This window comes from Butyrivibrio sp. AE3006 (assembly GCF_000424165.1).
GTDB lineage: Bacteria > Bacillota > Clostridia > Lachnospirales > Lachnospiraceae > Butyrivibrio.
In genome coordinates this window covers 1-57,671 of sequence record NZ_AUJJ01000024.1, presented here as the reverse complement: position 1 = coordinate 57,671, position 57,671 = coordinate 1, and the positions used below count along the sequence as shown (strand labels likewise).

General features: G+C 40.8%; 44 protein-coding genes (1 of these 44 running past the window's edge). 41 read left to right on the top strand and 3 right to left on the bottom strand.

Annotation, left to right across the window (positions count from 1 at the left end):
* Positions 1-858: the 5' portion of a glycosyltransferase family 2 protein gene (locus tag G603_RS0112840; RefSeq protein WP_035793146.1), read on the bottom strand. 87 nt of this gene lie to the left of the window's left edge; 858 of the gene's 945 nt are visible here — the first part of the coding sequence; its start codon is at positions 856-858; its stop codon lies off the left edge, out of view.
* A 103-nt stretch (positions 859-961) separates the two neighbouring features.
* Here G603_RS0112840 and G603_RS0112835 point away from each other — a divergent pair, with 103 nt between their 5' ends.
* The 10 genes from G603_RS0112835 to G603_RS0112790 all read left to right on the top strand — a co-directional run bounded on the left by G603_RS0112835 (position 962) and on the right by G603_RS0112790 (position 10,873).
* Positions 962-2,515: a glucosyltransferase domain-containing protein gene (locus tag G603_RS0112835; protein ID WP_026670480.1), complete on the top strand. Its 1,554-nt coding sequence runs from the start codon at positions 962-964 to the stop codon at positions 2,513-2,515.
* A 191-nt stretch (positions 2,516-2,706) separates the two neighbouring features.
* Positions 2,707-2,883: a 30S ribosomal protein S21 gene (rpsU, locus tag G603_RS0112830; RefSeq protein ID WP_022755619.1), complete on the top strand. Its 177-nt coding sequence runs from the start codon at positions 2,707-2,709 to the stop codon at positions 2,881-2,883.
* A 56-nt stretch (positions 2,884-2,939) separates the two neighbouring features.
* On the top strand, positions 2,940-3,812 hold the full coding sequence (locus G603_RS0112825) for a metallophosphoesterase (protein WP_155832675.1): 873 nt from the start codon (positions 2,940-2,942) through the stop codon (positions 3,810-3,812).
* Positions 3,813-3,866: 54 nt separating this feature from the next.
* Positions 3,867-4,616, top strand: coding sequence for a segregation and condensation protein A (locus G603_RS0112820; protein WP_026670478.1), 750 nt, complete (start codon positions 3,867-3,869; stop codon positions 4,614-4,616).
* Between the two features lie 99 nt (positions 4,617-4,715).
* The gene (scpB, locus tag G603_RS0112815; protein ID WP_026670477.1) at positions 4,716-5,285 is read left to right on the top strand and encodes an SMC-Scp complex subunit ScpB; all 570 of its coding nucleotides are present in this window, start codon (positions 4,716-4,718) and stop codon (positions 5,283-5,285) included.
* Between the two features lie 141 nt (positions 5,286-5,426).
* Positions 5,427-6,857 carry an acyl-CoA carboxylase subunit beta gene (locus G603_RS0112810; RefSeq protein ID WP_026524247.1) on the top strand — a complete coding sequence of 477 codons (1,431 nt, stop codon included), beginning with the start codon at positions 5,427-5,429 and terminating at the stop codon, positions 6,855-6,857.
* A 14-nt stretch (positions 6,858-6,871) separates the two neighbouring features.
* Entirely contained in the window at positions 6,872-7,714 is an 843-nt protein-coding gene (locus G603_RS21610; RefSeq protein WP_051207842.1) for an OadG family protein, read from the top strand.
* Between the two features lie 31 nt (positions 7,715-7,745).
* Positions 7,746-8,114 (top strand): biotin/lipoyl-containing protein, encoded by a 369-nt coding sequence (locus G603_RS0112800; protein ID WP_026494419.1) that lies wholly within the window; start codon positions 7,746-7,748, stop codon positions 8,112-8,114.
* Between the two features lie 29 nt (positions 8,115-8,143).
* Positions 8,144-9,295, top strand: coding sequence for a sodium ion-translocating decarboxylase subunit beta (locus G603_RS0112795; RefSeq protein WP_026670476.1), 1,152 nt, complete (start codon positions 8,144-8,146; stop codon positions 9,293-9,295).
* Positions 9,296-9,472: 177 nt separating this feature from the next.
* The gene (locus tag G603_RS0112790; RefSeq protein WP_026670475.1) at positions 9,473-10,873 is read left to right on the top strand and encodes an oxaloacetate decarboxylase subunit alpha; all 1,401 of its coding nucleotides are present in this window, start codon (positions 9,473-9,475) and stop codon (positions 10,871-10,873) included.
* Positions 10,874-11,009: 136 nt separating this feature from the next.
* Here G603_RS0112790 and G603_RS0112785 read toward each other — a convergent pair whose 3' ends face one another.
* The gene (locus G603_RS0112785) at positions 11,010-12,347 is read right to left on the bottom strand and encodes a hypothetical protein (RefSeq protein ID WP_026670474.1); all 1,338 of its coding nucleotides are present in this window, start codon (positions 12,345-12,347) and stop codon (positions 11,010-11,012) included.
* A 324-nt stretch (positions 12,348-12,671) separates the two neighbouring features.
* On the opposite strand from G603_RS0112785, the gene glgX reads away from it, so the two are divergent.
* The 17 genes from glgX (at position 12,672) to G603_RS0112700 (ending at position 37,845) form a co-directional block, all read left to right on the top strand.
* On the top strand, positions 12,672-14,780 hold the full coding sequence (gene glgX / locus G603_RS20315; RefSeq protein ID WP_035793163.1) for a glycogen debranching protein GlgX: 2,109 nt from the start codon (positions 12,672-12,674) through the stop codon (positions 14,778-14,780).
* On the top strand, positions 14,770-15,513 hold the full coding sequence (locus G603_RS0112775; protein ID WP_026524253.1) for a hypothetical protein: 744 nt from the start codon (positions 14,770-14,772) through the stop codon (positions 15,511-15,513). The genes glgX and G603_RS0112775 overlap by 11 nt, the downstream gene beginning before the upstream one ends.
* Position 15,514: 1 nt before the next feature.
* Positions 15,515-16,192 carry a response regulator transcription factor gene (locus tag G603_RS0112770; RefSeq protein WP_026670473.1) on the top strand — a complete coding sequence of 226 codons (678 nt, stop codon included), beginning with the start codon at positions 15,515-15,517 and terminating at the stop codon, positions 16,190-16,192.
* A 55-nt stretch (positions 16,193-16,247) separates the two neighbouring features.
* Positions 16,248-19,316, top strand: a complete 3,069-nt coding sequence (locus tag G603_RS21605; protein ID WP_051207840.1) for a response regulator — start codon at positions 16,248-16,250, stop codon at positions 19,314-19,316.
* A gap of 24 nt (positions 19,317-19,340) precedes the next feature.
* Positions 19,341-20,105, top strand: coding sequence for a response regulator (locus G603_RS0112760; protein ID WP_026670472.1), 765 nt, complete (start codon positions 19,341-19,343; stop codon positions 20,103-20,105).
* 96 nt (positions 20,106-20,201) lie between these two features.
* Positions 20,202-21,716, top strand: coding sequence for a sensor histidine kinase (locus G603_RS0112755; RefSeq protein WP_026670471.1), 1,515 nt, complete (start codon positions 20,202-20,204; stop codon positions 21,714-21,716).
* Between the two features lie 30 nt (positions 21,717-21,746).
* Positions 21,747-22,853 carry a hypothetical protein gene (locus G603_RS0112750; protein ID WP_026670470.1) on the top strand — a complete coding sequence of 369 codons (1,107 nt, stop codon included), beginning with the start codon at positions 21,747-21,749 and terminating at the stop codon, positions 22,851-22,853.
* Between the two features lie 148 nt (positions 22,854-23,001).
* Entirely contained in the window at positions 23,002-23,526 is a 525-nt protein-coding gene (locus tag G603_RS0112745) for an adenine phosphoribosyltransferase (protein ID WP_026524258.1), read from the top strand.
* Between the two features lie 82 nt (positions 23,527-23,608).
* Entirely contained in the window at positions 23,609-25,888 is a 2,280-nt protein-coding gene (locus tag G603_RS0112740; protein ID WP_026670469.1) for a RelA/SpoT family protein, read from the top strand.
* A 110-nt stretch (positions 25,889-25,998) separates the two neighbouring features.
* Positions 25,999-26,679: an MBL fold metallo-hydrolase gene (locus G603_RS0112735; RefSeq protein ID WP_051207837.1), complete on the top strand. Its 681-nt coding sequence runs from the start codon at positions 25,999-26,001 to the stop codon at positions 26,677-26,679.
* Positions 26,680-27,199: 520 nt separating this feature from the next.
* The gene (gene hemZ / locus G603_RS0112730) at positions 27,200-28,711 is read left to right on the top strand and encodes a coproporphyrinogen dehydrogenase HemZ (protein ID WP_026670467.1); all 1,512 of its coding nucleotides are present in this window, start codon (positions 27,200-27,202) and stop codon (positions 28,709-28,711) included.
* 108 nt (positions 28,712-28,819) lie between these two features.
* Positions 28,820-30,160, top strand: a complete 1,341-nt coding sequence (locus G603_RS0112725) for an MATE family efflux transporter (protein ID WP_026670466.1) — start codon at positions 28,820-28,822, stop codon at positions 30,158-30,160.
* A 97-nt stretch (positions 30,161-30,257) separates the two neighbouring features.
* A complete protein-coding gene (locus G603_RS0112720; RefSeq protein WP_242834880.1) occupies positions 30,258-30,623 on the top strand; it encodes a GntR family transcriptional regulator in 366 nt (121 codons plus the stop codon).
* 13 nt (positions 30,624-30,636) lie between these two features.
* Positions 30,637-31,539 carry an ABC transporter ATP-binding protein gene (locus G603_RS0112715; protein WP_026524263.1) on the top strand — a complete coding sequence of 301 codons (903 nt, stop codon included), beginning with the start codon at positions 30,637-30,639 and terminating at the stop codon, positions 31,537-31,539.
* Positions 31,514-33,610, top strand: coding sequence for a DUF6449 domain-containing protein (locus tag G603_RS0112710; RefSeq protein ID WP_026670464.1), 2,097 nt, complete (start codon positions 31,514-31,516; stop codon positions 33,608-33,610). The genes G603_RS0112715 and G603_RS0112710 overlap by 26 nt, the downstream gene beginning before the upstream one ends.
* A 66-nt stretch (positions 33,611-33,676) precedes the next feature.
* Positions 33,677-35,314, top strand: a complete 1,638-nt coding sequence (locus G603_RS0112705) for an Mbeg1-like protein (RefSeq protein ID WP_026670463.1) — start codon at positions 33,677-33,679, stop codon at positions 35,312-35,314.
* Positions 35,315-35,361: 47 nt separating this feature from the next.
* Positions 35,362-37,845 (top strand): ABC transporter substrate-binding protein, encoded by a 2,484-nt coding sequence (locus tag G603_RS0112700; protein WP_026670462.1) that lies wholly within the window; start codon positions 35,362-35,364, stop codon positions 37,843-37,845.
* A gap of 6 nt (positions 37,846-37,851) precedes the next feature.
* Here the strand turns inward: G603_RS0112700 and G603_RS0112695 are convergent, their stop codons facing one another.
* Complete coding sequence (locus G603_RS0112695) at positions 37,852-38,688, bottom strand: AraC family transcriptional regulator (RefSeq protein WP_026670461.1); 837 nt, start codon at positions 38,686-38,688, stop codon at positions 37,852-37,854.
* Between the two features lie 126 nt (positions 38,689-38,814).
* Here G603_RS0112695 and G603_RS0112690 point away from each other — a divergent pair, with 126 nt between their 5' ends.
* The 14 genes from G603_RS0112690 (at position 38,815) to G603_RS0112625 (ending at position 57,493) form a co-directional block, all read left to right on the top strand.
* Positions 38,815-40,320, top strand: coding sequence for a sulfatase-like hydrolase/transferase (locus tag G603_RS0112690; RefSeq protein WP_026670460.1), 1,506 nt, complete (start codon positions 38,815-38,817; stop codon positions 40,318-40,320).
* Positions 40,321-40,339: 19 nt separating this feature from the next.
* Positions 40,340-41,374, top strand: a complete 1,035-nt coding sequence (locus tag G603_RS20305) for a glycoside hydrolase (protein ID WP_155832674.1) — start codon at positions 40,340-40,342, stop codon at positions 41,372-41,374.
* A 27-nt stretch (positions 41,375-41,401) separates the two neighbouring features.
* On the top strand, positions 41,402-42,922 hold the full coding sequence (locus tag G603_RS0112680) for a sensor histidine kinase (protein WP_026670459.1): 1,521 nt from the start codon (positions 41,402-41,404) through the stop codon (positions 42,920-42,922).
* 9 nt (positions 42,923-42,931) lie between these two features.
* A complete protein-coding gene (locus tag G603_RS0112675) occupies positions 42,932-44,143 on the top strand; it encodes a response regulator transcription factor (RefSeq protein ID WP_026670458.1) in 1,212 nt (403 codons plus the stop codon).
* 102 nt (positions 44,144-44,245) lie between these two features.
* Positions 44,246-45,832 carry an extracellular solute-binding protein gene (locus tag G603_RS0112670; RefSeq protein WP_035793143.1) on the top strand — a complete coding sequence of 529 codons (1,587 nt, stop codon included), beginning with the start codon at positions 44,246-44,248 and terminating at the stop codon, positions 45,830-45,832.
* A gap of 17 nt (positions 45,833-45,849) precedes the next feature.
* A complete protein-coding gene (locus G603_RS0112665) occupies positions 45,850-46,758 on the top strand; it encodes an ABC transporter permease (RefSeq protein ID WP_051207833.1) in 909 nt (302 codons plus the stop codon).
* Positions 46,759-46,770: 12 nt separating this feature from the next.
* On the top strand, positions 46,771-47,649 hold the full coding sequence (locus G603_RS0112660; RefSeq protein ID WP_026670455.1) for a carbohydrate ABC transporter permease: 879 nt from the start codon (positions 46,771-46,773) through the stop codon (positions 47,647-47,649).
* A 9-nt stretch (positions 47,650-47,658) separates the two neighbouring features.
* Positions 47,659-48,492, top strand: coding sequence for a sulfite exporter TauE/SafE family protein (locus tag G603_RS20300; protein WP_051207831.1), 834 nt, complete (start codon positions 47,659-47,661; stop codon positions 48,490-48,492).
* Complete coding sequence (locus G603_RS0112650; protein ID WP_026670454.1) at positions 48,489-49,592, top strand: radical SAM/SPASM domain-containing protein; 1,104 nt, start codon at positions 48,489-48,491, stop codon at positions 49,590-49,592. The genes G603_RS20300 and G603_RS0112650 overlap by 4 nt, the downstream gene beginning before the upstream one ends.
* A 233-nt stretch (positions 49,593-49,825) precedes the next feature.
* Positions 49,826-51,100: an SLC13 family permease gene (locus tag G603_RS0112645; RefSeq protein WP_026524267.1), complete on the top strand. Its 1,275-nt coding sequence runs from the start codon at positions 49,826-49,828 to the stop codon at positions 51,098-51,100.
* Between the two features lie 280 nt (positions 51,101-51,380).
* A complete protein-coding gene (locus G603_RS0112640) occupies positions 51,381-52,307 on the top strand; it encodes a DUF2156 domain-containing protein (protein ID WP_026670453.1) in 927 nt (308 codons plus the stop codon).
* Between the two features lie 30 nt (positions 52,308-52,337).
* Entirely contained in the window at positions 52,338-55,424 is a 3,087-nt protein-coding gene (locus G603_RS21600; RefSeq protein WP_051207829.1) for a SpoIIE family protein phosphatase, read from the top strand.
* A gap of 11 nt (positions 55,425-55,435) precedes the next feature.
* On the top strand, positions 55,436-56,740 hold the full coding sequence (locus G603_RS0112630) for a GGDEF domain-containing response regulator (RefSeq protein WP_026670452.1): 1,305 nt from the start codon (positions 55,436-55,438) through the stop codon (positions 56,738-56,740).
* Positions 56,741-56,854: 114 nt separating this feature from the next.
* The gene (locus G603_RS0112625; RefSeq protein ID WP_026670451.1) at positions 56,855-57,493 is read left to right on the top strand and encodes an MBL fold metallo-hydrolase; all 639 of its coding nucleotides are present in this window, start codon (positions 56,855-56,857) and stop codon (positions 57,491-57,493) included.
* Positions 57,494-57,671: the final 178 nt, after the last annotated feature.

Below are 57,671 nucleotides of genomic sequence, written 5' to 3'. Positions count from 1 at the left end.
AGGTGTTGACTTCAGTTCGTGCTGAAGCATTCTGATCTGAGATTTAAGAGCGGCTTTGTTGTCGCTCTTTTTATATTGAGTTATGAGCGTGTACATACTGAATTCCATGATATCATTGTAATTCTTATCTACATAACTCTCATGCACAAAGGTTTTAATCACATCAAATGAAGGTTTATATATAAACTGACCGTTTTCAAAATAGTTTTTGGGAGCTGTAGTTTGCGATTCATTTTGAACATAGTGATAGAAGGGCTTTGCCACATAAGCAAAGTTAAGATCAGCCTGTGAGAAAATTTTCGTTTGGAAAAGCAGGTCTTCGCACATTTTTACTTTGCTGTTGAAGGAATGAGCTTTTACTATTTCTGATCTGAAAAGCCTTGTAAAAAGGAAACCACGGATATTATCATCAGTAAACATTTTCTCAAGGATTTTGGCAGAGGGAAGTGGGCTATCATAATTCCCGGCATAGGGAGTGATAACACTGTCCTTGTGTGTATAATATCCGCAGATACATCCATCATATGAACCATCTGATACTGCTTTGATCATTTCACTGTACATATCAGGCTCGATAAAATCATCTGCGTCAAGAAAGCTTATCCAGTCACCTGTGGCTTGGTTAATTCCAAGATTCCGCGCAGCTGAAACACCGCTATGTTCCTGGCGGAAATAACGGATACAAGAATTGCTGTCAGAGTATTCTTTGGCAATTTCTGAAGAGATATCATCTGAGCCATCATCGATAAGTATAATCTCATTAGGTATCAGGCTGCCTGCAAGAATACTATCAAGCATGCTTTTCAAAGCGGTATTGGAATTATAAAATGGAATTATCGCGGTAATGGAATTTTTCATATAAGCCTATCTATGTTTTTAAGTGCAAATATATTTTTTAATATGTTATTTCTGATTGCGCCGGCTTGTCAAGGTGGGGTATGTGTGATATTTGGGAGGAGTTATGGAAAAGTATTTTGACAGTGAAGATAGATATACATTTATATCTACAGCTTTAATTATGCTGGCAGTACATGGCTTTGCATTCGCAAATCTTATGTATTCACATGATTCTTTGTATTTCTATGATACATATAATGCTGCTAAGGTTGATTTGGGTAGGTGGCTGTTTCCTTTGATTAAGATAATCAGGAATGAGGCAACGCCATGGATGATGGGAGTTCTTAGTACAATATATGTATCTTTGGCGGTGGTTTTTGTAAAAAGACTTCTAAGATTTGATCAGAAGAAAGGTTTTTGTGTTTCTGTTTTATTTGCATCAAACATTGCGCTTATTTCTCTCTTTTGTACATATTCAGCTGATGCAGACGCTGACTGCCTGGCATTACTCCTTTCTTGTTTGGCAGTATATACATTTGAGAGATGTTCCGGAAAATTAAAAACTGCATTACCAATATTATTTATAGTCTGTACGTTGGCTTTATATCAGGCATATATATGTGTGACAATCGGACTTTTTTTGATCATTCTGATTTATAAAACTGCTGAAATAAATGACAAAGCAGGTGTTAATAAAGTAATTATGACAGGTATCAAAGAAGTTGCAGTGCTGGCGATTTCTGTTGTGGTTTATATAGTTTCAATGATAATAGCAGCAAAAGTATTCGGAGTGGAGCTTTCAAATGATTACAATGGTCCGGGAAGCGTTGCATCGCATGGAATAAAGGACATTATATTGCTTATTCCAAAAGCATATGGTTCGTTTGGTAAACGATTGCTGCTACCTTATGGATACAGCAATGTAATTTCAACAGTGACATCAATAGTTTTGCTACTACTTATTTTGGTTTACGCCATAAATTACATAAAAATATGTAAGGTGCGTTCGGAAGCACAGATTCTGAGTGCCGCTTTATTACTGATTTTGCCGTTGGGATTAAATGCAATATATGTCATATCATTTGGAATGATACATCAACTGATGATATTTGCGTTTTGCCTGTTCTTTTTACTGCCACTTGTTTTTGATGAATTGATTAACAATTCCGAAAATGGTTATCAGGGAGATGAAAATAGAAAAAAATTTCAAAGACTTCTTTCGGCAGCGATAGTTTGCATATTGATCATATGTTTTAATAATGCTGTTTTTGCTAATGGCGCATATACTCATAAGAAATTAGTATATGACAATACAATCTTACATGCGCAAAATGTATGGGAAGATGTGAATTCCATAGACGGATATGTTGAAGGAGAGACACCGGTAGTCTTTGCCGGCGAGTTTACTGAATCAAAGGCAGTATACCAAAATATGTTAACTGATAAATATCAAAATGCATTATTAGGATCCTTTGGTTCATCAATAACTTATGAAGACAGTATGATTCATTACTTTGAAGGAATACTTGGAAGAAAAATGAAAATAGAACATTTGGATTCTTCCAATACAGATAAAGGTGTGCTTGCTGATATGCCTGAATATCCTTCTGAAGGATACTGCAGATACAGTGATGGCAAGGTTATAGTTAAAATGAGTAATAAAAAAATAGAAGAATAAATTGCTATTATGTTTGTTGTTGGAGAATTAAACCATATTAGATTTTGCACAAATATTTTTCAATTTCTTCTTGACGGCACAAAAATATATGATATAATTTGTAATGTTATGTGGGCATTAGCCTAAATAGTACATAGCAAATAACCCTGAACCCCGTTAAGGAAGGGTCTGAAGGGAGGGTAAGAGTAGAGATGTCAACAGTAATAGTTAAAGAAAACGAGACTTTAGACAGCGCGCTTCGTCGCTTTAAGAGAAGCTGCGCAAAGGCTGGTATCCAGCAGGAGATTCGTAAAAGAGAACATTACGAGAAGCCAAGCGTAAAGCGTAAGAAGAAGTCTGAAGCAGCAAGAAAACGTAAATATAATTAATCAAAATTGAGAAGTCCTTGGTTATTTTTAATCAAGGACTTTTTTATCGGAATCTTATGACAATAAAAATTATACTTATTGCGCTGCTACTGATAATTGCCGCAGTAATAGCAATCATATACCACGATATGACTCATTTTGTGGTAAGAGAATATGAAATTCATTCGGATAAAATTGAAAAAGATGCTGTTTTCTGTTTGCTTTCCGATCTCCATGAGAAGGATTATGGGGATGGTAACAGAGCATTAGTTGAGGCAATAGACTCAGCTCATCCGGATATGGTTCTGATGGCAGGAGATATGATAACCGGTCAGAATTCGCATCATAAACTCAATCCTGAGCCTGTTTTGTCTATTATTCGCAAGATAGTAGATAAATATCCTGTTTATGCGGCTAACGGTAATCATGAGTATAAGACCTGGGCTATAGGAGGCGAGGGAGAAGAAGCTTATCTGAATTATGAAAAGGCGCTGACAGATCTTGGCGTTGTGCTTCTTAGAAATACAGGCACTTATCTTGAAGAATACAATATGGAGATCCATGGTCTTGAGACCAGCTATGAGTACTTTAAGAAGTTCTTTAAGGCCCAAATGGATGTTGACTATATTAATGGATTTTTCGGAGTGCCCTGCAGCGAGAGATATCAGCTTTTGATTGCTCATAATCCCATTTATTTTGAAGAATATTGTAAGTGGGGTGCTGATCTTACGGTTTCGGGACATGTTCATGGTGGGATAGCGAGACTTCCGTTTCTTGGCGGAGTGTTATCGCCGGCACTTATGCTTTTTCCCAAGTATGATGGCGGACTTTTTAAGAATGGTGATAAATACATGGTTCTTAGCCGCGGTCTTGGAATGCATACTGTTCCCATCAGGTTTAACAATCCCGGAGAGCTGTGCGTTATAAGAGTTTATTCAGATAAGAAGTGATGGACACAGGCTTTGCCTGAAAGTATAAAGTAAAAGTTTTTTTGTGAGGAGTATATGGCACTGGAAGTAAAGCTGCAGGCCTTTGAGGGACCACTTGACCTGCTGCTTCATCTAATAGATAAAAACAAAATAGACATCTATGATATACCAATAGCGGTTATTACAGAACAATATATGGAATATATCAGAGCCATGCAGAAGGACGACATGGAAGTTACAAGTGAGTTCCTTGTTATGGCTGCCACTCTTGTGGATATTAAATGCAAGATGCTTCTGCCCAAAGAGGTTAACGAAGAGGGAGAAGAAGAGGATCCAAGAGCAGAGCTTGTTGAGAAGCTTCTTGAATACAAGATGTACAAGTTCATGGCGGATGAACTCAGAGAGAGGCAGATGGATGCGGATACTCATCTTTACAGGAAGAAGAATATTCCGGATGAAGTAATGACCTATGAGGAACCACTTGATTATGAGCAGCTCATCGGAGATGCTAATCTTGCCAAACTCAACAGTATTTTCCAGGCTCTACTTAAGAGGCAGGAGGATAAGGTTGACCCTATAAGAAGTAAATTCGGTAAGATTGAGAAGGAAGCTGTTGATATCGACCAGAAGACTGAATATGTAAAGAACTTTATCAGAGAACACAATAGATTCAGCTTCAGAGCGCTTCTTGAGAAGCAGTACAGTAAGGTTGAGATTATCGTTACCTTTATGGTTATTCTTGAAGCCATGAAAACAGGTGAACTGACAATTGAGCAGGAAGAAAACTTTGGTGAGATCATGATATCTTCCAATGTATATGGCTGAGAGGATTTATCGAGGTAGTTTCGAGCTTGATCCGAACGTGTTCTGGCGAACGAAGTGAGAGCAGAACTTCCTTTTGAAAATTTATGAGAGGACTTAGAGATGACAAAAGAACAGGGAGCTGCTGCGATTGAGGCAATCCTTTTTACTATGGGTGATTCTGTCAGTGTTTCTGCATTATGTAATGCAACTGATCAGGATCTTGCTGATGTCAGAGAGCAGATCAAATATCTTAAGGAAAAATATGACAAGGAAGAGAGCGGAATAGGCCTTATCGAGCTTGAAGATTCTTTCCAACTCTGTACCAAAAGCGAGATGTATGAGTATCTTATAAAGGTGGCAAAGACACCTAAGAAGGTTGTTCTTACAGATGCTCTTATGGAAACGCTTTCGATCATTGCTTATAAGCAGCCTATTACCCGACTTGATGTTGAGAGAATCCGTGGCGTAAACAGTGATCATGCGGTAAATCGTCTTGTTGAGTTTAATCTTGTACAGGAACTCGGACGACTTGATGCCCCCGGAAGACCGCTTCTTTTTGGCACAACGGAGCAATTTCTTCGAAGCTTTGGTGTTAAATCTCTTGATGAACTTCCCACCCTTGATGCAGTTCGTGTAGAGGAGTTTAAACAGGAAGCTGAGCAGGAGATAAGTGTTAAGTTAGATATCTGACAAAAAAGTAACAATAATCTGTAAAATTAGCATAAAATCGGGATTTGGAGTATTCTCCAAGTCCTTTTTTTATGCTATACTATATTCTGACGTGTTTTTGATTTACGTTAAGTTATTTAAATATATTACGGAGGTGAAGAAATGAGTAGTTCTTCTCAGGCAAGCCAGAGAATAGTTTCTCTGCTTGATGAAAACAGTTTCGTTGAGATTGGTGCTCTTGTAAAAGCAAGAAACACTGATTTCAATCTGAAGCAGTCAGAGACACCCTCAGATGGTGTGGTTACCGGCTATGGTCTTGTAGACGGTAAGCTCGTCTATGTTTATGCACAGGACGCATCAGTTCTCGGTGGATCTGTTGGTGAGATGCATGCAAAGAAAATTGCTGGTCTCTACGATTTAGCTCTTAAGATGGGAGCACCTGTTATCGGTCTTATCGATTCTGCAGGACTTCGTCTTCAGGAGGCAACAGATGCGCTTAATGCATTCGGTGAGATCTACCGTAAACAGATCGATGCATCAGGTGTGGTTCCGCAGATCACAGCCGTTCTTGGCTCATGTGGCGGCGGCCTTGCACTTTTCCCTGAAGTAACAGACTTTACATTCATGGAAGAGAAAAAAGCAAAGCTGTTTGTGAATTCACCAAATAGCATTCCCGGCAACAGCAAGGAAAAATGCGATACTTCTTCTGCTAAGTGGCAGAGTGAAGAGGTTGGCAGTGTTGATGTAACAGGTGATGAGGAGACTATTTTTGCTCAGATCCGCGAGCTCGTTTCACTCCTTCCTTCCAATAATGAAGACAATGATTCAATTGATGAGTGTGCAGATGATCTTAACCGTGCTTGTGAGAATCTCGACGGTTCTGTAGAAGATCCTGCTCTTATCTTTAGCCAGATCGCTGATAACGGCGTATTCTTCGAGACAAAGAGAGAGTATGCTAAGGATATGGTTACTGGTTTCATCAAGCTTGGCGGCGCAACTGTAGGCGTATTTGCTAACAGAAGCGTTGTTTATGATGAAAAAGGCGAAGCTGCTCAGAAGTTTGACGGATCACTTACAGCTCATGCTTGTGGCAAGGCTGCAGATCTCGTTAATTTCTGTGATGCTTTTGATATCCCCGTGCTTTCATTCACAAATGTAGCTGGTTTTGGCGCTACAAAGTGTGATGAGAGACACGTTGCTAAGAATGCAGGTAAGCTTGTTGCAGCACTTGCAAATGCTACAGTTCCGAAGGTAAATGTAATCACAGGTAAGGCTTTTGGAAGCGCTTATGTGATCATGAACTCTAAGGCTGTTGGTGCTGACATGACTTTCTGCTGGGAAGATGCAGAGATTGGCACAATGGAGGCTTCACTTGCTGCTAAGATCATCGCTGATGGTAAGGATGCAGCTACAGTTGCTGATACAGCAGCTGCTTATGAGAAGCTTCAGAATAATGCTGAGAGTGCAGCGGCAAGAGGATATGTAGATACTATCATTAGTGCAGCTGATACAAGAAAGTATGTTATCGGAGCATTTGATATGCTTTACAGTAAGCGCGATGAGCGTCCTGCTAAGAAGCATACGACAGTATAAGGAGGTAGCGAATCTTGAAGCATAAGATACTTGCTTTGGGTGTAACGCTGATCTGCATACTTGGGCTTACAGCATGTGGCGAGACCATTCAGAAAAATACGGTGGCCGGCAGTAGATATGATGCAGAGACATTCACAATGGATACTCTCTCAAGTATTGCTGACACCATAGAGGATGGATGGTTTGAGGCATGGTATTTAGACGGTGTAACACCTGATAATTTTGAAGACAGAATGTTTGATGATATAACCAGCATGTTTGATGAAGAGACTTATGACATCATCAAGGCAGGTTATAGAAACTGGTTCGACGCAGTTGATGAACTCGGCTATCACGATATGGGAAGCCTTGCTGATGATATCAGTGTTAAGAGCACAGAGTTCTATGTAAACAAGGATGGAAAGCTTTTTGTAGACTCTATCATAGAGGGTACAGGTCCTAACGCTCATACAGCGATCCTTGAGTACAGCCTGGACAGGAACCTCAATCCTACACTTATTTCAGTCAATGTAAATCATACACTTGGCGAGAAGCTTAAGAGTGCAGGACTTAATACACTTCTTGGAATGGGAATGGCTTTTACTGTTCTTATAATAATCGCAATAGTTATTTCCTTATTCCCGCTTATCGGTAAGATCGGTGAGAAGAAGCCTGAGACTGACAAAGAGATTACTCAGAAGTCAATGGAAAATGTAACCGCTCAGATCGCTGATAAGGAAGAAGAGCTTTCTGATGATTCAGAACTCGTAGCAGTTATTGCAGCAGCCATTGCTGCTTATGAAGGCAGCGGATCAGCGGATGGATACGTTGTAAGATCTATTCGCAAGAGACCCACTGGGAATTGGAAAAAAGCATAAGGATTTAGCTAATTTTAGGAGGATATAAATAATGAAAAACTATACAATTACCGTTAACGGAAACGTATATGACGTAACAGTAGAAGAGGGTGCAGGCGGAGCAGCTCCTGCAGCAGCACCCAGAGCAGCAGCTCCTGCTCCTAAGGCTCCCGCAGCTCCCGCTAAGAAGGCATCTGCAGGTGCAGGCGGCGTTAAGGTAACAGCCGGTGCAGCAGGTAAGGTTCTTAAGATTGATGCAAGTGTTGGCCAGGCTGTAAAGAAGGGCGACACAGTTATTACTATGGAGTCCATGAAGATGGAGATTCCTATGGTTGCTCCTCAGGATGGAACAATCGCAAGTATCGACGTTGCAGTTGGCGATCAGGTTGAAGCCGGTGGCGTTCTCGCAACAATGAACTAAGAAAAAGGAGACTAAACGGAGGTCGTTAAATGGATTACATTGCTAACACATTATCGAATCTCTGGCAACAGACAGCGTTTACAACTATGACACCCGGCAACTACATAATGGTTGTTGTTGCGCTTATCTTCATGTATCTTGCTATTGCCAAAGGATTCGAGCCGCTTCTTTTGGTGCCTATTTCTTTCGGTATGTTACTTGTTAATATCTATCCTGATATTATGGTTTCAATCGAGAGTTCATCAAACGGTGTAGGCGGTCTTTTGTATTATTTCTACTTACTTGATGAGTGGGCTATAATGCCTTCACTTATCTTCATGGGTGTAGGTGCAATGACGGACTTTGGTCCCCTTATTGCGAACCCTAAGAGCTTCCTGATGGGAGCAGCTGCTCAGTTTGGTATCTTTTCAGCTTACTTCATGGCTATTGCCATGGGCTTCAATGATCAGCAGGCTGCAGCTATCTCTATCATCGGTGGAGCAGATGGACCGACATCCATCTTCCTTGCTACAAAGCTTAACCAGACCACAATTCTCGGACCTATCGCGGTTGCTGCTTATTCGTACATGTCACTTGTACCGATTATCCAGCCCCCGATCATGAAGCTCCTTACAACGGACAAAGAGAGAAAAATCCGTATGCAGCAGCTTCGTCCGGTATCCAAGCTTGAGAAGATCCTCTTCCCGATAGTTGTTACTATCGTTGTAAGTATGATTCTTCCTACAACAGCTCCTCTTATCGGTATGCTTATGCTTGGTAACCTCTTCAGAGAGAGTGGTGTTGTTCGTCAGCTTCAGGAGACAGCATCTAACGCACTTATGTATATCGTAGTTATCATGCTCGGTACATCTGTAGGTGCTACAACAAGTGCTGAGGCATTCCTTAACATCACAACAATCAAGATCGTTATTCTCGGTCTTATTGCCTTTGTTATCGGAACTGCGGCAGGATGTCTGTTTGGTAAGCTTATGTGCGTTATCACAGGCGGAAAGGTTAATCCTCTTATCGGATCAGCCGGAGTATCCGCAGTACCTATGGCAGCCAGAGTTTCACAGAAAGTCGGTGCTGAGTACGATCCCAGTAACTTCCTTCTGATGCATGCTATGGGTCCTAACGTTGCAGGTGTAGTTGGTACTGCAGTCGTTGCAGGAACATTTATGGCTGTATTTGGAGTATTCTGATTGATTATTGTTATCAAGCACATATGAAATGTGCTTGCACAATTTCATATGTATTTGATAACTAAACAAACATGAGCAAGTAATGCGATAGCATGGATTGCGAATGTTTGTAGGATTTCGAGAGTGCGTAGCACGAAGAAATCCGTGAATCGATAATTTTATAAAGGAGAAAAAATTATGGCAAAGCCAGTTAAGATTACAGAGACAGTTCTGCGTGATGCACATCAGTCACTTATTGCCACCAGAATGCCTACAGAACAGATGCTTCCCATTATCCCTACAATGGATAAAATTGGCTACAACTCAGTAGAGTGCTGGGGAGGCGCAACATTTGATGCTTCCATGAGATTCCTTAAAGAAGATCCCTGGGAGAGACTTCGTAAACTCAGAGATGGTTTCAAGAATACCAAGCTTCAGATGCTTCTTCGTGGACAGAATATTCTTGGATACAAGCACTATCCTGATGATGTAGTTGAGTATTTTGTTCAGAAGTCAATTGCAAATGGTATTGATATCATTCGTATTTTCGACTGTCTGAATGACCTTAGAAACCTTGAGACATCTGTAAAGGCTACCAAGAAAGAGGGCGGACATGCTCAGATCGCTCTTGCTTACACACTTGGTGATGCATATACAGAAGAGTACTGGATGAACATTGCTAAGGATATCGAGGCAATGGGCGCTGATTCCATCTGTATAAAGGATATGGCAGGACTTCTTCTTCCTTACGAGGCAGAGAAGCTTGTTAAGGCTCTTAAGAGTGCTACATCACTTCCTATCGATCTTCACACACACTACACCTCAGGTGTTGCCAGCATGACATACATGAAGGCTGCTGAGGCAGGTGTTGATATTATCGACTGTGCTATTTCACCTTTCGCTCTTGGTACTTCACAGCCTGCTACAGAGGTTATGGTTGAAGCCTTCAAGGGACAGGAATTCGATACAGGTCTTGATCAGAAACTTCTTGCTGAGGTTGCTGATTACTTCAGACCTTACAGAGAAGAGTGCCTTGCTAGCGGACTTATGGATGCTAAGGTTCTTGGTGTTAACATCAAGACTCTTATGTATCAGGTACCCGGCGGTATGCTTTCCAACATGGTTAGCCAGCTGAAGGAGCAGAATGCAAGCGATAAGTACAATACAGTGCTTGAGGAGATCCCTCAGGTTCGTAAGGACTTCGGTGAGCCTCCGCTTGTTACACCTTCTTCACAGATCGTTGGTACTCAGGCTGTTATGAACGTACTTATGGGTGAGAGATATAAGGTTGCTACCGACCAGACAAAGGATCTCCTTGCCGGTGAGTATGGTAAGACAATCAAACCCTTCAATCCTGAAGTTCAGAAGAAGATCATTGGCGACAGAGAAGTTATTACCTGCAGACCTGCAGATAAGCTTGCTCCCGGACTTCCTAAGTTTGAAGAAGAGGTTAAGCCTTGGAAGCAGCAGGATGAGGATGTTCTTTCCTATGCATTGTTCCCTCAGGTTGCTACTGATTTCTTCAAGTATCGTATGGCACAGCAGGAAAAAGTGGATATGTCAGAAGCTGACACTAAGAACGGCGCATATCCCGCATAAGCGAAGAGAACCTAATGAGGTAATACTGAATCTGGTTCGAACGCGTTACGATGAACTAAGCGAATCGTAATTTTTATCAAAATAAAAAGGCAGGAGCTTCAATGCTCCTGCCTTTTAATGTATCTGTGATATTTGATTACTTGATGATTGCATCCTTGTTTGACTGGCGGCGAATCTTGTTGATAACCTTTGTCTTATTCTTTCCTTTAACGCCCTGTAATTTGATGGTTACTTTCTTTGTCTTTACTTTGAATGCGTTCTTTCCAACTGAGAGAGAACCGTTGCTAGCTGTTCTGATAGTGATCTTCTTATACTTAGCACCCTTTAAAGCGCGCTTTCCGATATTCTTGATGTTCTTTCCGATGATGAGCTCTTTTCCACTTGCGTTCTTAAGTGCATCGTCTGTCATAGCTGTAACTGTGTAAGTTTTTCCGCTCTGGCTTACAATCTTGTCGAGGATCTTAACGCATCTTGCGTGCTTGTCAGCTGTTGTACCTGTATAAGTTGCTTCGTCATTGCTGCTTACTACATATCCTGTAGGAGCGCCACTAAGGTCGATTATTACTGATCCGATTTCCTCTGCCTTAGGTGCCTGATCTTCTTTTGCGGAAGTGTCGGAACCATTAGATGTATCGTCGTTAGTTACTTCATCATCCTGTGCTGAATTCTTTGTGATTGCATTAGCATCATTTGTGTTATCATCAGCTGCTTCGTTATTTGTTTCCTGCTCGTCGTTATCGTCTGAGTTAATATCATTTGAGATATTGTTGTCTGTGTTATCTTCGTTGTCTATTACTTCGTCATTGTTCGTTGTGTCGTCGTTATTTATAACTTCGTCATCATTGTTTGTTGTGTCGTCGTTATTTACGACTTCGTCATTATTTACTGTTTCGTCATTATTATTGGTTGTATCATCATTGTTAATTGTTTCGTCGTTATTAGTTGCGTTATCGTTGTTACTTACTGTATCATCATTATTTGTGATGTCTTCGTCGTCAGATGTTTCGTTTGTATTTGAATCGTTGTTATCGTTTGTATTTGAATCGTTGTTTTCTTCGTTGTTTGAATTGGAAGTTTCTTCAGAATTTGAATCGGAAGGTTCTTCAGTATCATTAGAATTTGTATCTGTTATTTCATCGTCCTGGCTATCAGAGAATAAATCTCTTGTTTCGATGCTTTCCATAACCCAGTCGCCATCTAAAACAAGTTCTTCACCAACTCTTATTGTGACTTCTTCATCACCAAGGACTACAATAAGATCTGTGTTCCAGGAGTTATTTTTAATTACTACTCCGTCCTTTAATGTATCACCTGAAAGGAGGGAAGTATCAAAAGCGGGATTTTCTTTACCGACAAGTTCTATGCATCCATCAGAGATTGTAGCTGCTTTTGCTGCGAAGGAATTGCCAATCATAAGAAGCGATGTGATTGTAAAAGATATTGCTGTATATAATAAACTTTTTCTTGAAATCATATTTCAGTACCTCCATATCAATATTGTAATTAAATATTATCATCAAAATTTTGGAGATTCCATATTAATAAAATAAAAAATCATAAATTTAATATAAAATGCCATTTTTATTTCAAAATGTTATTACAATGCGGAAAATTTGTTTATCGCAATAAAATAACCATTTTACCGTTCATTGTAGTATAATAACTATATATATGTTTTTTGCTGGGTAGGAGTAACTGACTTAAACATAAGAAAACGCTATTATAATACGGAGCACTTATGGCTGAGTTTAATAAGAAAACAAAAATAAATGCAGTACCGGGATTATGGCATGCTGACATGCGAAGATCTGAAGAGAACAGACAGCTCCTTGCTGTTGATATTATAAATGGTTTTCGTGTGCGCCCCGGTTTATATGGTATGAATGGTGCTACAGTTCTTCCTGATGGCGTCAATTTCACTGTTTATTCTAATGGAGCTACCAAGGTTACTTTGCTTTTATTTCATAGGGGTGAAGACAGACCTTATGCTTCTATAACTTTCCCTGAGGAATATAGAATAGGAAAAGTTAGATCAATGATCGTATTCGGTCTTGAGATTGAGAATCTTGAGTATGGATATCGTGTTGATGGTCCCTGGGATGAGAGAAAGGGCCTCCTTTTTGACTACAACCATGTCCTTTTGGATCCTTATGCAAAAGCGGTAGTGGGACAAAGGATTTGGGGGCAGGCTACCAAATTCGAAGGGGCATATCATGCCCGTGTCGTAAAAAATGATTTCGACTGGGGAGAGGCTTCATGGCTTAAGACGCCCATGAGTGATTCCATCATATATGAGATGCATGTTCGTGGCTTTACCAAGGATGAATCTTCAGGAGTAAGGTGTCGAGGCACCTTTGCGGGTGTAATGGAGAAGGTTGATTATCTCAAGAGACTTGGGGTAACAGCTGTAGAGCTTATGCCTATTTTTGAATTTGATGAGACCAGGGATATGAGAACTGTAAATGGCAGAACAGTCCTCGATTACTGGGGGTACAATACCGTAAGCTTTTTTGCGCCAAACACGAGCTATGCTTATAACACTGAATATAATAAAGAAGGATTCGAGCTTAAGGAGATGATAAAGCTTCTTAAGGAGAATGGAATAGAAGTTATTCTGGACGTTGTATTTAACCATACTGCTGAAGGTAATGAGAATGGGCCTTTCATTTCCTTTAAGGGCTTTGATAATAATATCTATTATATGCTTACTCCCGATGGTGATTACTATAACTTCAGCGGATGCGGCAACACACTTAACTGTAATCATCCCATAGTTCAGCAGATGATAGTGGATTGTCTTCACTACTGGGTAGAAGAATATAAAATTGATGGTTTCAGATTCGATCTTGCAAGTATTCTGGGACGTGATTTAAACGGTGCACCTATGGAGCAGCCACCGCTTCTTCACAGGCTTGCTTTTGACCCGCTCCTTGGCGATGTAAAGCTTATTGCGGAAGCCTGGGATGCTGGCGGAATGTATCAGGTAGGTTCATTCCCTTCCTGGGGCAGATGGGCAGAATGGAACGGCAAATACAGAGACAGTATCAGATCCTTCCTTAAGGGTGATTACTGGGCAGCTCCTGATGCGGTAAGACGTATTACAGGTTCCATGGATATGTATGGCAATAACTATGCCGGCTATGATTCATCAATCAACTTCATTACCTGTCACGACGGCTTTAGCCTCTATGATATGTTTGCATACAATGAAAAACACAATGAAGCCAATGGATGGAACAACACAGACGGTGCCAATGATAACAGAAGCTGGAACTGCGGAGCAGAGGGTGAGACTGATAATGTGGAAGTTAATAACCTCAGATTTAAGATGATGAGAAATGCCATTTCTGTTCTTATGTGCAGCCGCGGTACGCCCATGATCCTTCAGGGCGATGAGTTTGCCAATACCCAGTTTGGTAATAACAATGCCTATTGTCAGGATAATGAGATATCCTGGCTTAATTGGGAACTTCATACCAAAAACAAGGGATTCTTTGATTTTTACAGAGATATGATTCAGTTCAGGAGAAAGCATCCTGCAATCAGAAAAGATCTTAAGCCGGCAGTCAGTGGACTTCCGCATATCTCTGTTTTCACGGACAATCCTTTTAATACCGACATAAATGACAATACAAAGATTATCACAGTCATGTATGCGGGATTTGTAAGGAAAAAGGGTCATGATGATATCGTAATCATGTCGGTAAATTCCTTTTGGGAGGATATTCAGATCACACTTCCTACACCTCCGGAAGGCGCTTACTGGACACTTGTGGTTGATACAGCTGCAGAAGATGGACATTATTTCTATAACAGGCCTAAGCCCTTATCAGTTCCTAACTGGAGAATGAAGGCCAGAAGCGTCAGCGTATTTATCGCGGCTTATGGAGTAGAGTATGGCAGATGATGCTTTAGTAAAACTGGAAAATATAGAAAATCAGGGTGAACCTGTGGCGGATAACGCTGAGAGTCCTTCTGAGGCAACGAACGGTTCTGCAGAAACTGCGAAGGAATCAGAAGAGAATAAGCCTGCTAACAACAGACCAACCGACGAAGAACTGACCGTGGAGGGCTATATCTTTTTATCAGTCCAGGACGCTGAAAAGGCAAAGCTGGATAAAAAGAAGATAGGCATACTTAAACAGAAGGTGACCTCTGCAAAGGTTTCTGATATGGAGGCTGTCTATGAGAAGGCTATTTCCAACAAGATTTTCGCAACGCCAGTTGGCTGGGAGTACCTTGCAAAGCTTCGCGAAAAGTTAATTGCGGCAGGAGTTTCAGATGATGATCTTACGCCTATTCCCATAGAAGTTAAGATTACCAATGTGCAGCTTCCTGATGAATATCATCCGGAGCGATATTTTACTCCGCCCAAAAAGAAGCCACCAATGGACAAAAAGTTTGCCATGGCTCTTTTGATTGCTATGAATATAGTTCTTGTGGCGCTGGTTGTGACCATGTTTGTGATTGCAGCCATGTCAGAGACTGATAATATAATCAATTATAAGCAGAATGTTACCAACAGATTTGCTGAATGGGAGGAGTCTTTAAAGGAAAGAGAGAAGGCAGTCAGAATTAAAGAGAGGGATCTGAATATACAGGACGATACAGAATATGGATCCGAAATAGATGGAGAATAAAATGGATAAATTAAAGATATTGGTTGTAGATGATGAAGCCAGAATGAGAAAGCTTGTTAAGGACTTTCTTGTTAAAAGCAATTTCGATGTAATTGAGGCAGAGGATGGCCAGAAGGCTCTTGATATTTTCTTTGAAGACCAGAATGGCATAGCTCTTATAATCCTCGATGTCATGATGCCCAAAATGGATGGATGGCAGGTTTGTCGTGAGGTAAGGGCATATTCCAAGGTCCCGATCATCATGCTTACTGCAAGGACTGAAGAGAGGGATGAACTTCAAGGCTTTGAACTTGGCGTAGATGAATATATCGCAAAGCCTTTCAGTCCCAAGATTCTGGTTGCCAGAGTTGATGCAATCCTCAGAAGAACCACTCAGGTCACCAGTGAGGATATTGTCGAGGCAGGCGGAATTGTTATAAATAAGGCAGCACACAGCGTTCAGATCGATGGAAAAGAGATAGAACTCAGCTTCAAGGAATTCGAGCTTCTAACTTATTTTATCGAGAATAAAGGTATCGCATTATCAAGAGAAAAAATACTTAATAACGTATGGAATTATGATTACTTTGGGGATGCAAGAACTATTGATACCCATGTGAAAAAGCTTCGCGGAAAAATGGGAGAAAAGGGCGATCTCATAAAGACTATCTGGGGTATGGGGTATAAATTCGAAGTGTGATAGAAGTAAATAACTATGTTTTATTATTGAAGGTACTGCTTCCCGGTGAGGTATTATGGAGAAAAATACGAAGAAACTGCGAGTTATTTGCAATGTCTTATCAGTTTTAGTATGGGCAGGACTGACAACTCTGTGTGTTCAGGCCTCTGTTAATTCTGAATCCTTCATGTTTTCAAGGGACGGGAATATTTATCTGACATTTTCTCTTTTTCCGTACGTTATGGTAGGGGCATTGTACGGATATTTTATTGGTATGATTTCCTTTGTCATGTCATTTGTCACGACTCTTGTGTTGTCACCAACCGGAGCCTACAATATGGCAATTTATCTGGTGGCGACCTTATGCTTTGCGCTTTTTGCCCAGTACGGTTTCTTTGCTAAAGTAAAAAAGACCATTGTGGCGGCATTATGCACTTTGTGCGCCACTTCACTTGCTGAGTTTGCGTGTCTTTCTGTAATAAAGACTAACGAGTATAATTTTGAAAACATCGGTAATATAATTGATTATTTCACACGAGATATGGTGACAATTCTGTTTGTCGCTGTCTTTTGTTATTTTCTTTTTGGAAAACTCCCTGATATATTTAAGATCATATTTCCTATAGGCGTTTCTTATACCACGGCCTTTAAGGAAAATAAGGAACTTCAGAAAAATCTTAGGAAAACCAGACTGAGTGTAAAGATATCCACTATTGTGATAGCGGTAGAGCTTGTTCTTGGTCTGGCGGTTGCTGTTTATATGATGGTTTTGTTCCCGGATCTTAAAGATATGTTCGTTGGAGGAATGAAGAGGAATGAAGCAATTGAGCAGTCACTTCTGGACGATGAAGCTTCAGAAGAAACCGGTACCGGCACAGATATAAATGATGTCGAAACAGGTGATGATGCTGAATCAAATGATAATGAAGGAAAAGGCACATTAGTCTATCAGAGAGAAAAGCTCCTGTCTGAAATTCAGAATATGGACTATACCTTTGATTATGTGGCTCTTGGTTTTGATATAAAGATGATTCTTCTTATGCTCTGCGTCGGGGTACCTATGGCGGCCTTTGCCAATTTTTTCACTAAGGTAACTATTGGTGGACCTATTGGAAACATGTCGGATTTTTTGCTTGAATATGCCAATGCGGATGATGACATGAAGCTGGAAGTAGGACATAAGGTTGACAAGATAATCGTAGGTTCAAGGGATGAGATAAAGATTCTGCATGAATCCATGAAGACTACCGTGCACTCTGTTGAAGATTATATCGGCAGAATCAAGGAGGAGCAGGAGCTTGAGAAGGAACTTGAAGTTGCTCAAAAGGCCAGTGAAGCAAAATCTTCTTTCCTATCAAACATGTCACATGAGATAAGAACTCCTATAAATGCAGTTCTTGGAATGAATGAGATGATTCTTAGAGAAGCCTCGGATGATCAGATCTTAGAATATGCAAGCAATGTGAAAAGTGCAGGCAATTCGCTTCTGGGTATAGTCAATGACATCCTTGATTTTTCCAAAATAGAAGCTGGAAAAATGGATATACTTCCTGTGCAGTATCATCTGGGATCAACCATAAATGACCTGATAAATATGGTGGATGTAAAGGCTAAGGATAAGGGCCTTAAGCTTGAGCTGAATATTGATGAGACGCTCCCTACGCAGCTAATTGGTGATGAGATACGAATTAAGCAGTGCGTTACTAACATCCTTTCAAATGCTGTTAAGTACACGGAAGAAGGAACCGTGACGTTGGAAGTTGGCTATAGAAAAGTAGATGATATCAATATTATGCTGGGCTTTAGAGTAAAGGACACCGGCATCGGCATTAAGGAAGAAGATATAAACAAGCTTTATTCACCTTTTGAGAGGATAGAGGAGACCAGAAACAGATCCATAGAGGGCACAGGACTTGGTATGAGTATTGTCAAAAAGCTCCTTGCACTTATGGATTCAAGGCTTGAGGTAAAGAGCGTATATGGAGAAGGTTCTGATTTTTCATTCGAGGTAAAACAGGAGGTTGTATCCTGGGAAGAAATTGGCGATTTTAAAAAGAAGTATAAAGAGTATCTTCAGAGCCTTGAAAAGTATCATGAAAAATTCAAAGCGCCTGATGGAATAATTCTCGTTGTAGATGATACGCCAATGAACCTTACTGTAGTTAAGGGGCTGCTAAAAACTACGGAGATTCAGGTGGATACAGCTGAAAGCGGACCTGAGACTTTGGAAAAAGTAAAAGCTAAAAAGTATGATGCTATTTTCATCGACCACAGAATGCCCGGCATGGATGGAATAGAAACTCTTGCCGCAATGAAGGAGCTGGACCAAAATCAAAACCTTGGTGTTCCGTGTATAGCACTAACAGCCAATGCGGGAGAAGGCGCAAAGGAAGAATATCTGAAGGCAGGATTTGATGATTATTTATCAAAACCTGTGGATGGTCTTGTTCTGGAGGAAATGCTTGAGCGATATCTTCCTGATGGAAAAGTCCTGCATCCCGGGGATGTGGGATACGGCGAAAACTCAGATAAAGAGGCAGGCAAGGCAGATAATAAGAAAGAGGAAGATCAGCGCGAAAACCTGTACAAAAAACTTGAAGGTGTGGATTATGAGCAGGCCCTTAAAAACTGTGGAAGCCTTGATATTCTCAATGATGTGATTCATGAGTTTTATCTGGCAATCGATTCAAAATCATCGGATATTGAAGCGTTTGCCGCCTCAAAGGATTATAGAAACTTCACTGTGGCGGTTCATGCGCTTAAAAGCTCTGCAAGACTAATCGGAGCTATGGATTTATCTGAAAAAGCGGCATATCTTGAGAAGTGCGGCAATGATGAAAATCAGTCAGAGATAGAGAATAAGAGCGGAGAATTACTGGTTCTATACAGGAGCTATAAGGATAAACTTGCGCCTGCAGTACAGACTGAGGATAAGAAAAATCTGCCTGAGATTCCGGAAGAAGAACTGGGAAATGCCTTTTCTGATATGAAAGAGCTTTTGGAAGCTTATGATTTTGATACAGCAGATGGCATAATGAAGATGCTTGAAGGCTACAGTATACCTGCTTCTTTGCAGGATAAATACAATAAAGTGAAGCAGCTGATGGCTGCTGTAGACAGGGATGCACTATTGGAGATTCTCTGAGTTTACTAAATATGAGGGCAGAATATGGAAAAAAGAGTATTACTTATTGGTAGTGAAAAAAGCTTCATGGTTACTTCCATAGCAAATGAGCTAAAGGAGGGCGGATTTGAAGTAATAAGAACTATTCCCGATGTCACGCAGATAGAACGAATGGAAGATAAGCCTTCGGTGTATCTCATTTATATTGAAAATGTGGATGATATGCTTGAATTTTTCGTATATCTGAAGGATAAGACTGTAGAGGATGATATTTCAGTAAGCGTCATTGGCTCATCCGATGAGATAGAAAAAATATTGGCGAAGGTTTCAAGAGATCGTCTTGCTGCGGTTTTTGAGAGACCTGTTAATGTCAAAGAGCTTGGAAGACAGATGATTGCTGTTGTTGAGCAGGAAGAAGTAAGACTTCAGAAAAAGAAGATTCTTGTAGTTGATGATGATGGCACTATGCTTAGGACTATTAAAAGCTGGCTCTCTGAGAAATATCAGGTTTTCATGGTGAATTCCGGAATGAATGCCATTACTTTTCTTGCTAAAAACAAGGTCGATCTGATACTTCTTGATTATGAGATGCCTGTTACTACAGGACCGCAGGTTCTTGAAATGCTAAGAAGCGAATCGGAGACAAGCAGTATTCCTGTAATGTTTTTGACAGTCAAAGGAGATAAGGAAAGCGTTATGAATGTGCTTGCCTTAAAGCCTGAGAAGTATCTTCTGAAAACCATGCCTCCTGCTGAACTTATTGCAAATATAGATGAATTCTTTGAAAAACAGAAGTATAAAAAGTATTGATAAATAGTGAATTTATTGTGAAAAAACTGAAAAAGAGCTTATGTAAGTGGTAAGATTATACTAACAGTAAGTATAAGGAAGCTATGAAATTCAGTTATGAGTAAAAACGCAAGTGAGAAAAAAGTACGCAGGTCGCTGCGCCTTGAGTTTAGCATATTATTTATCCTTGTTATGGCAGGGATGATCTTTATGTGTCTTGTGATAAATAAGGCATTTTTGGAGAGGGTATATTTAAGCCATCAGCTTAGGGTTGTAAAACAGGCCTACAGTAACATTGATGATGCCTCGGATGATGGGAGCTTTACAACAGAAGAATACGATATTGAGCTTCAGCAGATCTGTGACAGATACGGAATAGAGCTCATTATTCTGGATGCGGATTCACAGATGATTAAATCATCATCAAGCGATGCGGATTATATGGCTTCTGTTCTTTGGGAGAATCTCATTGGTGATACCATGAGAAGAAAGGTGCCATCACAAAGGGATATTTTGGAGAAAACCGATACCTATACGGTTCAGATTGAGATGGATAGCAGAACTAATTCCGAGTATCTTGAAATCTGGGGAGTCATAGATTCCGGATATATCGTAATGGTTAGATGTGCTTTGGCCGGAATCAGAGAGAGTATCGGAATTTTCAACAGATTCATGACCTTTGTGGGAATCTCTGCAATTATCATAGGTTCTGTGCTGCTCATCTATCTGACTAATAAAATTACAAGGCCCATACTGCAGCTTAGTGATATTTCCAGCGAAATGAAGGATCTTAATTTTGAGGCAAAATATCACTCCAAGGAAAAGAATAAAAACGAGCTTGATATTCTTGGTGATAATATTAATGAGCTTTCTGAGACCCTTGAAACTACCATAAAAGAGCTTAAGACTGCCAATAATGAGCTTAAGCAGGATATTGCCCGCAAGGAAGAAATAGATGAGATGCGTAGAGAGTTTTTATCAAATGTATCTCACGAGCTTAAGACTCCTATTGCCCTTATCCAGGGGTATGCGGAAGGCCTTGATGAAGGCGTTATAGATGATCCCGAGAGCATGAAGTTTTACTGCGATGTTATCAAGGATGAGGCGTCCAAGATGGATACCCTGGTTAAGAAGCTCCTTACCCTCAATCAGCTTGAATTTGGTAACGATGTGGTCAAGATGGAGCGCTTTGATATTGTCCAGACCCTAAAGAATTACGTGAAATCTGCCGAAATATTAACGAAGCAGAAAAATGCCACTGTCAGGATGGCGGATTATACGCCTTTGTATGTATGGGCGGATGTGTTTAAGACTGAAGAAGTGATTATGAACTACTACAGTAATGCCCTTAATCATCTTGACGGAGAGAACATAATTGAGATAAAGCTGGAGCAGAAGGAAGGGAAGGTCAGAGTATCTGTATTTAATACTGGAGAGCCTATTCCTGAAGACAGCATAGATCATATTTGGGAGAAGTTTTATAAGGTTGATAAGGCGAGAACCCGCGAATATGGCGGAAGCGGTGTAGGACTTTCAATTGTCAAAGCTATAATGGAATCCATGCACCAGGAGTATGGTGTAAGGAATTACGATAACGGAGTGGAATTTTGGTTTGAACTTGAAACCGTTTAACTCATTTAGAACTATAACAGGGGGCAGTTTATGAGTAAAAAAGGTTTTATGAAAATAATAGCTGCGGGGTGCATAGCTTCACTGCTTCTTACAGGCTGCGGTTCTACTTTTCCCGAGATGACAGAGGAAGAGTATAACCAGACGGTACAGTATGCTGTTGGTCTTTTGATGAAGTACTCCAATAATGGTGTTGAGAGATTATCATCCATCAGCGCTTTGGAGATGCAGCACCAGATAGAAAAAGAGGAGCGTGAGGCTGCTAAGGCAGAAAGAGATGCTCAGCTTGCAGAGACCATAGGAGATGGGACTGTAGAAGATGCAGGCGAAGGTGCAGAGGAACTCTCTGAAGATGAAGAGTTGGTTGCCCAGGCTGACGATATCACGGAGCCTGAAACAGAAGATGGAGATGTGAAGGTTGATATATCATCTGAGGATGGCAGCGAAGATGATAATGTTGATGAGCTTTTGAATCAATATGAGGATCAGTTAAAAGAAGGCGTTGAAGGTGCTGAGAATTCAGACGAAGCGGATAGCTCCGATGCTTCCGATGAAGCAGATTCAAGTGAAGAGGCTGATGCATCAGATAGTGCATCCACGGAAGAAAGTGTCCCTGATGCTTCTTTAGAGGATTTGGAATCTCTTGCGGATCAGCCCACTGAAGAAACACTTCCTACAGACGATTCCTCTGAGGGAGAATCTCTTACTACTGAGACCGATGAAACTGTTGATGGAATGAGGCAGGAGATATCCAAGGGTATTTTCCTTACATATTCAGGCTACAGTGTCGTAGGTTCTTACGCAGATGAGAATGATGTTTTCTCAATTACAGCCACAAAGGGAAATAAGCTTCTTGTCTTGAATTTTAAGCTTATAAATACCAGCGGAATGGATGTCACTGTGGATATGGTCAAGGCTAATCCTCATTTTCAGGTAATTCTCAACGGAACAAACGTGGGATATACCAATGTGACAATGCTTGATAATGACCTTAGCAGCTTTGCCGGAACCATTCCTGCAGGAGCAAAACAGAACATGGTTCTCATTAAACAGATGAATCAGGACAAGGTAAAAACTGTGGATACACTGGGGCTTATCGGTACTCTCGGTGGAGACACCATCACATTTAACCTTGAATAAAGCCTGTATTTTTGAATGAGTTTCAAAAAGCGCCATTTTTGTGGCGCTTTTTTGGTTAATTGCGTAAAATTGTGTTATAATTATAAGGTTAATTGAAACACTACTATAAACTATATCTATGAGTGTTTTTTAGAAGAGGTAATAAATAATGAAAACTTTAGACGATTATGTAAGAACTATACCTGATTTCCCGGAACCGGGCATCATGTTCCGTGACATCACAACAGTGGTACAGGATCCTGACGGACTTCAGCTTGCTATAGATGAGATGCAGAATCTTGTAAAGGACGTTGATTTTGACGTTGTTGTAGGTGCAGAGTCCAGAGGATTTATTTTTGGTACAGCACTTGCTTACAACCTTAAGAAGGGCTTTGTAATGATCCGCAAAAAGGGTAAGCTTCCCTGCGAGACCATTTCTGAGGATTATGAGCTCGAGTATGGCACAGCTACACTTGAGATGCACAAGGATTCCATTAAGCCCGGTCAGAAGGTAATCATCGTTGATGACCTTATTGCAACAGGTGGTACTATTAAGGCTATGATCAAGATGATCGAGAGACTTGGCGGCGAGGTTGCAGGTGTTCTTGTGCTCATGGAGCTTAAGGGACTTAACGGCAGAGCAGCTCTTGGCGATTACAAGCTTTATTCAGCACTTGCTTACGAAGGCAAATAATTTTTAATATTATATTATCAGTGCTGCGTAGTCAGACATCAGCAGCGCAGCAGAAATTTAACTATTAGGATGGTAAGGAAAGATGGGACAGACTGATTTCGATGATGGAAAAATAGAAGCGATAGATGAGTTCCAATCACCGGAAGCCCTTTATGAAGGGCTTATTAGTCGCGTCCGCAGATACCACCCATCCGATGATATCACGCTTATTGAGAAGGCTTATCAGGCAGCGTACGAAGCTCACAAGGAGCAGAGACGCAAGTCAGGTGAGCCTTATATTATTCACCCGCTTTGCGTTTCCATTATTCTTGCTGATCTCGAGCTTGATAAGGAAACAATTGCTGCAGGCCTCCTTCATGATGTGGTGGAGGATACCATCTATACCAAGGAGCAGGTGGAGGAGCAGTTTGGCGCCGATGTTGCACTTCTTGTTGATGGAGTTACCAAGCTGCAGTTCCTTGAGCTGTCAGGAGATTATGTAAATAAGACTCCGGATCAGATGGAGATGCAGGCACAGAATCTCAGGAAGATGTTCCTTGCAATGGCAAAGGATATCAGGGTTATTCTGATTAAGCTTGCCGACAGACTCCACAATATGCGTACGCTTAAGCACATGCCTCCTGAGAAGCAGCAGAGAATTGCGCAGGAGACTCTTGATATTTATTCGCCCATCGCAGGACGACTTGGTATCAGCAAGATTAAGATCGAGCTGGATGACCTTTCTCTTAAATATCTTGAACCGGATATTTACTACGATCTGGTTAAAAGAGTTGCTCAGCGAAAGATTGAGCGCGAGAGATACGTTGAAGAGATCTGTAAGGAAGTCAGAGATCACATAGATGCTGCGGGTATTAAGGGTGATGTAAACGGCCGAGTTAAGCATTTTTTCAGTATTTACAAGAAGATGCATAATCAGGGTAAGAACCTGGAGCAGATATATGATCTTTTTGCTGTCAGAATAATAGTAGCTTCCGTAAAGGACTGCTATGCAGCTTTGGGTGTTATCCATGAGATGTATAAGCCTATTCCCGGAAGGTTTAAGGATTATATAGCAATGCCCAAGCCCAATATGTATCAGTCTCTTCATACGACACTTATTGGTTCATCCGGGCAGCCTTTTGAGATTCAGATCAGAACCTATGATATGCACCGTGCTGCTGAATACGGTATCGCAGCTCATTGGAAGTATAAGGAAGCATCCGATGGTAAGCATGCAGAAGGACAGGAAGAAGAGAAGCTCACATGGCTCAGACAGATTCTTGAATGGCAACAGGATATGTCAGACAACCAGGAATTCATGAATCTTCTTAAGAGCGATCTTAACCTGTTTTCAGAGGATGTATATTGCTTTACTCCTAACGGTGAAGTTAAGAATCTTCCTGCGGGATCGACTCCAATTGATTTTGCCTATTCAATTCACAGCGCTGTCGGTAACAAGATGATCGGCGCTAAGGTAAACGGCAAGCTTGTGCCTATCGATTACAGAATTCAGAACGGTGACAGAATTGAGATTCTTACCAGCCAGAATTCCAAAGGACCAAGCCGCGACTGGCTCAGTATTGTTGGCAGTACGTCTACCAAGAATAAGATCAATCAGTGGTTTAGAAATGAGTTCAAGGAAGAGAACATCAACAAAGGTAAGGAACTTCTTCTTGAACACTGCAGAGCAAAGGGTATCGATCTTTACAGCATAATGAAGAACGAGTACCAGGAGCTTATAGTCAGGAAATACGGCTTCCACAGCTGGGATGCTGTTCTTGCTGCTGTAGGTCACGGCGGATTAAAAGAAGGACAGGTTGTCAATAAACTCTTGGAGCTCTATGAGAAGGACAACAAGAAGAACATGACCGATGAGGAGGTTCTTGCTGCTGTCGCAGAGAGCAGTGTAACTCCCAGGGTTTCAAGCAGTGGAAATGCCATTATCGTTAAAGGCATCCATGACGTTGCGGTTCGTTTTTCAAAGTGCTGCAATCCTGTTCCCGGCGATCCGATTGTTGGATTTGTTACGAGAGGACGCGGCGTATCAATTCACAGAAGAGACTGCGTGAATGTTGCAGCCATGCAGAAGGAAGACCGCACAAGACTAATTGAAGCCAGATGGGAAGCACGTGCTCCGGGAGAAAAATATGTTGCAACTATCAACATATTTGCCAATAACAGATCAGGTCTTCTGGCTGATGTTTCAAGGGCTCTTACTGAGAAGAATGTGGATATTATTTCTATGAATACCCGCACCAGTAAGCAGGGACTTGCAACCATGGAAACAGCATTCCAGGTAGCAAGCAGAGAAGAGCTTCTTGAGATTGTTGATAAGATCAGAAATATCGAAAGTGTTATCGACATAGAGAGAACTACCGGTTGATGCTTTTGATATTGTTGGTACAATCTACTTGCGAATAAGATATAGCTTCGGAATTGCAGTAAGATTTTGCTGCGGTTCCGAAGAGTTATATGTTACTACGAGGAATTCAAATGAATAATAAAGAGATAGGAAAAGCGGCAGTTGGTTCGATGCTCCTTGGTATGGTGCAGACTAACTGCTATTTTGTTTATAAAGAGGATGGCAGAGAGCACAAGCCGGGAGTAAAATATGACGATTCCACTCCTGTGGTGTTTTTTGATCCTGCGGATTATGGCGATAAAATCTACGAAGCTTTGACAGACAGAGGCTTTAAGGTGGACGCCATCTATCTTACTCATGCACACTTTGACCATATAGGCGGAGTGAAGGAGCTTTCTGAGCTTTCGGGAGCCAAAGTGTATGCCTATGAAGAGGAGAAGAAGCTCTGCGAGGATACTGAGTACAATTTGTCTGCAGCCTATGGCATGAATCTTACTGTTAAGCCGGATGAGTTTCTGAGGGATGGGGCTCTTTGCGAAGCAGCGGGGCTACAGTTCAAGCTCATAGCAACTCCCGGACATACAGAAGGAAGCTGCTGTTTTTATTTTGAGGATGACAAGATTCTTATAAGTGGTGATACGCTTTTTGAGGGCTCAGTTGGAAGAACTGACTTCCCGGGGGGCTCCATGAGTACCCTGGTGAGATCCTGCCACGAAAAACTTTTCACTTTGCCGGATGATGTTGTAGTTTATCCTGGGCACGGCGGTTTTACTACCATCGGTGATGAGAAAATGTACAACTCGTTTTTATAACAGTTAACAGGAAGATCTCTAAGATTCCTGGTTAAACATCGCTCAGATTATTAGGTCTATTATGGATGAATTTTTTTGAGTGATAATAGAGTGAATTACAGCGGGAAAGAATGAAAAGAACCAAGCCGCTGTAATTTATTGAATGGAGTGAGCTTAAATTACTGCGGGAAAGAATAAAAGTATCAAGCCGCTGTAATTTATTGAATGGAATGAGTTCAAATTACAGCGGAATAGATAAAAAAGTGTCGAGTCGCTGTAATTTATTGAATGGAATGAGTTCAAATTACAGCGGAATAGATAAAAAAGTGTCGAGTCGCTGTAACAACTAAGTGGAGAATGCTGCGCAAGTGAAAAGAGAGCATCTTGTCGATGTAATAATGAGCGTGGAATGCTGCGGAAGATTAAAAAAACATCAAATCGATGCAATTTTAAAAGAAATATGAGCACTAATTGCTGCGAAAAGAACGAATAGTTCTCATTTCAATGTAATTCACAATCAATTTGAATAAAGGTTAAGCAAATGATACTGGTAAATTTGAATAAAGATAAATTTAAATATGACATACATTCTTTAGTTAAGGCTTTTTATCCGGCTGAGGATGTGCAGGTTTTGACCACTGAGGAGCTTGATGCCAGAGAGAATACAGATGAAACTGATAATGCGCCTGATATAAGAATAGATTTACTTGAAGATGAGGGACATATCGATATTTCTTTTCTTCAGGAAGATGGAAGCTATAAAACTGAAAATGCAGAGTGTGACAGAGGAGATAATGCCGATGCTTCAGCATCAACCAACGGCACGGAAGCATCTCTTGCAACACCTAAGAATGCACTTAAGCAGCTCCTTTATAAGGGCTTATGTGAAAAGGCCGAAAGGTCGCTGCCCTGGGGCTCTCTTACTGGTATAAGACCCACAAGAATTCCCATGCAGATGATATATGAGAATAAGAGCGAGAAGGAAATCCGCGATTATATGCGCGGCACTTTTTTTGTATCGGATGAGAAGATGGACCTGGCCTATAACATAGCAGTCAGAGAGAAGAAGATTCTTGATAGCATAGACTTTAAAGATAATTACAGCCTCTATATCGGGATTCCTTTTTGTCCAACCACATGTCTGTACTGCTCATTTACATCCTATCCCATTGCAGCATGGAAAAAGACAGTGGACACCTATCTGTCATGTCTTGAAAAAGAGATTGATTATGTGGCTGAGGCTTTTGCAGGTAAAAAGCTCAACTCTGTATATATCGGAGGCGGAACGCCCACAACCCTTGAACCTGATGAGATGAGAAGGCTTATCGGATATCTTAGGGATAAAGTAGATCTGTCACATTGCAGCGAATTTACTGTGGAATCAGGAAGACCCGATTCTATTACTAGAGAAAAGCTACGTGCCATGAAAGAGTGCGGAGTAGACAGAATATCCGTTAACCCTCAGACCATGAGTGATGATACTCTTAAGAGAATAGGCAGATGCCACAGCGTGGCTCAGTTCATAGATGCCTATAATATGGCAAGGGAAGAGGGTTTTGATAACATCAATATGGATATCATCCTTGGACTTCCCGGTGAGGCGGAAAGTGACGTACGCCATACCATGGAGGAGATTGAGAAGCTAAGACCTAATGATCTTACGGTTCATAGCCTTTCTGTAAAGCGTGGTTCAAAGCTTGCAGAACATATAAGGACTAACGGATATTTCCTTGAGGGAGATACCGGTGCCATGATGGATATTGCAAGAGAAGGTGCTGCCAAAATGGGACTTACTCCTTATTACATGTATCGCCAGAAGAACATCTCCGGTAACCTTGAAAATACCGGCTACGCTGAGGAAGGAAAGGCCGGAATCTACAATATTCTCATGATGGAAGAGGTTCAGTCCATAGTTGCCCTGGGAGCAGGCACGGTTACTAAGAGGGTTTACGGCGATGGCAGAATAGAGCGCTGTGATAATGTAAAGGACGTTAAGCTCTACATCGAGAAGATAGATGAAATGATTGACAGAAAACGCAAGCTGTTCGGTTGAGCCTTAGGAAAAATCCTGAGTTTAAAACTTTAAACAGCGGCGTATCAGACAGAAATTATGATTTTTCTTATGGGAGAGGGTATTAAGAAAGATTGGGGAGTACTTTAAATGCAGGTAAATAATAAAAGATACGAGATGATGACACAGACACCTATACCTAAGCTTATTCTTACAATGGCGGTGCCGACTATCATCAGTATGCTGGTAACAGCGATATACAACACAGCAGACACTTTCTTTGTGGGAAGAATATCAACTCAGGCTACAGCTGCTGTTGGTCTTGTTTTCACAATAATGGCTCTTATTCAGGCTACAGGCTTCTTTTGCGGACATGGTTCAGGTAATTATCTTTCAAGAATGCTTGGAGCAGGTGAGCATAAGGAAGCAAATGAGATGGCTTCCACTGGATTTGCAATAGCACTTATAATCGGTGTCATTATTGCAATCGTAGGTAATGTCTATGTAAAAGAGCTTTCCCTTATGATAGGTGCAACAGAGACTACTCTTGTTGATACCGAGAATTATATGAGAATAATTCTTATCGGTGCACCCTTCATGATAGGTCAGTTTGTAATAAATAATCAGCTCAGATTCCAGGGAGCTGCCATGTATGCCATGGTTGGCTTAATGTTCGGTGCAGTAATGAACATGGCACTTGATCCCCTGCTTATTTTTGTTTTCCATCTGGGAGTAAGGGGCGCAGCTATAGCTACGGTAATGGGCCAGGTTACAAGCTTTATTGTGCTTCTTATAGGCTCAAGCAAGGGTGAAAACATCAGACTTTCATTCAAAAACATTCGAATCAATCCTCATTACATAAAAGAAATCATCAACGGCGGTGCGCCTTCACTCTTTAGACAGGGCATGGCTGCTGTATCATCACTTCTTATGAACAAGATGGCAGGATATTTTGGCGGAGATGCTGCTATTGCCGGCATGTCTATCACAACACGAGTTATGATGATGCTTATGTCTGCTCTTATTGGCTTTGGCCAGGGGTATCAGCCTGTGTGCTCCTTTAACTATGGCGCAGGCCTAAAGAAGAGAGTAAGAGAAGGATATTTCTTTTGCGTTAAGTATTCCACAATATTCCTTGCAATAGTAGGTGCTGCATGCTTTGCTTTTGCACCTTCTGTAATAGGAATTTTTCGTGATGATCCGGATGTTATAGCAGTAGGCTCAGTGGCACTCAGGTGGCAGTCGGCTACTCTTGTTTTTGGAGGAGTGCTGGTAATATCTAATATGATGCTTCAGTCCATCGGTAAGGGGGTAAAGGCATCTATTACTTCATCTGCCAGAAACGGAATCTGCTTTATTCCGCTTATTCTTATTCTGCCTCAGATTTTTGGAATTTTTGGAGTAGAGATAACTCAGGCTTGTGCAGATATTTTATCTCTCTTTATAACAATACCTCTTGCTGTATCGGAACTTCGTAAATTCAAAGACTAAATAATGGGGTGTTGACAGAGTCGGCACCCTATAATATTATACTAAGTGTACTAGATGAATTAGTACAGTAGATACAGGTGTAGAACAGGAGGAAATGATGCTGATAGAAATTGATTTCAGGGATAAGCGGCCGATATACGAGCAGATTTCAGATAAGATGTCTGAACTTATTCTACGCGGCGTCATTGAAGCGAATGAAGCGCTACCGTCGGTGCGCTCGCTTGCAATGGATCTTTCCATTAACCCCAACACCATACAGAAGGCGTATGACAACTTAGAACAGAGGGGACTGTGCTATTCAGTTGCGGGGAGAGGAAGATTTGCATCAGGAATATCGGAGGTGATACCGGAGATGAAAAGTGAGTTTTGGAAGGAATTTGACGAACTATTGCAGAAAGCACTTCAGCTTGGAATTACTGAGAAAGAGCTGATGGAACATCTGAAGAAGGAAGAGGAAAAGTAAGAAAGGGGAACAGATGATACAGGCTACGAATTTGACGAAAAGCTTTGGCGACATACTTGCGATAAGTGGTATCGATCTGAAAATTGAGGACGGTCAGGTGTTTGGACTTATCGGAACAAATGGCGCCGGAAAAAGTACTTTTCTTAGAATGGCTGCGGGAATACTAAGGCCTGACAGGGGGACAATTTCAATAGATGGAAGACCGGTCTTTGAGAATCCGGAGGTTAAAAAGGAATTTTTCTATATCTCTGATGATGTGGCATTTTTCGCAAACACCACACCGGTAGATATGGCAGTTTTCTTTGGGAAAATATATGAGAGCTTTGATATGAACAGATTCAATGATCTCATGGATAAGTTCGGCCTTGAGAAAAAGCGCAAGATAAATACTTTTTCAAAGGGTATGAAAAAACAGCTCAGCGTAATCCTTGGACTTAGCGCCAAAACCAGATATCTGTACTGCGATGAGACCTTTGACGGACTTGATCCTGTAATGAGACAGGCTGTAAAGAGCCTTTTTGCGGGAGATATGGAGAGCAGGGATTTTACTCCAATAATTGCATCCCATAACCTTAGAGAGCTTGAGGATATCTGCGACACAGTAGGACTTCTTCATAAGGGCGGAATTATTTTGTCCAAGAATATTGAGGATGCCAGAGCTGATGTTCACAAGGTTCAGTGTGTTTTCAGAGATGATGAGAGCAGAAATCGTACCTTTGAAGAGCTTAAGGTTATTACAAGCGAGAACAGAGGAAAGCTTTATGTCCTTACAATCAGGGGAAGTGAGGATGATATAGAGAGGACTCTTAGGGCAGAAAGTCCTATTTTCATGGAGATGCTGCCTCTTTCTCTGGAGGAAATATTTATTAGTGAAACGGGGGTAGAGGGCTATGACATCAAAAAGATTATTTGCTGATTTATGCGCAGAGAACAGAAAAAGAAGATTGTGGCCCATAGCGCTTTGCATAGCCGGTAACTTCTTTGGCCAGCTTGTCTATGCGTATCTTGCGATTATGAAGTATGAAGAGAGGCTTGCGGATGGAAGAACTGTTATAGAAGACGTAAGGCTTGCATGCTTTGAAATGGCAGGTGGTCTGTCATGGCAGATAGGAATTCTTGTTGTTTGCCTTGCAATAATAAATGCAGTTCAGGGCTATGGATACCTTTTCGATTCAAAGATGTGCGACCTTTACGGAGCTATTCCTGTAAAGAGAGAGAAGATATTTGGGTCGGTTTGCCTTAATGGAATAGGGATTTTTGCAATACCGTACATAGTTTTCAATATACTTGTTATTATTTACGGCTTAGCAAAAGGATTCCTTCTGGCATCATTTTTGCCACAGCTCCTTGGATTGATGTTTTCCATCATTTCCATATATACACTTATTTATCTTGTATGTACATTGGCCTGCGTGATGACCGGACATATAGTTGTGGCATTCATGGCAATATTTGTATTTCTTGCCGGCGGACCTGCTACTGTTTTTATCATTGAAACCTATAAGCAGGCATTTTTCATGACTTACTATTGGAATCAAGAGCCTGCCTATGCAAGATATTCATCGCCCATTGCAGTGTATATGGCACTGTTTTCGGAAGTTGATCGTACAAATTATATGCTATTTAACAAAGCGTTATTCATAAAGACAATAGTCGTAATTGCTTTGTGCCTCGTAGTTTATCTGATTTGCAGAGCGCTTATGAAGATAAGACCCTTGGAAGCTGTTGGAAAATCGATGGCGTTTGAGAAGACTAAGCCTGTTATAAAATGTGCCATCACAGTTGTGGTATCCCTGTATGCAGGAATGTTCTTCAAATCAATTGGTGGAAAATTCGGAATGCTGATATTTGGCATAATCTGCGGATTGATTTTGAGTCATGCCGTCATCGAAACAATATATGAGTTTGATTTTAAGGCGTGTCTTTCTAATTTTGGATCGCTGATTGTTTCCGCTGCTATTACATGTTTGATAGTTATCTTATATATTTTTGATCCACTTGGATATGAGACTTGGATTCCAAGAGCTGACAAGGTAAAGACCTATGCTATAGATCAGAGTTACGTTTACAACGGCTTGCAGTACTCGGACAAATCCGGAAACAGCGTAATGTCAGAAAACTATATTTTTGAAAACATGAAGCTCACAAATATGGAGAAAATAGAACCACTCCTTATCGCCGGAGTGGAAAATGCCAAAAAGTACCATAACAGCTTTATCTTCAATCGTGAAGCATATGATAATGCTTGGAATGATGGTGAACTGTATGGATCCTTCGATATTATGTGGGAGATGAAAGATGGCAGGAAGATATACAGGAGCTTTGTAGTAGACTTAAGTGATCCTGTCAATAAGACCTGTGTAAAAGCTCTGTTTGATGATTCTGATTACAAGCAAAGTTTATTCCAGATAATGGATATCTCCGAGGATGATTTTGATACCGTGAAATACTATGACATCAATGGCAGCCATGAAGTGAAGATTGCAAGAGAGGACAGAACAAGGCTTTTGGAGGCTGTTAAGAGCGATATAGAAAATCAGCCCTTTGAAGAACTTGAAGATTCTGATCCTACAATGGTGATAGGCCTGTCGAAGAGCAGTTATTACTATGGATTAGAGATTTGCAATTTTTATCTTTATCCTTCCTTTATCGGGGCCAGAAAAGTTCTTGAGGAGATTTCCATACCTACAGATTGGATCGTGGATATTGATGCCATAAATACGCTTGGTATTCAGTGCTATGACGAGAATGACGACGTATACGACAGATGGGATACAACGGATAAAGAGGAGATAAAAGCTGTTCTTGAAAACAGCACATCAACCTGGATTAATAGCAATTCCATTTGGAGGCACGCAGGCAATGATAGTGTTTATGTAGATCTTTTCATAAACGGTAATCAGTCTGACTATCTTGTAATAAATGATATAAGTGCTATGCCAAAGGGATTACAGGAAATAATTGAAAAAACTAAAGCCTATGAATAAAATTTCATTCCGCTCACATTAACGATATTTTGTTGTAAAATAAACATGTGGGCGGAGGTATTGATTATGGCTAATGTAATAAACTATTTGAAGTGGCGCGGCGATCTTACATTTGATGAATCACTATTTAACGAAGTTGATAATCTCGTTTTGTCACTTGTCGTATACAGCGATCTTAAGGGTATTGTGCCTGAATATATGAGCGGTGGCAGCATCAAGGTTAAGGATGCTGCAGCTGCATTTTTCGAAAAACATGATCCCAAATATATGTCCAGAATAGAGTACGACTGGGTGCTTTATTATATGGCAAAAAGCAGGCGCTTTAGTGATCTTTTGCTGTCGGATTTTATGGACATAAATGATATGTCTCAAAATATGCTGGTAACAGCCATGACAGTAAGGCTCCCTGATGGAAGACGATATGTTTCCTATCGCGGAACAGGCTACGACATAGATGACTGGCGAATGGATTTCATGATCAGTTTTCAGGAGATTCCGGCGCAGAAGGAAGCTCTTAATTATCTTAGTAATGTAATGCAGAAATATTCAGGGGATTTCCTTGTAGGTGGTCACTCCAAGGGCGGAAATCTTGCTCTTTATGCGTCTATGAATATTTCTGATACGTTGCAGATTAGAATAAAGCAAATTTACAGTAATGATGGTCCGGGAATATGTTCTGAGTTTTTGGATGAGGAGCGTTTTGAAAACATAAGATTAAGACTTACTCACATCGTACCTGAGTTCTGCATTGTTGGTATGCTTTTTGAGCCTAATGTAAGGCACATAATTATCGGAAGTGAAGCTAAGGGAATTGCCCAGCATACGGGAATGACATGGCAGGTTGACGGCAATCATTTCAAGAGAAAAAAGCACCTCAATGAAAACAGCGTCATGTATAACAGCATAATTGATGACTGGATTGAGTCTAATTCCATGGAGCAGCGTGAGATTTTTACCAAGGATATTTTCGATTCTTTAAAAGCAGGCGGAGCTACCAGTATTCAGGATATTCAGGATGGCGGAATGCATGGCTTTGGAACAATTCTATTGTCCATGGCCAATTCAGAGAGTAAGACCAAGATTGTATTTGGAAAGTTTATAAGTACCTTTTGGGGCAGATTTGAAAAGCTTAGATTTATGGAAACGATAAAATCCCAGCAGGGTATTATCAGTCTTAGCCTGATTTTCCTGGGACTGCTGTTCTTCGCGATTCCGGAGAATGTATATAATCTGCTTGGCGCACTTATTGCTTTTGTAGGTATTATCTGGAGCGGTAGTTTTCTTATAAAGTCAGGTATGAGAGAGGAAAACGGCGTACTGAAACGTGGCAGAATGATATTTTGGATGGTCATTATGTGCTTTATGGTTTTTCTTCTTTCTAACCTTGAGAGAATACCTACCTGGACTAATGTTTTGGTGGCAGTAGCTTTTGTCGTTCTTGCAGCTACAAGTGTCAGGTACGTAATAAAGAACAGAAAAACCATGTCTTTGTTAGCCAGATTCTGGATGATCTTTGTTGCGGTAATAGCGTTGAATGTTGGCGTAATCATGTTTATGTCGCCTATGAATTTGTCCATCAGGAAATCTATAACCGTAGGCAGTTACCTTGTTATAACAGGTCTTGTAAGGCTCCTTATCCAGCTGCTTGGGGAAGCAAAGAGAGGTGTTGAAAAGGGCTTTTGTTATGAGGAAGAGGATGTTTGATTTAACTCATAAATATGAGTATTAAGGGAAGTTGAAAGGGAAAAGGGATGAGAAAAGGAAATATTAAAAGGGGAGTGGCAGCACTGCTTTGCTTTTGTATGGTTTTTGGCGCAGGCTGTGGTAAAAAGGATGAACCGGTCATAGACAAAGAAAAAAAGACTATCAGCGAAGATGATAAAAACTACGTATATAGCCTCAGTACCGTAGATGATGCAATTTCAAATGAAAGAAATATTGAGAGTTTTTGCAGAAACGGCGATTATATTTATATACTTACATCTGAATATGGTGAAGTCACAGAAAGTTCCGTTAAGAGGGTTAGCCTTAAGGACGGGACAGCCAAGGATTTTGTAAAGTTAGAGTCATCGGCGGATTGTTACTATGGCAACATTGCGTGCGATGATGCTGAGAATATTTACGTCACCAAAAACGAGTATCAGGAATCATTTGACGATGAAGAAAATGTTGAAGATGCAGATGATGATGTCAGCGGAACTGTAGAAATTGGTGATGATACAGAGAAATCAGAAGAGTCTGCAGAAAGCACAGAGGCTTCTGAGAATCCTGAAGATTCTTCAAATGAGACAGCAGAGGACTCTGAGAGTCAGGATGAGGACGTTATATCCGAAGAATCTGAATCCGACGAAGAATATACCGTAGAAAACAACACTCTTATTGTCAAGGTTGCTCCTTCGGGGGAGGTGCTTTGGGAGAAAAAGCTTGTAGAAGAGGATAAGAGCAGCAATCTCAACAGCTTAGTTTATGTTAAGGATGTTGGAGTAGTTACTGCGTCTCAGTCAGGCTTTGCTATCTATAATCCTGAAACCGGAGATGGAGAGATGCTTGAATATGGCAAACGCTCCGGTAATGAGGAAGAGTATTATTATGAGAGATCCCTCTTTGTTTTAAGAGACGGAGAACTCTACCTTCAGGACAACGATGAAGACTGGAACTATAGGATATCAAAGTTCGATAAGGCTGCTAAAGTCTTTAATAAAATAGAAAATGCTTATCCTGAGGGTGTTTATGGTGGGGATCAGCTAAATCCCGGCAAAAGCTTTGATGTTTACTACATGAATAGTGATGCCATAATGGCATACAACCTTGGAGATACTGAGCCTACCAAGATCTGCGATCTCACAGCTTCGGATCTGCTTATAGATTACATAAGATACATCTATGAAAAAGACAATGGCAATCTTGTAGTTTATGCCTCCATGGGTAGTGATGATATGGGGCTTTATGAACTTACCAAGGTTGCCCCGGAGGATATCAAGGATAAGGAAGTATTAGTTCTTGGTACAGTTTTTATCAATGATGATGTAAGAAAACAGGTGGTTAAATTCAATCAGCTTCATGATGATTACTGCATCAAAATAAAGGATTATTTTAGCGATACCTACAGTGACGATATGGAAGGTCTTGAGAAGGTAACGGAGGCCTTTAACCTTGATGTTACCAGCGGAAATACGCCTGATATATTTGTTCTTAGTTCCAATATTCCCTACGAGAGCTATATAAATAAAGGGCTTATACAACCTCTTGATTCCTATTTTGAGAAAGACCCTGATATCTCCCTTGATAATTATCTTCCCAATATTATGGATGCATGCAAAAGAGATGATAAGCTTTACATGATCATACCAAGCTTCTATATAGATACAATGAGCGCTGCTAAGAGTATGGTTGGTGATGAAAAAGTGACCCTTAATAATTTCAGGGACATCTGCGAAAAAAACAACATTGATCCTACAATGATGATGGGCTACAGCACAAGAGATTATGGATATATGTACTACTCAAGATGCGGAAGCTGCTTCATTGACTATGAAAAAGGAACCTGTGATTTTAAAAATCCTGCATTCATAAAGCTTCTTGAATATATTAAGGAGCTTCCTGCTACTGAGGCTGAGGACTATGACTACTCACAGTATGAGACCATGTACCGTGAAAAGAAGGCCCTTCTTAGAAGTGAGTACCTGTCATCCTTTGAGGATTTTCAGGTTTCTACAAGAGGATATTTTGGCGAAGAAATAGTATACAACGGATATCCTACCGATAAAGGCGGTGAGTCATATATTGTTCCGCTGCAGCAGCTTGCCATGAGTAACAGCTGCGCCAATAAGGAAGTGTGCTGGGAGTTCATTAAGCAGTTTTTGTCTGATGATTTCCAGGATACTGTAAAGGATAGAAAGTGGGGCTTCCCTATCAGTAATAAGGCCTTTGATGAGATGTGCAGCCTTGCTCAGGAACCGCCTTTCTTTATCAATGCTGAAGGTAAGAAAGAGCTGTCTGAGAGCTACTACGGAATAGGTGATATTGAGATCAAGATAGATGAGCTCTCAAAAGAAGAAGCAGAAGGTCTGGCTTCTTTCATTAAATCCGTTGATAAGGTTGATCAGTCCAATGACAAGGTCTCTGAGATAATCGAAGAAGAGGTTGGCGCCTTCTTCGAAGGACAAAAGACTGCCGAAGAGGTTGCAGATATAATACAGAGCAGAGTTTCTATATACCTAAGCGAGAGCATGTAAATAATATTAGTTTAGAGCATTTCGAAAAGCAGTTGGTGATTCACCGACTGCTTTTTTGAATATGCGGCTAAAGTACAAAACATCACTAAAGCCAAGGGAAGCTGCTATGTTTGAAACTGAAATATCACTTTCCGACAACAGGAATTTGGCTTTCTCTATTCTTAAATTCGCAAGATATTTCATGGGAGAAACACCCATTTTTTCTTTAAAATAGTGAGAAAAATATCCTTCGCTAAGATTGCAGTATCTTGCCATGGACGTAACTGACCAGGCATTATTGTAGCTTTGGTTTAGCTGAATTATCAGACGCTCAAGAACAAGATCGTTCCTGTCCTCGGAAGCTTCCAGCTCCATACTGCGATTTATAAGGGCCAGCATCTTTTCAAGATCTGCAGTCGCAACAATACTATATCCGGTCTTTTTAAGCTGAAGCTCTTTTATGATTTCCTGAAATATATCTTTAATCTGGATGTTGTTACCGATATAGCCTGAATGAATATCGAACCGGTTCAGGATTTTTTCCGCATCACTGCCGGTAAAATGAATCCAGTATGCGCTTGTCTTATCCTTAAAGGAATAGGAATACAGCTGGGGCTCACCGGGCCTGTATAGAACAATACTACCGGCATTTACAACCTGTTCTTTTCCGGAAAAGTTGAAATACCCGCATCCCCTTGTAATATAGATAAGCTGATAATCCAACCTCCCATTAGGACGACTTTTGGAAAAATCCCTGGTAAGAAAACTCTGTTGTCCACAGCAGTTTACCTCAAGGGGTACATCATAGTTGGAAAAGCCTATTTCTCGTCTGTATTCTCTTAAATGTCCTGAAATGTCTATCATAAAAATCACCTTAAAAAAGCAGAATTGTCCATATAGAAACCAGCAAAATGTATGTAATATAGTAACGCGTGGCATTATGATGTGCAATATGTTTGATAACAATTAAATAAAAAGAGGATACCTGACTTGAAAAAACAAATTGTGTTTATTATGACGGATACCACCAGACGGGATATGCTCGGCTGCTATGGTAATCCCAAAATGTCCACGCCAAATCTGGATGCCCTTGCGGAAGAAGGAATCAGATTTGAAAACGCCTACACTGCGCAGCCTGTTTGCGGGCCTGCCAGATCTGCGATTTTTACCGGAACATTTCCCCATACCAACGGTATGGTAACAAATTGCATAGCTATGGGCGAAAATGTAAAAACCATAGGACAGCGCCTTACTGATAACGGCTTTCATTGCGGTTATATAGGAAAATGGCACCTTGATGGAAGTGATTACTTTGGAAACGGCATATGTCCTGAAGGCTGGGATGAAGAGTACTGGTACGATATGCGAAGATATCTGGATGAGCTTTCCGATGAGGATAAGGTCAGGTCCAGAAAATCTGAGACAGCCTACGAAGAAGGGACGACAGAAGATTTTACTTATGCTCACAGATGCTCAAACAGAGCACTTAAATTTATTGATGAGTATAAGGATGAGGATTTTTTCCTTGTAGTTTCCTATGATGAGCCCCATGGCCCCTGCCTTTGTCCGCCACCCTTTAATGAGATGTATGATGGCTTTAAGTTCGAGGACAATCCCAATTTTCAGGATGACCTGTCAAAAAAGCCTCTTATGCAGCAGCTTTGGGCAGGAGATGCCATAGACAAAAAAACAGAAGAAATAAACAGACCATCAAAACAGCTTTCACTGTTTTTGGGCTGTAACAGCTTTGCTGATTACGAGATAGGAAGAGTCCTTGATGCGGTAAAAGAAGAACTTCCCGAGGCCATGGTTATTTTTACCTCCGATCATGGTGATATGCTTGGAAATCACAGGCTTCAGATGAAAAATGCCGCAGCATATAAGGAGATAGCAAATATTCCCCTGATAATTAAGGGCGGTGAGAAGGGGAAGGTTGTAGATTATCCCGCATCACATATAGATCTTGCTCCAACAATACTCGATTACATGGGAATTCCTGTTCCCGAGTGTATGGAAGGAAAAAGCATGCTTCCGCAGATAAGAGATACAAGCGTAAGGATAAATGATAAGGTGTTTACCGAATTTACAAGATACGAGGTTGATCACGACGGCTTTGGCGGTCTTCAGATGATGCGGGCAGTTATGTCAGAGAGATATAAGCTTGTAATAAATCTGCTTGATACAGATGAGCTTTACGATTTGGAAAAGGATCCCTTTGAAGTTACAAATCTGATAAATGCCCCTGAATATGAGAATGTTCGCAATGAAATGCATGATGCGCTTCTTGAGCATATGAATGCCACAAGGGATTTATACAGAGGATATCAGTGGAGCTGCAGACCCTGGCGAAGGGATAAGCATCCAACCTGGGCAAACGATGGCTATACAAGGCAGAGGCTTAATGAAGAGTATGAGCCAAGACAGCTTGATTACGATACCGGACTTCCCATGACGGAAGCCGTGAGAAAAAAGACTACAAAGGATGAAAAAAACTAAGATTGGAAGGTATGAAAAAGTGAAACTGGATAGATCATATTTTGAAGATATACACGGAGCGGTTTATTTTCCCGCGAGAGCATATAACGCTTATCAGACATTTACTATGTTTGATAAGGCCGAATTTGAGAGAGATTTAAGATATGCAGAATCAGTAAAAATAAATGCCTACAGACTTTTTGTAAGCTACCATTTTTATCTTGAGGACAGCAACAGATTCTTTGAGATAATAGAGACCATGCTTCAATTAGCAAGTAGACACAATGTCCGCATTATGCCTGTGCTTTTTGAGGACTGCGGAATAGAATTCGATAAGAAAACCGCAAACGATAGGAACCCATATACAGCTGTATGTGTGAGATATCCCGGAAAGGAAATAGATCGTAACCCTGAAAGATTCCATGAGGCAGAGGTTTACTTAAGTGATTTTATGGAAAAATACAGGGACGATCAAAGACTCCTTGCAATCGAAATTATGAATGAGCCCCACAAAGAAACCGGAAATGTGGAATTTGCAAGATACATCGCTGAGTATGTAAATAAGATAAGAGGCAGCGTCCCGCTTACCATAGGATGTATCATGCCGGTTCATAACCTGTACTTTGCAGATATCATAGATATCTATCAGTTCCATGATAATTTCCCTACATCACTGGAGGCATTTAAGGGCGTAGTCACAGAAGCGAAACATATACAAAGTGTTACAGGAAAGCCCTTCTGGATAACAGAGTGGCAGCGTCTTAGAGAAAAGGGGGCAGGCTGGGGACAGGCAGATATCCCTGAGGAGTATAAGCTTCCAAAGCTTTCATCACTGGCAGATATCATAAATGAAGCAGGGATTGGAAACTTTTTCTGGTCTCTTATGGTTAAGCCTGCGTATCTGCCTGAGCAGAGAATTAACGGCACATTCAACGGAATGTTTCATGAGGATGGAAGCGTTTACAGTGCAGAGGATTTTAAAAAGGTATCCGGTCAGGATATTGAAGTAAAGGAATATAGTCAGCTTCCAAAGTGGTATCAGAAGGATTTAGATGAAATTAAGAGCAATAACTAAGCAACACAGATCGGAAAGAGGTTAGGAATGAAGTTTAAAGCAGCATATTATGTAAAGGTATTTTTACTGATAATAGTACCTTTTTTGGTTCTGACCTCTTTCTCAATAATAAGCTATCAGAAGAAGGTAATAGAAAAGGAACTCCTTTATATCGATGAAAAGACAAGACTTGCCGAGCTGCAAATAACCAAGATTTTTTCAGAGATGGACAGCATAGCAAAGTCGGTAGTCATAAATGATCAGATAAACGATATTCTTGAAAAACCAAAGAGTATAGTCACCTATGAAGGCTATCAGGCCTATAAGACAATCGATTCATTTTTGAAAATGTCCACGGTTTATACCAGTTATCAATATGGGATTACTTTAGTTACTCCGCGCTACACGTACAATAGTAACGCGGAGTACAATGCTGTTCTGAGCATGGACAGCGATATTGTAACAGAAGGTGTAAATGCCAAGGGCGGCAAGGTTATAAGAGGTGATGGAAAACGCATAAGCCTTGTAAGAAGCTTTTATCGAAAGGGCAAGCTCCTTGGAGTTGTGATCATTGATGTAAATCTGTCATATATTCATAAAATACTGGAGCCCTTTGGAGAGAGCCAGGATCTGATCTATATTCTGGATGGTCAGGGCGATATTATTTTTGAAAATGAAATCGCAGGAAGTCAGTCTGAGATGGGGACTCCCTTTGCACAGATAAAAGATGATGCAGGCGGAAAAATAAAATGGAATAACAGGACCTATCTGATGCAGCCCCACAGAGATTTGGAGGATGATATTTCAGTTATATTCCTGGTGGAGGCCGCAGAGGTATACAGGGATTCCACAAGGATTCTTATTATTTTCATAAGCTATTTTGTGCCCTTTACCATACTGATAAATATAGTGATCATCCGTCACAACAGAAAGATCGAGGAGAGCAAAAGACAGTACGAAATGAAGAACCTGCAGACGCAGGTAAATCCGCACATGATCTACAACACCTTAAATACGATTACAAACCTCGCGCAGCTCCAGGGAGTTGAAAACATAGAGGAGGTTTCGTCCTCCTTTGCGGGGCTCCTTAAACTCATTTCTAAGAGCAAGGGCGAATTTATAACTCTAAATGATGAGATAGAGTATATCCGAATGTATATCAATATCAAAAAGTACAATATGCTTTACGACTTTACTTTTGATGCTGATATAAGTGATGAGGCAGGAAATGCACCAATATTAAAGCTTTTGCTGCAGCCGCTTGTGGAGAATTCCCTAAATCACGGCTTTACTGAAATTAGTCTTCAAAAGAAATACCGTGTGTTTATAAGGGCAGAGATCAAGGACAATAAAATGATTATAGACATTGAGGACAATGGAGTCGGAATGTCTAAGGAGCAGCTTGAGCATATTCATGATAAGGATAGAGCAAATGGCAACAAATTTTTAAGTGTTGGTGTATCAAATGTTTACGAGAGACTAAAGTTAACCTACAAAAATCAGGCAGTTTTTAATGTAAACAGCCTTGAGGGAGAAGGAACGGAAATACATCTGGAATATCCGGTGTAAGGGGGAAGTATGTATAGCTTAGTAATTGCAGATGACGATATCATAATGCTTGGTAAAATTGCCGGGTATCTGGAAAAAAAGTGTGAAGATTGTGTCGTCCTTGCCAAATGTATTAATGGTGGAAGTGCTTTGGAGGCAGTAAGGGAATATAGTCCTGATCTGCTTATTCTTGATATGGATATGCCTGATATGATGGGAACTCAGGTGATTAAAGACTTGTCTGATGAGAAAATCATGCCATCGACACTAGTACTCAGTAACTACGATAACTATGAGTTTGTCCGGGAGGCGATGAAATACGGATCCTACGATTATCTGTTGAAGCACCAGCTGACAGAGGAAACTCTAAGAGACAAAATTCTCGAGATACGGAAGGAATCTGAGAAGAAAGAACATAAAGAAAATATGTACCAGCAGATTCGAGGTGTGGCCTTGAGTCGTATGGTGACGGATCTTTTCCTTGAGCAGTCTGATGAAGATAAAGCAAAGGAGATAGAGAACATCCTTGTGGATGGAAATCCTGAAATGGGCAGGAAGTATGTCTGCAGCTGCATGCGAATTCCTGATAACGCCGGAGCAATGCAGACCTCGCTTGTTATTGATAAGAAAAAGCTTGTTCGAGGAATTTTATCTATAGCAGATACTGTATATGGAACCATAGGTAACGGCGTAGTCTGTCACATGGGCAGAGGAGAATTTGTAGTCCTTCATGCCTATCAGGGAGACAAGGCTGATGCAGAGATAGAAAAAGAGGTCGCTGCATATACGCTAACTCTTATCAGTAATGTTAAAAAGCTTCTTGCAATTGAGCTTCCATACGCGATAGGTTCAGTTAGTGAGGAGATGATAGAAAGCTATCAGCTTGCCCTTGAAAAGCTGGAGGAGCAAAATCTTGACGGTTTGTCTGAATATGTCAAAGACACAATTGCGTACATTGATAAATGTTATAGCAAAGATATAAGTCTGGAAACCGTTGCAAAGGAAATCCATGTTTCACCTTCGTATCTGTCGAGACTCTTTAAGCGGGAGATGGAAATGCCCTTTACCGAATACTTAAACAGCTTCAGGGTAAAGAAAGCAAGACAGTACATGGAAGAGGGAGAACACAACCTTTACGAGATTTCCGAAAAGACAGGTTTTAACTCCTACAACTACTTTTTAAAGGTCTACAAGGAGTACACAGGACTCAGACCTTCAGAATGTATACAAAAGACAAAATAGTGTAGTTGATGGACAAGGAATTGTGATGACCTCCATAGGGGTGACAGTTATACTGTAATTGCGGTCGACCAAATTGCAAAGAAGTTTATTTGGAGGGTTACAATGAAAAAAAGAATAGTAGCATTGGCAATTGGGGTAAGTGTGCTTCTTGGTACATTAAGCGGATGCGGAAGTGCCGAAGCAGATAAAAATGTTTCCGAGGTTACAGCATCGACAGGTGCATCTACAGAAAATCTGAATAAAGAGGGTTTCCCTATCGTAAATGAAGAGATTACATTAAGGGTATTTGGACAGCAGGGACCTGCTCAGCAGCCCTGGGATACAATGTCCATGTGGAAGAAGTATCAGGAAATGACAAATATCAAGCTTGATTTTACAGATGTTCTTTCAGCTGAAGGCTATGATGAAAAGAAGAGTCTTATGTGGGCCAGCGACGATTATGATGATGTGTTTGTCAGAGCCTTTCTTACCAATACTGAAATCGTAAAATACGGAACAATGGGAATCCTCATTCCTCTCGAGGATATGCTTGATGAGTATGCACCTAATATTTCAAAGCATATTCAGGAAAATCCCGCAATTCTTTCAAGAATCACAGCACCGGACGGACATATTTATGCACTTCCTGCACTTATTGATCTAACAGCAGCTCGCGACGAAAAGTTCTGGCTGAACAAAGCATGGCTCGATGAAGTAGGACTGGATGTACCTAAATCTCTTGATGATCTTGAAGCTGTGCTTAAGGCATTTAAGGGCACCGACTTTAACGGCAACGGTATCGATGATGAGATACCTATGAGTGCTTCAGATGCTGATACTCTTATCAGAAGATTTGCAGGCGTTTGGGGACATCAGTGGCAGTTTGATACATGGCTCGAGGTAAAGGATGATAAGGTTGTTTCTTATCTTACCGATGACAGCTTTAAGGAAGAGCTTATGTGGTTACACGACATGTACGCTGAAGGCCTTATCGATGAAGAGGTATTCACTCAGGAATATGCAAAGTATCTTTCAAAAGCATCAGGAAATCTCCTTGGACTTTTCTTTAACCAGGCTGATGATGCCTTTGATTCCACAGATTACATTGGTATTTCACCTTTTACAGGAGCAGCAGATAAACAGTATGTTCAGTCAGCTCCTATAGCCCGTGATAACGGCGTATTTGCCATAAGCAGTGATTGCAAATATCCTGAAGCAGCGCTTCGTTTCATCGACTACTTCTACGGTGATGAAGGCTCAATCATGATGAGATACGGCGTTGAAGGTGAGAACATGTACTTCGATGAGGATGGAATGCCCAGATACAACGATGGTATTCTTGATAGTCCTAACGGTAGCGGAACAGAAATCGGTAAGTTCACAATCTGGCCGGGCGGTGGCGCTCCTCAGCTTGTCAATGAGGTAAACTGTGAGGCAATCGCTTCTAAGAATACTCTTGAGGCGCAGGTGGCACTGGATCCTTATGTTCCCGAAAATATTTATTCAGCTCCGCTTTTCACAGAAGAGGTAAATGACAGAGTTACAGTGCTTTGGTCAGATATTGAAAGCTATGTTAAGACAACAACAGCACTGTTTATAAGAGGCGAAGAATCCTTCGATTCATGGGATACTTATGTTCAGACCCTGAAGGACATCGGTATCGATGAATGGGTATCAATCTACCAGGAAGCCTATGACAATATTAAATAAAGGAGAATCACATCAACATGAAGAAGTCATTTCGGAAGAGATTCTTTTCTAAATGGCAGTTGATAGTGATGTTTCTCATACCGTTCATCTGGTACATAGTGTTTTGCTATGTACCGATGTACGGAATTCAGCTGGCTTTTAGAAACTACAATCCAAGGCTTGGTTATCTTGGAAGCCCCTGGGTTGGACTAAGATACTTTAAGCAATTTTTTTCTTCGTACTATAACATAGACATTATCTGGAACACAGTATCCATCAGCTTATATTCTATAATCTTTGGTTTTCCGATTCCCATATTACTGGCTATCATATTGAACGAACTGCCGGGAGTGCACTTTAAAAAGGTGCTACAGAATCTGACTTATGTTCCGCACTTTATATCAGTTGTTGTTTTGTGCGGTATGTTATATCTGTTTCTGTCACCTCAATATGGTGTTCTTAATACCTTTTTGAACTTTTTAGGGGTTGAATCCATTGGTTTTCTGGAATCCAACAAATACTTTAAGGCTGTGTATGTCCTTTCCGATATATGGCAGGAGAGTGGATGGAATTCTGTAATCTATATTGCTGCACTTGCAGGAATTGATCCGGAGCTCTACGAGGCTGCGAAAATTGACGGAGCAGGCAGACTTAAACGAATTATTCACGTTTCCTTACCCGGAATAGCGCCTACGATCGTAACGCTGCTTATCCTGAGAATCGGACAGGTTATGACCATTGGTTTTGAAAAGGCATATCTTCTTCAGAATAATCTGAATATCAGATCCAGCGAAATAATATCAACCCTTGTTTATAAGCAGGGTATTTTGCAGGGAAGCTATGGCTATGCAACAGCAGTCGGACTTTTTAACTCTGTTATCAATCTGGCACTGATAATACTTACAAACAGGATTTGTAAGAAATATTTTGAAATAAGTCTGTGGTAATGGAGATTAGCGATGAAAAAGAGTTTAAATGATAGATTATTTGATTACGTAATTATTTTTATCAGTGTCCTTATCATGATCATGGTGGCGTACCCGCTTTACTTTGTCATCATCGCCTCCTTCAGTAAGCCGGAGGCAGTTCTTTCGGGACAACTGACCTTTTTACCTGTGGGATTTAACGTAAAATCCTACCAGATGGTTTTTCAGGAGCCAAAGATATGGATAGGCTATAGAAATACCATAATCTATACCGGACTTGGAACTGTTATAAACCTTTTGCTAACGACACTTTGTGCGTTTCCGCTTTCAAGAAAGGACATGCCATACAGAACACTGCTTACGTTTTTAGTGTCCTTTACCATGCTCTTTGGAGGCGGTATGATACCTGTTTATCTGGTGGTTAAAAATCTTGGAATCACTGACAGTATCTGGGCCATGGTAATTCCTAACGCACTTAATACCTACAATATGCTTGTTATGAAAAACTATTTCCAGACAAGCATCCCGGGAGAGCTGCAGGAGGCTGCATCCATAGATGGCTGTAGTCATTTTCAGACACTGATACATGTGGTTCTTCCCTTATCAAAACCAATACTTGCGGTAATTACGCTATTTTATGCAGTACAGCACTGGAATGCGTTCTTTAATGCAATAATTTATCTTCGAAACGAAAAGCTATATCCTTTGCAGATTGTTTTAAGAGATATCCTGTTACAAAACAGTCTTGAGGCCGTGGGCGGCGATATGACCGGTATGTATGAAAAGGTTATGCAGGGCGAAACCATGAAATACGCACTTATCATTGTGGCAAGTGTGCCGATTCTTGTCTTTTATCCTTTTGTACAGAAGTATTTCACAAAGGGAATCATGGTTGGAGCTGTAAAGGGATAAAGGCTGAAAATGGAATATGTTATTATTGCAGTTATTTGCTTTTTGGCTTCACTTGTGGGCTCTATCTGCGGCATTGGCGGAGGAGTGATAATAAAGCCTGTACTGGATGCTGCAAAAGTTTACAGTGTTTCTGTAATAAGCTTTTTGTCCGGATGCACTGTGCTTTCAATGACAGCATATTCAATAGCAAGAGAAGCGGGAAAAAGCAGATTTAAGTCTGCATCAAATGAGATGATAATCCTTGCTGCAGGCAGCATAGCAGGCGGTGTGATCGGAAAGAGCATGTTTACTGTGCTTTTGTCTGATATTGGTAATGACTTCCTGGTTGGAGAGCTTCAGTCACTGGTTTTATTTGTGATTACTGCAGGAACCTTTATATACACACTGTTTAAGGTAAGGATAAGTAAAAAGAAAATTACAGGACTGGTCTGGATTTTTACTATAGGCGCAATACTTGGCGTTATATCAGCGTTTTTGGGGATTGGCGGAGGCCCGATAAATATTGTGGTTCTTAGCTACTGTTTTTCCATGAAGGCAAAGGAGGCAGCGGAAAGCTCCCTTTTTATAATATTGCTCTCACAGCTGGCTTCCTTTGTAACAACCATTGCAACTGGCACTGTACCGAAGGTAGATGTGGTACTTCTTTTAATGATGGTGGCAATGGGGATTTCAGGAGGCATAGCAGGCAGAAAAATAAATGATCTTATAAATCAGAAGTCTGTAGACAGACTGTTTATGCTGCTTTTGGTGGTGATCATGGGGATAACCCTATACAATTTCAGGCATAATTTCATCCTGCTTACGGGATACGAAAATGCCATATTGTCCGTAAATACAAAATGAAAAATATTTCGATAATGATAAAGCCTGCATCTTCTCTGTGTAATTTGCGCTGTGAGTATTGCTTTTATGAAGATGTAAGCAGTAAGAGAACTGCTTCATCATGCGGAATTATGAGGCAGGAGACGGTAAATAAAATAATAGATAATGTGTTTTCCTGTATGAATGAGAAGGATAGGGTTTCCTTCGTTTTTCAGGGAGGAGAACCGACTTTGGCAGGGCTCCCGTTTTTTCTACACTTTACAGAAGAAGTGGAAAAGAAAAAGGGCAGCGTTTTAGTAAGCTATGCAATCCAGACAAACGGCATTCTATTGGATGAGAGCTGGTGTAAGTTCTTCAAAAGGAATAATTTTCTTGTGGGAATTTCTTTGGACCTCCTCCCGGAAATTCATGATAGATACAGGAAAGATACGAATGGGAACGGCACCTATGAAAGAGTAAATGCAGCAAGAAAGGTGCTTGAAAGCTATGGCGTAGAATATAATATCCTTTCTGTACTTACAGATGACCTCGCAAAGGAACCTGAAAAGGTTTGGGATTATCTGTGCAGAGAGGATATAGGGTATACGCAGTTTATTCCATGCCTTGGAAAAATAGAGGGCGAAAAGAAGTCTTGCCGGCTGAACCCCTGCAGCTTTGCAGGCTTCTATAGCCACTTATTTTTCCTTTGGGCAAAAGCTTTTAAAGCCGGAAAGTACAGGAGTATTAAGCTTTTTGATGATCTGATAAATTTGCTGGCTTACGGGAGGCAGACAGCCTGCGGAATTACCGGCAGGTGCCATCCACAGCTTGTAGTAGAAGCAGACGGAAGAGTGTTTCCTTGCGACTTCTACGCTCTTGATGAATACTGCATTGGGAATCTTGCCTGTGAGAATGTTGAGGATATATATAATAGGGCTGCAAAGAGCAGCTTTATTATGCGGGATAGTGCGGATGCTGATGTTTGCATTGGTTGTCCGTACTTACGAATCTGCCATGGCGGATGCCTCCGAATGAGGAAAGAAGTTTGTGGTTTTGACGGCGAAAATGAGTGTGGATACAGGCTTTTTCTGGATAATTGTTTACCGGAGTTACAACAAATTATACACAGTATTTTGAATTGACACTAAATTCTAAATCTGTTATTTTATTTTTTAGTGAAAGGGAGTAGTTATCATGCTTTGGCATGTTGCATATTCGTCAGTACGGGATTCATCCCCGGATACGCTGTAATTAACGAGACTTTCGCTGCAAATGCAATGCAGCGAAGGTCTTTTTTTATCCGTAAGATAAAAAAAGCACTTCGTAAGATGCGTAGCTGATAACAATTTCACCCTACAACCGAAAGGAAAACAAAATGAAAACTCTGGCAATCATCTTATTTGTGTCAATGTATGTGTGCCTTATAGCTTTTCCCAAGAGAAGAGCTGTTACCGCACTGATCGTTGCTGCTATCTATGTGGCTACAGGAATTCTTCCTGTTTCTCAGATTGGAACAGCAGTTGACTGGAACGTACTTTTAATGATATTTGGAACGCTCCTTCTTGTTGACTACTTTATCGAATCCAAGATGCCCAATCTTATCGCTGAAAAGCTTATGGATCTGGCTCCTAACGTTATGTGGGTTACCATATTCATGTCCCTTTTCTCAGGCCTGATATCTGCATTTATCGATAACGTGGCAACCCTTCTCATGGTAGCGCCCGTTGGCCTTGCTATTTGTAAAAAGCTTAAGATCAATCCTGTACCCATGATCATTTCAATTGCGGTTTCATCAAACCTTCAGGGAGCTGCAACACTGGTTGGTGATACCACATCCATCATGCTGGCTGCAAAAGAGTACGCCAACATGGACTTTAACGATTTCTTCTGGATGGACGGACGCCTTGGTATTTTCTTCGCTGTAGAGCTTGGTGCTCTCCTTACAGTTCCGATTATGATGTTCTTGTTCAGAAAGGATAAGGAGCCCGTTGAAGCAACAGAGAAGACAGTAGTAAAAGACTATGTTCCCACGATCATGATGGTTGCTCATGTAGTGCTTCTTATGGCTGCTTCATTTATCCCTGAAAAGCCCGAGATCACAAACGGTATGATCTGCCTTATCTGCTCACTTATAGGTATGGTCTGGGAGTACTTTAAGGATCATGATGCTGAGAGAATTAAGAGAGTTGTTAAGAGCCTTGACTACGATACAGTTCTCCTTCTTACAGGTCTCTTTATGGTAATCGGCGGAGTTAAGAACGTTGGTCTTGTAAACGATCTTGCAAACCTCATCGTAACAGTTGGCGGCAATAACCTGTTTGCACTGTTCACAATAGTTGTTTGGGGATCAGTACTTATATCTGCATTCATCGACAACATTCCCTATGTTGCAACAATGCTTCCTATTCTTAAATCCGTTACAGCAACTCTTGGAGTTAATCCCTGCCTTCTGTACTTCGGACTTCTGTGCGGTGCAACTCTTGGAGGTAACATCACTCCCGTTGGAGCAAGCTGCAATATCGCAGGCGTAGGAATGCTTAGAAAAGAAGGCTACGAAGTAAGCTTTAAGGATTTCACCAGAATCGGTATTCCTTTCACACTTGCAGCCGTAATTGGTGCTTATGTATTCCTCTGGACACTCTGGAGATAATTTAAGATTTGAATATTGATGGAAACAGCTCTGTGGATCAAGTCCCGGAGCTGTTTTTTGCTGCACAAGACCGGCAAGCGAATGGATGCTTGCATACAAATTCATTTGCCGGTCGTAAGAACATGGAGCACGAAGTGCGGAATGTTCGTGTGCGAAATCGAGTAGGAGTCAGCCTACTCGATTAAGTTTATTAGAATTGTTTTATACAATTTTAACAAAAGTAATTTACGAAATATGGTAATATAAACTAGAAGAAATATGAAATCAGGAAAAGGCAAAAATGAATAATAGTGAAAACAGCAAGCTTGAATTTGCGCAGATAACGCTCGATGATCTGCAGAAGATATATAAGTATACTTCAAAATACGGAGAGGGATCATGTCAGCATTCGCCGGTTAGTATGTGGTCCCTGTCAGAAAAGTACGGAGATGAGTATTGCATAGAGGATGATGTGTTATACATCCTCAGAAAAAATCTATGCGGCGATGAATACAGAGTATATCTTGCACCCATGGGCGAGGGTGATAAGAAAGAACAATTTAAGAGAATAATGGCTGATGCCGCTGCCTACGGGGAGAAGGTCAAATTCATCTCACTTACAGAGAACTGTAAAAATGTGTTGGAAGAGATATTTCCGGGTGAATTCGTTATAGAAGAAAACATTGATCTTGCGGAGTATATGTTTACCACCAAGAGAATGTCTACTTTTTCCGGAAACAGCTTAAGGAAGCGCAGATCAGAAGCCAATACCTTCTGGAATATTTATGGTGACAGGGCACAGATCAAACTCATAACACCTGATGATTTTCCTGAAATATTGCAGTTTGAGAAAAAATGGATTGAGAGCAAGGCAGATAAAAGCTATTTATATGCCTTGAGAAGAGAATCCAGGATGATAGATAAGCAGCTTCAGCATTTTGATGAGCTTGGACTATCCGGAATCGTACTTAGAATTGACGGTGTAGTTCAGGGCTTTGGCTATGGCGGTAAGCTTAGTGATACTTTCTATGATGCCATTATAGAAAAGGGTAATCGAGAAATACCGCATATTTACAAGGTGCTGAGACAGGAGTCTGTTAAGCAGTGTGCCATGGAATGCGAATATGTAAATATGGAAGAGGACGTCGGAATAGAAGGCCTTCGCGCATTAAAGAATTCCTATAAACCGGAATATTTATTACATAAATTTATTGCATCATACAAATAAACAAAATTTTTCTTAAAGAGGGGAATCGTTTTGAATTATAAAAAAGAAGGTTTAGCGACACTAGGGCTTATTTTTATTACTTTTCTTGCAGCTATTCAGTATATTTTTCTTCAAAATGTGCCGGATACTGTATCTACCTTTGCGTTTGTATGCATTACAAACCTGATAGGTATTCTTATTCTTGGTCTTGTTCAGTTTAAGAAGGCAATCGGGCTAAAGAAAAAGACCCTGTTAAAGGGCATAGTCTTTGCGGTTGAGCTTACAGGCTTTAACTACTTTGTATTACTTGGCTCAAAAAATCTTGACGTTGTCATCGTTTCAAGCGTTGTCAGTCTCTATTTTATCTTTATTACACCACTTTTAATGCTGCTTAAGAAAAAAGTCAGCTTCTTCTCATCCATAGCTTCAGTAATTGCGGTTATCGCGCTGCTGCTTATGTTTGGGGCAGACACCGATGCGCTGTTTTCATCAAAGGAAGTAATTTATCTTATTCTTGCTGACATATTCTTTGCATCCTACGTTGTCAGCGTATCAATTCTTGGAAAAGAAGAGGATTCTACCCAGCTGACAATGGCACAGATGATCTTTTCATCTATATTTGCTTTCGCAGGCTGGGCCATTCAAAGTGCTGCATCCAATACCGGAATGTCTATTCCAAAAGAGATCAGTTTCTGGGTGAGCGCCCTGTTTATGGGTATATTTATTCGTGCTATATATGGCCTTTTGCAGATTAAGTGTCAGAAATATGTATCAGCATTGAAGGCTTCTCTTATTTTTTCAGCTGAAATCATAATAACCTTGGTGACTAATCCTATACTTAGCAGGCTGTTCGGAAATCAGTACACACCGGCTACGGGTTTCCAGATTATAGGTGCATTTTTGCTAATCATTGCAACCCTGATGGTTGATGAAACTATCATGGCGAAGATTGGTTATGAGGATATTCTTGAGACTGATGATGAAGATGCTGCATCAGGTGAAGGCAAAAAGGTTTCTGTTGCAAGAAAGGTTATTCTGACAACCCTTACCTTTTCACTTGTTACGCTGATTTTATCAACGCTCATCTGTCTGTCTGCGATTCATTTTATCAGAGAGGATGCGGTAACAGGTTCTAAGGAGCTTGGTTTAAATGCCACAGAGATAAGCACATCAGCCATGATGGATCAGCTTGAGGAGAAGATTTCGAATCAGGCAAGAGATAAGACGCTGCTGGCAGAGCAGAAGCTTGATGCTTATTCGGATGCTGTTTTAACTGCTGCATCTTATGCTCATCTTTTGTATGCAAATAAAGGTGATTTTCCTAAGATAGAGGTTAATAAACCTATCAAGGAAAATGCCGGCAAATGGGTTATGCAACGAACCATTGCTAATCCTGATATATCCTATGATAGCCTTGTGGAAGAAAGTAAGCTCCTTGGAAACATGGAGAAGATTTTTGAGCCCTTAAAGGATAATATTCCAAACCTTGTAACTATTTATATGGGTACAAATAACGGTCTTCTTGTGAGCTATGATCCCAATTCCGACAACAGTGAGACTGTTGGAGAGGGGTACTATGAATACAGAGAAACCGGCTGGTGGGAAATGGCTAAAAGCGGCAGTGGTGCTAAGTTTACTGATACCTACCAGGATAGCTACGGAAGAGGTCTGACCATTACCTGTGTTGCCCCCTTTACTGATGAAAATGGTGAGTTTGCAGGCTGCGTTGCCATGGACGTTCTCATGAGCGAGCTAAATGAAGCCATGGTAAATGACGGAATCGTTATTCCAAGTGAAGCTGTAATGATTGATTCTAATGGCGGATATATCGCAGGAAGAGAGATTGATCCTTCCCTTGAAGATATGGGCAGTATTTTTGATGATGACAAGAATCCGGCTCTTAGGATCGCAGGTAAAGAGATTCTCTCAAATGAGAGCGGAGTTTTAAGTGCGGGAGAAGGCGAAGATGAGAATTATATCGCTTTTTCAACCATCTCATCTACAGGCTGGAAGCTTTGTATCATAAGTCCTGTAAGCACAGTAGTTAAGCCTGCACAGACAATTCACGACAGTATTGATGAAAATACAAGTAACGTGGTTAATTCCGTAATACGAGGAATACTTGGTGTCATCCAGAGCTGCCTTGTTCTTATTGCACTTATTTTGCTTGTGGTTACATCTGTTGCCGGTATTATTTCCAGAAAAATTTCTGATCCTCTTAAAGTACTTGAGAAGGACGTGCGCAGCATAAGCGGCGGTAATCTGGATAACAGAACAGAAGTTGATACCAATGATGAGATCGGAAGCCTGGCAAGATCCTTTAATAACATGGCAGATTCTCTTCAGAAATATATTAAAGACCTCAGAGAGGTTACCGCTAAAGAGGAGAGAATTGCCGGAGAACTTGCTATTGCTACTGATATTCAGGCAAGTATGCTTCCGAGGAATTTTGATGAGATCTCTGAGCATAAGGAATTCAACCTTTACGCAACCATGACTCCTGCTAAGGAGGTCGGCGGAGACTTCTACGATTTCTTTATGATAGACGATACGCACCTTGCTCTTGTTATGGCAGATGTTTCAGGAAAAGGTGTCCCGGCTTCACTTTTCATGGTTATTGCTAAAACTCTTATCAAAAACAGAGCGCAGCTTGGCGGAAGTCCTGCAGAGGTTTTAGAGTATGCCAATGAGCAGCTCTGTGATGGAAATGATGCAGAGCTTTTCGTTACAGTTTGGCTCGCAATCATAGATATAACAACAGGAAAAGGAATGGCAGCAAATGCCGGTCATGAGCACCCCGCTATCAGAAGAGCAGGAGGAGAATGGGAGCTTATTAAATATAAGCACTCGCCTGCTGTTGCAATTTTCGACGGTGTTAAGTTCATGGAGCATGAATTTGAGATACATAACGGCGACAGCCTCTATGTATATACTGACGGAGTACTTGAAGCTACGGATTCAGAGAACAATTTCTTTGGCGAAGAGCGCCTGCTTAAGGCCCTTAACGGCGATGAAAATTCCGAGCCAAGGGTTGTCCTTAAGAATGTAAAAGCTGCAATTGATGAGTTTGTTGGCGATGCACCGCAATTTGATGATATTACTATGCTTGGATTGGTGTGGAACAGTAACGAAACATAACGGTTAAGCATATGAAAAAAATTTTAATTGTAGATGATGAAGAAATAATGCTCATGCTTGCGGAGCGTGCTCTTGGTAGCCATTATGAGACTATTCTTGCACATTCCGGCGCAGAGGCGGTGGATCTTTATTTTAAGGATCAGCCGGATCTGGTTCTTACGGACCTGCGTATGCCGGAGATGTCGGGATATGAGCTCCAGAGTACGATTCACTCAAGGAGTGATGCTGATACGCCCTTTATTTTCATTACTTCAGATGAAAGTGATGAGAGTGAAAGCAGAGGGTTTGATCTTGGTGCGGCTGATTATATCAGAAAGCCCATAAAAGCCGAGGTTCTTCTTAAGCGTATAGAGAGAGTTCTCGATAATGTCGATGAGAACAATCGTCTTCGAAAAGAAGCTCAGCTGGATGCCATGACGGGACTTTATAATAAAGCCACAACTGAGAGGATTCTTGGAGACATTGTCAGTAAAAAGCGTGGAATGCTTCTGGTGCTTGATCTTGACAGCTTCAAGCTTATTAACGATATCCATGGTCATGAGATGGGTGATCGGATTTTGATTGTCTTTTCAGAGCTTATAAAATCATCAATTCGTGCAAATGATATTGCCGGAAGAATCGGCGGTGACGAGTTCGTTGTTTTCTGCGAAAATCTTTTTGATATAACTGCCATAGAGCAGAAGGTAAATGTTTATAACGAAAAATTGCTGGAGGCAGCAAGAGCCTACATGGGTCAGGATATGAACATCCCCCTTGGCTGTTCCTGCGGTGCCACAAAGGTATGGGATCTTACACAGGACTACCTTACTGTTTTCTCAAAGGCTGATGCAGCGCTTTATAAGGCAAAACAGGAAGGTAAGCATTGCACACACTTTTATGAGAAGGATTCCGAGACTGAGTCTGAAGCAGCCATCAGTGATTTTAGGAATCTTAAGATGATATTTGGTGAAAGAAATCAGTCAAGAGGCGCATTTGTAACTGATACTGAGAGCTTTAAGACTATATACAGATTTATGGTCAGGCTCATATCCAATTATCAGGTTGATACCAGAATGGTTATCTTTACACTGACAGGAAGCGAAGGGCAGGAACTGTCCGACGCTACAGAAAAATTCATGGATGTAGCAACTTCTAATCTTCGAAGCAGCGATGTAGTTTTAAAGCATAATCACAATCAGGTAATAATGCTTATCATGAAGGTGGATGTGGAGAAATACACGATCCCTGTAATGAGAGTTCTTGCTGCATGGAAGAGAGATGGAATCCATGGCATTTCAGTGGGCTTTGAAGCGGAACAGCTTGAATGTGACGTGTAATCTTCATAGATGTTAAATAACCCCCTTATCTTGTGGCTTAACATGTGATAAAATACTGTTTGTAGTGTTTGCTTTATATCACTACGAAGTAACTAAGAGGGGTATGAAGGTTTTATGACAGAAAATATACAGGTCTTTACGCAGAGCAGCATTCGTATTCAGACTAGGCACGGCGTTATCTACGTTGATCCTTTTCAGATGAAGGACGAGCCTCACGATGCTGATTATATTTTTATTACTCATGATCACAGTGATCACTTTTCCAATGACGACATCAAAAAAGTAAGGAAAAACAGTACTATTCTCATAGTTCCAGAGAAGATTGGCAAGCTGGCCAATGTGCTTGTTCATGACCAGGATAGGCTTATTGTGGTTAAACCCGGTATTTACAAAGAGGTGGATGGACTGGAATTTGAGACCATTCCTGCCTACAACAATATTAAGCCCTATCATCCAAAGTCAGCAGGCTTTGTTGGTTATGTTTTCAGAGTGGATCATAAGAGAATCTATGTGGCAGGAGATACCAGTCTTACCAAGGATGCACAGAAGGTCAGATGCGATATAGCCCTTGTTCCTATCGGAGGCACTTATACCATGGATGCCAAGAAGGCAGCGGAGCTTATAAACATTTTGAGACCGGAGGTTGCGATACCTACACATTATGGAAGTATCGTCGGCAAAAAATCAGATGCTGAGACATTTAAATCACTGGTTAAACCGCCTATAAAAGTAGAGATAAAAATGCAATATTGATATATAATGATATAGGTGTCAAAAGTCAAAAATGCGTACATGCTTGCATGTTAAGCAGTTTGACTTTATGACCCGAACAAATATGAGGAATTAGCAATTTACGCAGTAAATTAGCGGTTTCCGAATATTTGTAGAATTGCGAGAGTTTCGAAGAAACGGAGCAATTCGTATATCATAT

Bases quoted from the DNA above. Each gene is read 5' to 3' on its own strand.
- G603_RS0112835 (WP_026670480.1), top strand. From the start codon at position 962: ATGGAAAAGTATTTTGACAGTGAAGATAGATATACATTTATATCTACA.
- rpsU (WP_022755619.1), top strand. From the start codon at position 2,707: ATGTCAACAGTAATAGTTAAAGAAAACGAGACTTTAGACAGCGCGCTT.
- G603_RS0112825 (WP_155832675.1), top strand. From the start codon at position 2,940: ATGACAATAAAAATTATACTTATTGCGCTGCTACTGATAATTGCCGCA.
- G603_RS0112820 (WP_026670478.1), top strand. From the start codon at position 3,867: ATGGCACTGGAAGTAAAGCTGCAGGCCTTTGAGGGACCACTTGACCTG.
- scpB (WP_026670477.1), top strand. From the start codon at position 4,716: ATGACAAAAGAACAGGGAGCTGCTGCGATTGAGGCAATCCTTTTTACT.
- G603_RS0112810 (WP_026524247.1), top strand. From the start codon at position 5,427: ATGAGTAGTTCTTCTCAGGCAAGCCAGAGAATAGTTTCTCTGCTTGAT.
- G603_RS0112800 (WP_026494419.1), top strand. From the start codon at position 7,746: ATGAAAAACTATACAATTACCGTTAACGGAAACGTATATGACGTAACA.
- G603_RS0112795 (WP_026670476.1), top strand. From the start codon at position 8,144: ATGGATTACATTGCTAACACATTATCGAATCTCTGGCAACAGACAGCG.
- G603_RS0112790 (WP_026670475.1), top strand. From the start codon at position 9,473: ATGGCAAAGCCAGTTAAGATTACAGAGACAGTTCTGCGTGATGCACAT.
- G603_RS0112785 (WP_026670474.1), bottom strand. From the start codon at position 12,347: ATGATTTCAAGAAAAAGTTTATTATATACAGCAATATCTTTTACAATC.
- glgX (WP_035793163.1), top strand. From the start codon at position 12,672: ATGCGAAGATCTGAAGAGAACAGACAGCTCCTTGCTGTTGATATTATA.
- G603_RS0112775 (WP_026524253.1), top strand. From the start codon at position 14,770: ATGGCAGATGATGCTTTAGTAAAACTGGAAAATATAGAAAATCAGGGT.
- G603_RS0112770 (WP_026670473.1), top strand. From the start codon at position 15,515: ATGGATAAATTAAAGATATTGGTTGTAGATGATGAAGCCAGAATGAGA.
- G603_RS21605 (WP_051207840.1), top strand. From the start codon at position 16,248: ATGGAGAAAAATACGAAGAAACTGCGAGTTATTTGCAATGTCTTATCA.
- G603_RS0112760 (WP_026670472.1), top strand. From the start codon at position 19,341: ATGGAAAAAAGAGTATTACTTATTGGTAGTGAAAAAAGCTTCATGGTT.
- G603_RS0112755 (WP_026670471.1), top strand. From the start codon at position 20,202: ATGAGTAAAAACGCAAGTGAGAAAAAAGTACGCAGGTCGCTGCGCCTT.
- G603_RS0112750 (WP_026670470.1), top strand. From the start codon at position 21,747: ATGAGTAAAAAAGGTTTTATGAAAATAATAGCTGCGGGGTGCATAGCT.
- G603_RS0112745 (WP_026524258.1), top strand. From the start codon at position 23,002: ATGAAAACTTTAGACGATTATGTAAGAACTATACCTGATTTCCCGGAA.
- G603_RS0112740 (WP_026670469.1), top strand. From the start codon at position 23,609: ATGGGACAGACTGATTTCGATGATGGAAAAATAGAAGCGATAGATGAG.
- G603_RS0112735 (WP_051207837.1), top strand. From the start codon at position 25,999: ATGAATAATAAAGAGATAGGAAAAGCGGCAGTTGGTTCGATGCTCCTT.
- hemZ (WP_026670467.1), top strand. From the start codon at position 27,200: ATGATACTGGTAAATTTGAATAAAGATAAATTTAAATATGACATACAT.
- G603_RS0112725 (WP_026670466.1), top strand. From the start codon at position 28,820: ATGCAGGTAAATAATAAAAGATACGAGATGATGACACAGACACCTATA.
- G603_RS0112720 (WP_242834880.1), top strand. From the start codon at position 30,258: ATGCTGATAGAAATTGATTTCAGGGATAAGCGGCCGATATACGAGCAG.
- G603_RS0112715 (WP_026524263.1), top strand. From the start codon at position 30,637: ATGATACAGGCTACGAATTTGACGAAAAGCTTTGGCGACATACTTGCG.
- G603_RS0112710 (WP_026670464.1), top strand. From the start codon at position 31,514: ATGACATCAAAAAGATTATTTGCTGATTTATGCGCAGAGAACAGAAAA.
- G603_RS0112705 (WP_026670463.1), top strand. From the start codon at position 33,677: ATGGCTAATGTAATAAACTATTTGAAGTGGCGCGGCGATCTTACATTT.
- G603_RS0112700 (WP_026670462.1), top strand. From the start codon at position 35,362: ATGAGAAAAGGAAATATTAAAAGGGGAGTGGCAGCACTGCTTTGCTTT.
- G603_RS0112695 (WP_026670461.1), bottom strand. From the start codon at position 38,688: ATGATAGACATTTCAGGACATTTAAGAGAATACAGACGAGAAATAGGC.
- G603_RS0112680 (WP_026670459.1), top strand. From the start codon at position 41,402: ATGAAGTTTAAAGCAGCATATTATGTAAAGGTATTTTTACTGATAATA.
- G603_RS0112675 (WP_026670458.1), top strand. From the start codon at position 42,932: ATGTATAGCTTAGTAATTGCAGATGACGATATCATAATGCTTGGTAAA.
- G603_RS0112670 (WP_035793143.1), top strand. From the start codon at position 44,246: ATGAAAAAAAGAATAGTAGCATTGGCAATTGGGGTAAGTGTGCTTCTT.
- G603_RS0112665 (WP_051207833.1), top strand. From the start codon at position 45,850: ATGAAGAAGTCATTTCGGAAGAGATTCTTTTCTAAATGGCAGTTGATA.
- G603_RS0112660 (WP_026670455.1), top strand. From the start codon at position 46,771: ATGAAAAAGAGTTTAAATGATAGATTATTTGATTACGTAATTATTTTT.
- G603_RS20300 (WP_051207831.1), top strand. From the start codon at position 47,659: ATGGAATATGTTATTATTGCAGTTATTTGCTTTTTGGCTTCACTTGTG.
- G603_RS0112650 (WP_026670454.1), top strand. From the start codon at position 48,489: ATGAAAAATATTTCGATAATGATAAAGCCTGCATCTTCTCTGTGTAAT.
- G603_RS0112645 (WP_026524267.1), top strand. From the start codon at position 49,826: ATGAAAACTCTGGCAATCATCTTATTTGTGTCAATGTATGTGTGCCTT.
- G603_RS0112640 (WP_026670453.1), top strand. From the start codon at position 51,381: ATGAATAATAGTGAAAACAGCAAGCTTGAATTTGCGCAGATAACGCTC.
- G603_RS0112630 (WP_026670452.1), top strand. From the start codon at position 55,436: ATGAAAAAAATTTTAATTGTAGATGATGAAGAAATAATGCTCATGCTT.
- G603_RS0112625 (WP_026670451.1), top strand. From the start codon at position 56,855: ATGACAGAAAATATACAGGTCTTTACGCAGAGCAGCATTCGTATTCAG.